Consider the following 56,380-nt stretch of genomic DNA (forward strand, 5'->3'; position numbering starts at 1 on the left):
CGGCCGTGCATGCCGGCGACGCACGCGACCGTGCGACCGCCCGCAGGCTCGGTACTCCCCCGCCGCCGGACGCGGTGGCGCAAGGAGCGCAGGCGACACTGCGGCCCGCCCTCAACGCGCTGATGCGATTGCGCTGGTTCGCGCCGTTCGGTTTCGGGCTGGCGCAGAAGTTCGTCATCAGCGCCTTGTCCCACGTCGCCCGCTATTTCACCGACGACGAGGTCCGGGCGTACGCCCAGCAGCAGGTGCTCGACCACGTCGGTCCCGACACCCGGCTGGTGATCGCGCATTCGCTCGGCAGCGTGGTCGCCTATGAGGCCCTGCACCGCGCCGAGCACCCGGTAACCCTGCTGACCATGGGCTCGCCGCTCGGCCTGCGGACTGTCGTCTACGACAGATTGCGCCCGCAGCCGTGCAGCGTGCCGAAATCGGTGACGGGCTGGCACAACCTGGTCGACGAGGACGACCTCGTGGCCGCCCACCTCGACCTGGCCCCTTTCTTTCCACCCTGCCCCGGCGCCGCCGTCACCCCGGTCACCGAGCAGCACTTCGACAACGGCGCGTCGCCGCACGACTCCACCAACTATCTGACGAAAGCCGTCACCGGCGGCATCGTCGCGAAAGCGCTCGGGCATTAACTGTTCTCGAACTCCGGCTGCCGGTCCTGTTCACGGCGCGACTGCACTCGGCGGTCCCGCCAGAGCAGATAACCCGCCACGGCGACCCCGCATCCGGTGAGCACCGCACCCACCGGATAGAGCGACCGCAGACCCGCGCCGTCGCCGATCACCCATCCGCCGATCCGGCCCGCGCCCGCCGCAGCGAGCTGGAATCCGGAGGCGTTCACCGCGATGGCCAAGGTCGGCGCGGCCGTGGCCGTGGCCACTACTCGTGCCTGCATGCCGGGGATGATGGCGAAGGCCAGTGCGCCCAACACGAAAGTCAGTGCGGCCGCGACGATCCGGACATCGCCCGCCAACCAGAACAGGACCAGCACTCCGGCGAGCGCGGCCAGCAGCCCGGTCACCGAGGGCAACAAGGCCCGGTCGGCCAGCTTGCCACCGAGCTGGCTGCCAAGCACGGCGCCGACGCCGTAGGCCAGCAGCAGGATCGGCACCGCGCCCGCGGAGAAGCCGCCGACCTCGGTCAACAGCGGCGTGATGTAGGTGAAGACCATGACGGCCCCGACATTCCCGACGGCGGTGAGCGCGATCGCCCACAGCACGTCACGGTCGACGAAAACGCGCAGTTCATTGCCGATCGAGGCCGCCACCGGGCTCGGCTGATCGGGCAGGAAACGCAGCACCAGCGGCAACGCGGCTGCCGCGCAGAGGGCGACGGCTGCGAAAGTCGCTCGCCAGCCCAGACTTTGGCCGATTGCCGCGCCGAGCGGAGTACCGAGTGCGATGCCCAGATTCATGCCGAGAGCAACGCGTGCCACCGCCGTGGCCTCGGCACCCGGCTGGGCGGTCGACACCGCGGTGGCGACCGCGACAGCGAAGAAAGTGGCGACGACCGAGCCTGCCGCCCCCCGCATGGCCAGCAGCACAACGTAATTCGGCGCGAAGGCGGAACCGAGATTGGCCAGTATCGCGATCGACACCAATCCGATGACCAAAGGCTTGCGCGCCACCTTGGCGGTCAGCACCGTCACCACGGGACCGCCGATGATCATGCCGATCGCGTACGCCGTCACCAGCGCTCCCGCGGACGCCACCGAAACCGCCAGGCCGCCGGCGACCTCGGGCAAAATACCCGCGATCACGAACTCACCAGTCGTCAGGCTGAACACCACGAGCATCAGAGAAAACACCGCGGGCCGCATCACGCACCTCCCAGATAGTTATAACTCGAATGATACGAACTAGAACTATCACAGTTCGAACCGAAGGCGCTAGACTCGGAGCAATGACGCGGCAGCCCGATCCCATGGTGGACACCGAACTCGACCGCGATGTGTGCAAGCTGGTGCATCGGTTCACCCATCGGCTCGACGTGCACGTCCGCCGCGTCGCCGAACAGCTGGAACTCACCCCCTCGCAGGTGATCGCGCTGCGCGAACTGTCCGAACCGATCACCGCGAGGGAGCTGGCGGCGCGAATGTCCTGCGAGCCGTCCAACGCGACGTTCGTACTGGACCGGCTGGAGCAGCAGGATCTGATCCGCCGCGAGCCGCACCCCACCGACCGCCGGGCCAAACAGATCGTGCTGACCCCAGCCGGTCAGCGCCGACGCGATGACGCGCTCGAACTGCTCGGCGCGAGCTCCCCGTTGACCTCGCTCACCGGAACGCAGCAGCAGGCGTTACGCGATCTGCTGCGCACCATGGCCGCCGACGCCGACCACTGACCGGAAGACGATCCGCACCGGCCGGCAGTGCCCTGAGCCCCAGTCCCGCGCTCACACGTCCTGGACTACTGATCACCTTGCGACAGATGGGTTTTCGCGTCCTCGTAGGTTCCGGCGGGCGCCGCCTCGTCTCGGGTGTAGATCAGGTGGAGCACGCCGGTTGCGAAGGCCTGCGACGACAACAGGCGCAGTGGGATCGTGGGCCCGCCGTCTTCGAAAAGACGCTCTCCCTTGCCGACGGCGATCGGGTGGACGAGCAGGTGCAATTCGTCCAGCAAGCCCGCGTCCAGGAGCTGGCGGACCACCGAGACCGAGCCGCTCATGCCGATCTCGCCGCCCGGCTCGTTCTTCAACGCGGTCACCGCCTCGACCAGATCGCCCTTCAGCACTTCGGAATTGCGCCAGCCGAAGTCCAGATCCTGGTGTGTCACAACGATTTTGCGCGCGTCGCCCAGTTTCGCGGCAAACGGCGCGTCCGGTCCGCCCGCGGCTTCCCGCTCCGGCCATGCGCCCGCGAAGCTGTCGTAGGTCTTGCGCCCGAGCAACAGCGTGTCGGCGGCGCCGAGCTGGGCGTCGACGGCCGCGCCCATGTCGTCGTCGAAGTACGGGAAGTGCCAGTCCTGCGGGTCCTCGACGACGCCGTCGAGCGCAATGAACAGACCTGCGGTGATTTTCCTCATCGCGTTTACTCCTGGATCAGTGTGTCCGTGTGTCGTTTGATCCGACGGAGCGGGGCGCGGGAATTCATCGGTCGCCGAGAACGCCTCGACTCCGGACGGCTTCGCCCACCGGCCGCGACCGCTACCCGGGTCGGTCCGCGCCGGAGCCGTTGAAGGCCGCCCGGTAGCTGTGCGGACTGGTGCCGACCACCCGTTTGAAGCGGTCGCGGAACGCGGTCGGTGAGCCGAATCCGACCTGGCCCGCGATCCGGTCCACCGGGTGGCTGGTGGCTTCGAGCAGGTGCTGGGCCTGCCGGATGCGCGCGCGCAGCAGCCACTGCAGCGGCGTCGTCCCGGTGTGCTCGCGGAAGCGGCGGTTCAGTGTGCGGGTGCTCATCCCGGCGTGTGCGGCGATGTCGTCGAGGGACAGATCCCGCGCGGCGTTGTCCTGTATCCACCGCAGCACCGGTTCCAGTGCCGAGCCGCGGGGCGTCGGCGGCTGGTCGTGCACGATGAATTGGGCCTGTCCCCCTTCCCGTTCCAGCGGCACGACCGACGTCCTGGCCGCGTCGGCCGCGACGGCCGAGCCGTAGTCGCGGCGAATCAGATGCAGGCACATATCGATTCCCGCCGCCGCGCCCGCCGAGGTGAGCAGCGATCCGTTGTCCACGTACAGCACGTCCGGGTCCACCTCGATGTCGGGATAGCTGGCGGCGAGTTGCGCAGCGGCGAGCCAGTGCGTAGTCGCCCGGTGACCGTCCAGCAATCCGGTCGCAGCGAGGATGAAGGCGCCGGAGCAGATCGAGGCGATGCGGGTACCGGCGGCCGCGGCGCGGCGCAACGCGTGGATCACCTCGTCCGGCACCGGCAGGCCGGGGTCCGCGCAGCCGGGCAGGATAATGGTGTCCGCCTCGCCCAGCGCCTCGAGCCCCCACGGCGCTCGCAGCGTGAACACCCCGGCATCAACGGTCGATCGGTTCGCGCAGACCCGCACGCGATAGGCGCGCCGCCCGTCCGGCAGCCGGGTGCGACCGAACACCTCGACGGGCGTGGCCAGATCGAACGCGATCACCTGGTCCAGCGCGAGTACGGCCACCGTGTGCATGGCCATAGCGTAGTAATTCGGTCGATTCCAGCCAATGCATTCCAGCTGGCGATCTGCATGTCGCCCCAGTTCGGTTCGCTTGGCGAGAATCGACCGATATATGGCAGTTCCGCCAGTTCCTTCGATACGCCGCCCCGGCTAGTCTCGACCGCCGTGACGAAGTTCCTGCTCTCGGTCCACGTGCTCGCCGCGATCATCGCCGTAGGTCCGGTGACCGTCGCGGCCAGCATGTTTCCCGCCACCACCCGCCGTGCCCTCGCCGCGACCGCGACCGACCACAGCCCGGCCGTCCTCGGCACCCTGTATCGCATCTGCCGGGTCTATGCCCTGATCGGCATCATCGTCCCGGCGTTCGGTCTGCTCACCGCGCTCAGCCTCGGCGTGCTCGGGGACGCGTGGCTGGTGGTGTCGATCGGGTTGACCGCGGCCGCGGCGGGGGTGCTCGCCCTGCTCGTGCTGCCGGGACAGCAGAAGATCCTCGCCGATCTCACCGGCGCCACTCCGGCGCTGATCCGCCGACTCGCCATGGACACCGGAGTGTTCAACGTGCTGTGGACGGTGGTCACCATCCTGATGATCGTGCGCCCTGGCTCGACGACCGGCGCGTGAGACTCAGTCGGGCAAGTTCCGCACCGTGATCGTGCGATCGCGAACGATCATGATCGGACACTGCACCGACAGCAGCAGCGCCTGACTCGTCGAGCCGAACAGCATGCTGGCGAACCCGCCGCGACCCCGGCTGCCGACCACCAGCAGCTGCGCCCGCTCGGAGCGTTCCAGCAGACAGCGTTCCGGGCGGTCGGTGATGATCTCCCGGTGGATTTCGACATCGGGAAAACACTCCTGCCATCCGGCCAGGCTTTCCGCGAGCACGATCTGCTTGTCCGGATCGGCTGCGAGCTCGGCGTCCGCCACGGGCAGTTCCACACCGGTCCACACATGCAGTGCAAGCAGTGGCACGCCCCGCGCCGATGCCTCCTGCAGCGCCGCCTCGATGGCGGGTTCGCTGATCTCGGTACCGTCGACCCCGACGATGATCGGCTGCTTCCTGGCTTCCGGCGAGAGCGGCGCGCCCTCCCGGACCACAACCAGCGGGCAGTGCGCCCGCCGTGCCAGCGCCGCACTGACCGAGCCGAGCAAGGCGCGCCGCATTGTGCCGCGCTCGCGGGTGCCGACCACCATCATCCGGGCCTCCCCCGTGCGGTCCAGCAGTGCCGGACCGACCGGCTCGTGCACCAATTCGGTGGTCACCTCGACCTCGCGCAGGCCGCGGACCGCGATCCGCGCCTCCTCGGCGGCGGTGTCCAGTACCCAGCGCCCGTGACCCTCCATCCGCGCGTAGTCGGTGCTCGTGAGCGGTTCGGTGACGCCGGGCCCGTAGTCGGCGACCGGATCGAGAACGTGGACGAGATGCAGCGGCGCTCGATGCTGTGCGGCGGCCTGCGTCGCCCACGCGATCGCCGCCGCCGCGCCCGCGGACCCGTCCACTCCGACGACGATCGATCCATTGGTTCGCATGATCACTTCCTTCCAGTACGAAAGGTCGAGCTCAGCACCGCGCAATCGACATTACCGGGGCACAAGGCATGGACCGGCGAGCCCTAGCGTTCGGTCATCCGCCGAAAACGGCGCAGGCGTACCCCAGATGGATCCCGTTGCCCACGGTGATATCGACGCTCGCCACCAACGACGCGTCCGGCTCCTGCACCGCGCTGATAATGTGCGGGCCGGGAGTGGCGGGCACCCAGGTGATCAAAGCGACGCCGCCGGAAGGACGGACCACGCCGAAGGGAACACCGTTGTCGTAGAAGACGACCGGTGCGACGACGTCGGTCACGGTGGCGCGCGCGGTGTACGTGCAACCGGTTCCGTAGTTCGTCGCCAACCCGTAGTTGATGCCGGGATACATCCCGACCTGCGTGACCGTGGCTCCCGCCGTCGGCATGGCCCCGATCGTGACTGCCGCCGCGGCTCCGAGTACCGCCGCTGCCGCACCAACTCGCATTCGCATCCCGGTGGTCCTACCCTTCGCTAGTCGTCCAGGCGCCGGGCACGCGCACCGGCGAGATACCTAGATCCTCACTCCCACCCGGCCGCGGCGGGTCCGAACCGCCGAATATCGACCTCCGCGCCGCCCAGTCAATCCTTCGCTTGGGTCCGCGTCGCTCCCGCGGACGCCGCGACCACACACGCCACTCCCGTCCACTGCCCGAGATTCATGACCTGGCCGAGCACCACCAAGCCCGCGACCGCCGCGACCGCGGGTTCCAAGCTCATCAGCACGCCGAACACGCGGGGTGAAATCCGCCGCAACGCCTCCAACTCCACGGAGTACGGCAGCACCGAGGACAGCATCGCCACCGCGAACCCGGCGGCGAGCACCGCCGGCTGCAACAGCGCGGTCCCCGCGTCGGCAATGCCGACCGGCAGCATGACCACCCCGCCGAAGGCCATGGCCAGCGCCAGTCCGCCGCCGCCATCGGTTTTCTCCCCGAGTGCGGCGCTGAGCAGGATGTAACCCGCCCAACACGCCGCCGCGGCCAGCGCGAACAGCACGCCGATCCAGTCCACGTCGCCATCCGCCCTGGTCAGCAGCAGCACACCGGCACCGGCCAGTACCGCCCACACCGGATCGATCCAGCGCCGCGACCCTGCCATCGCGACGGTCAGCGGTCCGAGGAATTCGATCGTCACCGCCATTCCGAGCGGAATCCGATCGATCGCCGCATAGAAGGAGAGATTCATCAGTGCCAGCACCCCGCCGTACCCGAGCACCACCGGCAACGCACTTCGCGCGACCCGCAGCGACGAGCGCCAGCACACCAGTAGGACGACGCCGGCGAAGACCAGCCGCAACGTGACCGCTCCGCCCGCACCGGTCGCCGAGAACAGTTGCTTCGCCAGCGCCGCCCCCACCTGCACACTGACGATCCCGGCCAGCACCAGCGCTGTGGGCGGCACGCCACCGAGCCCCTGCGCGGTGATCGAACGCCAGACCGATACCGGAGTGGTCCCGCGCCCCGCCCGCTCGAAGTCGATCGCTACCACGCCCACCTCCGTCGTGCTCGGAAGACTGCCCAGCACAGCCAATCACGCGGGTACGACAAGACCAACCGCGCTGCACCCATGCCGGAAAAACATCGTCCGTAGGCCGCATTCCCGGCCTCGATCTCATCCGGCCTGCTCGTCCGCGGCGCAGATCACCTGGGTCGTCATCGGAGATCGGCAAGAGCCACAGGGCAGGCGACGAAGCTGCGTGCGAACCCGCCCCGCAACGAGATCGGCGATCGCTGTCCGGCATCGGAAGCAGTGCAGGAATCGGCTTCTCGCGCAGCAGACACCGGCGCCGGCTCGCACTGCCGGTCATGCATCGCTGATGCGGCAACGGTTTTGCCGTCGGCACTGACGGCGACGTGCCTCCCCCGACCGCATCATCTGGTCATCGCGATGGATAACCCTTCAGCTCAATCCTTTTGCTGGGCACCGAGTTGCCGGGCGGAATGTTGCTCGTCTCCGTACTCGTCGGACGCCTTGTCCGCGATCAGGCTGCCGAGCAAGGCGAGTGACCCTTCGGAGGGGGAACCGGGTTCTGCATGGTAGGCGATGAGCATCTGCCCCGGCGCGCCGTTCACGCTGAACGTTTCGTACGAGAGGGTCAGCTCGCCCACCATCGGGTTGCGGAACCGTTTCATCCCCGCGGTCTTCACCCGGACGTCGTGGCGCGCCCACAGCTGCCGGAAATCCTCGCTCTTCAGAGACAACTCGCCGACCAGTTCGGTCAGGCGCGGATCGTCGAGGTCGGCGCCCGCGGTCGCCCGCAGGCTCGCCACGGTGTCGGCCGCAATAGTCGGCCAATCGGAGTAGATGTCGCGCGCCTCGGGATCGAGGAAGATCATGCGCACCTGGTTGACCCCGGGAACCGAGCACGAGTTGACGGCCTCGGCCAGCGGGTTCGCCGCCAGCACGTCCAGGTATTTGCCGAGCACCAGTGCGGGCGTGTGCGGCCACGCGTTCATCAGCCGCAGCAATCCGGGCGCGACGCGTTCGGGGCGGCGCGGCCCTCTCGGCCGCTTCACCGCGGGTCGCGCCAGCTCGCGCAGATGTGCCGTGCCCTCGTCGTCCAATGCGAACACCCGCGCCAGCGCCGCGATGACCTGCTCGGACGGGTGCCTGTCGCGTCCCTGCTCCAGCCGCACGTAGTAGTCGGCGCTCATCCCGGCGAGCAGCGCGATCTCCTCGCGGCGCAGCCCGGCGACCCGGCGTTGACCACCGCCGGACAACCCGAAGTCCTCCGGTCGCGCCAGCTCACGACGCGCCCGCAGGAATGCGCCCAGTCGATTGTCGGAGTCCATGACCCGAGCGTAGGCGAGCCGCACCCCGGCTGGGTGGCCGCGCGACTACCAGGAAGTCCGCGACCTGGCAGGGACGCGCGGCGGGGCCGAACGTAGTGGACATGACGAACAACCTCACCGGCCGCGTCGCGGTCATCACCGGAGCATCGAGTGGAATCGGCGCCGCCACCGCGCGGCAGCTGGCGCGAGGCGGAGCCAAGGTCGCCCTGCTGGGCAGGCGCAAGGATCGCATCGAAGAACTCGCCGCCGAGATCGGCGGGGACGCGCTCGCCGTGGTCGCCGACGTCGGCGACCAGCAGTCGGTACGCGACGCCGCCGCCACCGTGCGTGCGGCGTTCGGCCCCGTCGACCTGGTCGTCGCGAACGCGGGCGTCATGCTCGCCGCGCCGTTCGAATCCGCGCGCACCGACGAGTGGGACCAGATGGTCGGCACCAACATCAACGGATTGCTCTACACCGGACGCGCCTTCATCGACGACCTGCTCGCGGCGGCGAGTGCGGACAAGCAAGCGGATCTGGTGCTGGTCGGATCGATCGGCGGGCACATGGTCTTTCCCAACTACGCCGTGTACACCGCCACCAAGGCCGCGGTCGCGCACCTGACCCGCAACCTGCGCGCCGAGTTCGGGCCGCGCGGTGTCCGGGTGAAGAACATCGAACCCGGCATCGTCGGCACCGAACTCGGCGCGGGGATGCAGGACGAGCAACAGCGCGCCGGGCTGGAGCAGTGGCGCGCCGGGCTCGAGATCCTGGAACCCGGCGACATCGCCGACGCCGTCGCCTACGCGGTCGCCGCGCCGAGGCGGGTCAACGTGGCCGAGCTGATCGTGGTCCCGACTCAACAGGGCTGAGCATCGGTGCGCTGCTACAGTCCGGCGGATGACCGACATCGCCCCGGTTCTGCGCCCCGCCCGGCCCGAGGACGCCGCGGCGATCGCCGAGATCTGGTACCACGGCTGGCGCGACGGCCACCTGGGCAACGTCCCTGACACCTTGCTGGCCGTCCGGCCGCGCGACTCGTTCGATGTTCGCGCGGCCGACCGGGTCGCCGATACCACCGTCGCCACGGTGGATGGCACGATCGCGGGATTCGTCATGGTCGACGGAGACGAGGTCGATCAGGTCTATGTCGCCGCCGAGCAGCGGGGCACCGGTGTGGCCGCGCTCTTGCTCACCGCAGCAGAACAGCGGGTCCACGCCAATGGCCACGCCCGCGCCTGGCTCGCCGTCGTCCCCGGCAACACCCGGGCCCGCCGTTTCTACGCCAGCCGTGGCTGGATCGACGAGGGGGTCTTCACTCACGCGGCGCCCGGCCCAACCGGCCCGGTCCCGGTTCCTGCCCACCGCTATGTGAAGCACCTGCGCTGACCAGGGATTCTCCGAGCTGTACCGGTCGCGTGTCGCGCGTCCGCTCAAATGCCTGACACCAGGATGGCCCGGGCAGGTCAGGCCGGTTCGCTCACTCCGTCTTCCGGCGCTCGACGCCGTCCCACCCTGCGGTTCGATGCCTCCGGTATCCGTGGACGGGCCTCGCAGGTCGCGGCTGAGCGGCTGCGAACACCGTCTAGTCGAGTTCCGCCCACCCCGGCCACGGACGCATGCCCTTGTCGCCGCGGATGTACTCGAGGCGGCACAGTGCCTGTCCCCGGTAGGCCGGGTTCACCGTGGCCGCGCGCAGCGATTGCAGGGTCAGCCGGAATTCTTGGATATCACGCAGCAGGTAGAAACCGTCCCAGCGCGTCACGTCGCGGCCGTACCCGGCACAGAAGTCGGCGTACTGCGCGGCGGTGAGCGTGGCCGCCGTCCAGCATTCGATCGCCGTGTGCACCAAATCCCACTCCGGCGGGCCGATCACCGCCCGGCCGAAACCGACCAGGATCAGATTGCCGTCGTCACCGACCACGGCGTTCTCGCCCCATTCGGTGCCCTGGATCACCGACCACGGCATGCCGTCGGGCCGGGTCTTCCACCGGCCCCGGAGTTCTTCCAGATGCCCGCGCAGCCACTGCCGGTCTTCCTCCGTCACGGTCTGCGCGGCGGCGATCTCCTCCTCCAAGCGAGCCAGCGGCATCATTCGTCGCAGCTCGAACCCGGGCAGCGGGAGTCGGTGCAGCAGGCCCAGCGCCTTGGCGATCTCGACGGGCGTCGCAGCATGATGCGGCGGCAGGTCTTGCCAGAACGTCACCGCACGACGATCCACCACTACCGGCTGCCGGATGTCCGGCACCAAGCGCGCCGCGGACACCCCACACGTCTCCAGCCATCGGGCCACGGCGACCTCGCGCCCGACCGCCAGCTTCTGGTCCCGCCCGCCGATCCGCGCCACAATGCCGTCGCGCAGCTTGAATACCGTCTGCGATCCGACCGGCTCGGCGCCCGCCGAGTCGATCCCCACGCTCACACAGGCGGCCCGCAAGATCGACCGCATCCCGTTCTCCGTGACTCCTGCGGTCATGACAACCCCTTAAGCCCCCGCCGACCTCCGCTCCCACTCCGGGAGCGATAGCACAGCATCTCGGCTTCGAGCGTCATAGCAGCCATCCAGATACCAGGGGGCTAACACCCCATTTTCCCAGCTCAGTTCACGTTGATACCGCTATTCCACCACCTTCAGCAATCAAACAGAATCCGCCGGACTCGCCCGATTCCTCCCATTCCGTTCGGCAGTCCGTCCACACCGCACACCTGCCCAGCCGGCAGCGAGGCAAACACGGCAGGCAAGGAAGGCCGCTACGCGACCTCTACCATCAACAGGGCCATCTCCAAACCGACTCGGCAGAGCAGTCCGAGCCAGGCTCGACCTCAGAACGGTGTAGCGCCATGAGCACAGCCTTCGCGCTGATCGATCTCTTCTCCCAAAGCCGAGCGGTGGAGCAGGTTCTTGCGAGTTGGCGGGACGAAGACAAGATTGCGTGGCTGGCGCAGCGTGGGTCTCTCGTCCCGATCGAACCGAGCGCCGCCGTGCAGGTCTATCGCTTCCGATCGACCGTCGGGCTCGAGGCTGTCTTCTTCCTGAAGCAGAACTGCTTTGTATTCTTGGGTGACCACTGCATTGCCGCGCCCCCTGAGTGATTCAGGGCAAGAACCACCTAACGCAACCACAGGATCGGGGGTCCGGGGGCAGAGCCCGCCGGGCGGGGCGTGGGGGTTGCACCCCCACAAAACACTCAGCGAAACGAGCGAGGCCCACGCCCTCCGTGGGCATAGGCCTCGCACTCGTGGACATGGCGGGAAGATACTCGAACCGGACCGACATGCTCGAAGGTTACGCTGAGCTGCGGAGACGCCTCCAGGAAACCGGACCGCGCAGATCGAAGCCGTCGCCACCGCTGAGATCATCAGGCGGGCAGAAGAAGCAGCTGACCGCCGAAGAGGCGGCGGCGATCGTTGCTGATACGAAGCCGGCGCGTCGATGTCTCAACTGAAGGAGGAGCACCATATGGCGAAACGCACCGTGGCGAAGGTGCTCCGGGAGGCCGGAGTGGCGATCAGGCCCCGAGGCGGCCAGTGCCGATCACCCAGCAGTCACGCTCTCAACTCGAACACAGTGCCGATCAATGGATCGACGGGCCGTTCATCCCGCTTCACTTGATCCATCATGCGCATCATGACAACTTGCCGAGGCGGGAAGTACGCTTCTACCTTCTCGTTGAGTCGCTCCATATCTGTTCCAGAAGCCCGGCGGCGTATTGAGTTCCTGACCTCGGACTCAGCTTCCCGAAAGAGCTTTGTCAAGCCACTATCGAGAAGCTCGTAGTCGGCGTGCGCAAGGTTGGCCAAGGACTGCTCTGCAGACTTTCTCAACGCAGCAGACTTCTCATCGAAGGTATCCAGGTCAATAATTCTGCCCACACTGGCGTCCGAAGTAACCCGCACCATGTATTCGAGCCATTCGGCGCAGTTGACACGAGCGTCGTTGATCGCGTCAATCTTTTTCGCCCTCAAAGCCTCTGAGAGCACACGATCGTCCGCATGCTCCTTGCGTAACTGAGCACGGAGCGGGGCTCTCATCGCCGCAGCAGCCCCGATCGCAGCAGCGGTGATAGCACCGGACATCGTGAGCCAGGCAGGATCCATGCTGCGACTTTACCGGATCGGCAAGGGCGCGAGACCGATTCATGCTCCGAAAAGGCTAGGCGACCTTGACGCTCCAATTACCAACGTGAGCAACAACATCCAGGGTTCCTCCGAGCGCGACGATGTATTCGCGAACCAAGTCCATGGACGTGATCTTGCCGTGCTCGATCTGCGACACCCTTGCCTGCGAAACCCCCATCAGCTCAGCGACCTCGGCCTGCGTCACTCCGCACTGCTTGCGGAGTTCGGCGAGCTGGTGTCCGCGCTGCTCCGCGCGCATCTGCTCGCGGCTCTCGTCGCGCGCCGCGACGCGCTCAGGGGAATCCCATGTCGGGTCGATTTCGCGGGCTCGACGCTTGGCCTCTTCCCAAGACACACCTTTCATGACTCCTCCTCCTTCGTTGCTCGGTAGTCGTCATAGCGCTGTTCGGCGAGGGGGATCGCATCTCGGTACCAACGATTCCACTGGCCGGACTTGTCCCCAGCAACCAACACGATCGCCTCCCGCGTTGGGTCGAAGACGAACAGCATCCTGATCTCGGAACCCGCCGGGGTTCGAGGACGAAGCTCTTTGAGGTTGTGCAGCGCTTTGCTGAAGTGGATTCGATCGACCAACGGCCTTCCCAGTTCCGGTCCACGCTCAGCCAGTTCGTCCAATGCTTCCTCAATCTTGTCGGCGATCATCGGCTCGTTCTTCACCAGGTCGAGGAACCAGTCATTGACCGGCTCGAGCAGCACAATGCTCCATCGCACCGGAAAATTATAACTAATCCTTATGCCTGCCGGGTTCGATGCGGCCTCAGAGACATGCTGGGAATCGAACCGCGGTCGGTGCAAATCCGCAGGTACAGGTACCGTCCACCGCCTGACCCGATCCAGCCATCGAAAAACGGAAACCCGCAGGTCGTCGACCTGCGGGTTTCCGTCTTGTGGAGCTGCCGGGAATCGAACCCGGGTCCTCCGCCGCGTCTTCAGGGCTTCTCCGTGTGCAGTCCGCTGTGCCTCTACTCGGATCTCCGGGTCTCGCGAACAAGCCCGGATGACGATCCCAGTCGCTGTTCGATGTCCCGTCCTACTCCGCGACCGAGCAGGACGGTGAGCCCTCTAGCTGATGCCGGCACCGGAGCCGAGGGCATGCCCCGGGCCGACAGAGACGCTCTGCTGATCAGGCAGCGAGAGCGTACTCGCGCTGATGAGAATCGGCGCTTAATTGGTTGCAGCGACGCTTGCGGTGGTCTCTTGCCTGCACCGACACGCTTCCCCTAAATCTACGTACGCAGTCGAAACCGTTCAGCCCCGTACGCCCCGGCACCTTGCCGGGCTGTCCATATTAACACCGCCCCGGCGTCGGATCATCCCGATAAACGGCGGTGTCGGACGTACACCTGGACGGGTCAGCGGCGCGGCAGGTAGGCCAGGTGAGATCGATCCAGCAGTACCCCCGCTGCGGCGAGTGGCGCTGGCCCGGGTCCGTGAACACCGCGGCGGGCACCGGCCACCGCCCTCTCGCGAGTCGCGGGCCCCCGCCGGACACGACCGCTCGCGATAGTCGACCATCAGAGTCTGCGGCCTCTTCGCGCCGCCAGCGACTCCCCGCCTATGGGCACGCGCCGCTTCCGACCAGAGATGGCGGCCAGCGGCTGCCCTGGCAACCCAGCGGATACCGGCCGTAACGGAGGGACACCGGACGATCCACCGCACCCGAACCCGCTCGCAGACTGCCTCTGCGCGCCCGGCACGCAGACGCACCACATCCGCTTTGCCGCCGACCGGGCCGATTTTCGCCTCCTCCCCGTCCTCGAAGCACCGCCGGGCCGGAAACTACCGAGGCTTCCCGGATGCTGGTAGCCAATTCCGGTGGCATGACGCCGAACCCGACTTACACTGCACGAGCCGTACGATCGGCTCTGAGCAGCGGATCTCGATTTCAGACTAAGGAAACACTTTGGCAGCTAGCACCATTCGGGACAGGTTGCTGCGCCTGTCCGCCCTCGCCGTCATAGCCGGGCTCCTCCTGTCCGGTTGCTCGGCCATGCGAGAGAGATCGACCCGGGCCGTCGAGCCCGGTGTCACTTCGGACCCGTGCCCGAACGCGGTCGATTCCCGTAAGGGTTGCATCTATCTCGGCGTGCTATCCGATCTGACGAGCGGGCCGTTCGCCGCGCTGGGCAAGGACATTCACAACGGTCAACTGGCGTTCTGGAAGGCGGTGAACGAGGCGGGCGGGATCGGCGGCAAATACGAGGTGGATATCACCACCTACACCGAGGACACCGCCTACGATCTGCGGAAGCATGCCGAGGCGTACGAGCGAATCGAACCGCATGTGCTGGCCCTGTCGATGAGTCTCGGCACCGTGCAGACGCAAAAGGTACTCCCCAAGATGGACGCGGCGAACATGGTCGCCATCGCCGGAACTCTCTGGTCGGGCTGGCAATTCGAGAACAGCGACAAGGGGCTGCTGCTGGAATCCGGCTACTCGTACTGCTCCGAGGCGATCATCGCCCTGGACTGGATCGCGGAGCACATGACGAAGCCGGGCTCGCTCGCGACGGTCAGTTACCAGGGCGACTACGGCGGCGACTACTCGACCGGCGCGAAGAAGTGGGCTTCCGCCAACCGCGTCGACGTGGTGGCGCAGATCGACACCGAGCCGAACACGCGAATCGGCAACCAGGACGCCGCGGTCGCCAAGATCCTGGCCGCCAAAGCCGATCTCGTACTGCTGGCCACGGGTCCGGCGGAGGCGGGCGAGATCATGGGCAAAGCCGCGTTGGCCGGATTCCAGGGCCGGTTCCTCGGCTCGGGTCCGACCTGGAACGGCGGACTGCTGAAAAGCCCTGCGGCGACGGCGATCACGGCGCGATACAACATGACGTCGCCGCTCGACGGCTGGGACGGCACCAGCGCGGGGGCCAGGAAGGCGCGGGCCTCGGCCCATCGGGAGCCCTCCACCTGGGGTTACAGCGCGGGCTGGATGTTCTCCTACCCGATGAAGGCGCTGCTGACCCGGGCAGTGGTCGAAGGCAAGCTCACCAGAAAGGGTGTCCGCCAATCGGTGCAGGGTCTGCGCGTCGACTATGAGGGCGCGATCCCCGAATACACTTACGGCGCACCCAAACCAGACCTTTCCCGGCAGCGGGCGATCATCGAGGCGCCCGACCAGACAGCGCCACTGGGCGCGAAGACTCTGGCGTCCGGATACCACGGCCCGACCCAGGACCGAATCACCCTCACCGAGCCCTGCGTCCAGCCCTAAGCGAGCGAGACATGCGTTTCAACAGTAATTTCCGTCGCCTTTTCCACCTGGTGGCCGCGCCGCTCGCGCTCGCACTCGTGCTGACCGGTGCGTGCTCGACCTCCTCGCCCGCAGCGACACCCGGCGTCACCCGTGAGCCCTGTCCGCACGCGATCGACCGTGCCAAGGGCTGCATCTACCTCGGCGTTCTGTCGGACCTCAACAACGGCCCCTTCGCCCCGCTCGGCAAGTCACTGCAGGATGGACAACTGGCCTTCTGGAACGAGGTGAACAAGCAGGGCGGGATCGGCGGCCACGAGATCGACATCGCGACCTACACCCGCGACACCGCCTACGACCCGCGCAGACATGTCACCGAGTTCGAGAACGTGGCGCCGCACGTCCTTGCCCTCGCGATGAGCTTCGGTACCGCGCAGACGCTCGCGGTCCTGCACGAGATGGACCAGGCAGACCTGGTGACCGGCGCGGGCACGCTCTGGTCGGGCTGGCAGTATCGCTCCACCGACCGTGATCTGGTCCTGGACGACGGCTATTCCTACTGCACCGAAGCCGTGCTGGGCCTGGACTGGTTCGCGCAGAACCACTATCAGCCGCACACGCTCGGCGTCGTCGCCTATCGCGGCAACTACGGCGGTGATTACGCCAGCGGCGCGCTCAAGTGGGCCTTGGACAACGGGGCGAGGATCACCTCGCGCATCGACACCGGACCCAATGCCGAGGTCGGCAACCAGGACTACCCGGTCGCCGAGATCCTGGCGAACCAGCCTGATCTGGTGTTATTGGCCACCGGCCCGGCCGAGAGCGCCGAAATCATCGGCAAACTCGCGAGGTCCGGGTACACCGGACGGTTCCTCGGGTCCACCCCGACCTGGAACCCCGCGCTTCTCAAGACACCTGCCGCGCCCGCGCTCATCTCGCTGTACAACTACACCTCGCCGTTCGACGGCTGGGACGGCATCAGCGCCGGAGCCCAGCGCGCCAGGAACGCCGCCACGAGGGAACCGACCAATTTCGGCTACAACCTGGGCTTCGCCATCTCGTATCCGATGAAGGCGCTGCTGACCAAGGCCGCGGAGACCGGCCGCCTGGACCGCGCAGCCGTGCGCAAGTCCGTCGCCGGGCTGGCCGTGGATTCCGAAGGAATGGCGGCGCCGCAGGTCTACGGGCGTGACGAGCCCGACGTGGCGGCACAGCGGGCGGTGGTCAATATGCCCGATCCGACCACGTCGCTGGGTTCGCGGACGGTGGTCGCCGATTACCGCAGTCCCACCCTCAAGCGGATCTCGATGCACGAACCTTGCACGAGGTGATCCGCCGGATCGCCGGCCGGTAGCGGCAACTCTGGCCGCGCACAGACGTGGGCGGAGGGTAGTCCCGGCGACTCCCGCCGCACCAGGTCGACTGATGGGCGGATAACCTCCCGGCACGCCCGCAGGGTCGGCGAAGGTCTCGCAGCTGGGTGACGCCCCGGGGGGCCACCGCCGCGAACCCTGGGCTCGGCGACACAGCGGGCGGCGCGGTAACCGGCCGCGCAGCCATGCGTTGCTCACCCGGCTACCGGCGCGCGCAGGCGGTCAGTGCATGCCTTTCACCCGGCGTCCGAGTTCACGGGTGACCTCTCGCTCGGCGGTGCGCCGGGCCAGGTCCTGGCGCTTGTCGTAATCCTGCTTGCCCTTGGCCAGGGCCAGCTCGACCTTGACCTTGCCGTCGGAGAAGTACATCGATAGCGGAACCAGCGTCTGGTTGCCCTCGCGCGACTTGCCGACCAGCCGCTCGATCTCGCGCTTGTGCAGGAGCAGCTTGCGCACCCGCCGCGGCGAGTGGTTGGTCCAGGTGCCGTGGCTGAACTCGGGGATGTGCAGCCCGCGCAGCCACACCTCGCCGTTGTCCACCGTCGCGAACGCGTCCACGAGGGAGGCCTTGCCCTCGCGCAGGCTCTTCACCTCGGTGCCGACCAGCGCGATCCCGGCCTCGTAGACGTCCAGGATCGTGTAGTTGTGCCGCGCCCGGCGGTTGGTCGCGATGACCTTGCGCCCCTTGTCCTTCATAACGGTCAACTCTAAGTGACCCGGCAACCGGTTTATTCCCGCAGGTCGCGGACACGGTCAGCGGCCGTTGCCCAGCACGATGTAAAGCGCGAGGACGGCGAAGAACGCGACGAGCAGGACCACCGTCGATGTCCGCGGCAGGCCCGGACGGTCCGGCGGCAGGCGATGCCGCAGCCATACGCCGTCCACCGACGGATCGATCCTGTTGCGGACATTCGGCGACGCGTCCGGGGACTCGCCACCCGACGAGCCTGAGGAAAGCTCGTCGCCCTCATCGCTGGAACCCTCACCCGGTGCCATAGCCAGCACGGTAGCCGCCACGACAGCGACACGCCGCAATTCCCGCGCCGCGCAACACAGTTGGAACTCACGCCAGGCGGCGCCGGAAGGCCTCGGCGGAAGCGCCGGAAGCCAGGTCCACCGTGTGGACGCGCAGATCGACGGCATCCCCGGTCAGCTCGAGGACCATGAAACCCAGCTCGTGGAAGTTCTCGTACAGCGCGCCGAGGCCCGCGTTCGCGGCGATCCGTGGCTTGGCGCCGACCGTCTTCGCGGCGGCGCCGGACACGATCTGCCGGGTGCCCTTCGATGCCGCGGTCGGTTCCAGCACCTGCAGGGAATGGTCGTGCCCCGAGAGGATGAACTGGCACCTGCCGATCACGTGGTCCTCGATGAAGCGCTTCACGTGCACGCCGTTGATCGGCTCGATCGGCAGGCCCTCGTAGCAGCCCGCGCTGCCATGCGGCCCGTTGTTCAGGTACGGGTGGTGGGTGCAGGCGATCTTCCAGGTCGCGGGAGAGTCGGTGAGGGCGCGGTCCAGCCAGTCGCGCTGCTCATTCATGAACTGGCCGTCGACCGCCCAATAGGGCGAGAAGACCGGCGGCACGTAGGCGGCCAGCGGGTTGAGGTCGAGCACGAAGAACTCGACCACCGGATTCTGCTCCGGAATCCGCACCGAGTAGTAGCGGCTCGGCATCCACCAGCGCCGTGAGGTGGCGTGGTATTCCACCTCGATATTGCCGCGCAGCAGCCACCCGCCGTCACCACCGAGGACGGAACTGTTGTCGTGGTTGCCCAGTACCATCAGCCAGGGGAAATCCAGTCCGGCATTGGGGTTTTCGAACTTGTCGGCGAACTGCGCGTCGGCCGCGTCGCCAGGGCCGTGCTCGTAGATGTTGTCGCCGAGGCCAAGTGCCAGCGAAAACGGTTCGCGGCCGTGGAGCGCGCGCATCGCGTCGGCGACCGCCCACTGAGTCCGGGTTCCCGTGCCTGCGTCGCCGGTGACCAGCACCCGAACCCCGCGGTCGGTCGGGAAGGGGAACTTGGTGACGCCGTCGGCGACCGGTACGGCCCGGGCGGGCGTGCGGCCGACGAGCGTCGCGCCGGCCGCGAGGCTTGCCGCGCCGGCGAGAAATCCGCGCCGCCCGATCGTGTCGCTGTTACTCACGCTGTCCTCCACAGTGTTCCGCGCCCCGCCCGGCGACCATCCTCACCCATTCGTCAACTGTGCTTCCAGCGGCTCACGCCTCGGCGAGCACTTCGAGCACCTGCTCGCCGTACTTCGCGAGCTTGTTCTCGCCGACACCGCTGATCTTGCCGAGTTCGGCCATGTTCGCGGGCTTGCGTGCCGCGATCTCGCGCAGGGTGGCGTCATGAAAGACGACGTAGGCGGGGAATCCCTGTTCCTTGGCGGTCGCCGCACGCCATTCGCGCAGCTTCTCGAACAGCGGCAGGTCGGTGGGCGCCATTTCGGCGGCTACCGCCTTGGCGGCCTTCGCGGCGCGGGCGGGCGTGGCCACCCGCTCGGGTTCCCGGCGCAGCAGCACTTGGCGTCCGTCGAACAGCACCTCGCTGCTGGCCTCGGTGAGCGTGAGCACTCCGTAGTCGCCGTGTACGGCCAGCAGGCCGCCGGCGAGCAATTGCCGGACCACGCCGCGCCATTCCGTATCGCGCAAGTCGGTGCCGACACCGAAGACCTTCAGCTCGTGGTGGTCGTACTGCAGGACCTTCGGGTTCTTCTTGCCGAGCAGGATGTCCACGATGTGGCCGGCGCCGAACCTCTGGCCGCGTTCGCGCTCGAGCCGCAGCACCGCCGACAGCAGCTTCTGCGCGGCCACGGTACCGTCCCAAGATTGTGGCGGAGACAGGCAGGTATCGCAGTTCCCGCAGGGCAGGCCGGGCTCGCCGAAGTAGGCCAGCAGCTGGGTGCGGCGGCAGCTCACCGTCTCACACAGCGCCAGCATCGCGTCCAGGTGCAGTTGGAGCTGGCGGCGGTGTGCGGCGTCGCCCTCGGAGGCATCGATCAGTTTGCGCTGCTGCACCACGTCGCTGAGTCCGTAGACCATCCATGCGGTCGAGGGCAGCCCGTCCCGGCCGGCGCGACCGGTCTCCTGGTAGTAGCCCTCGACAGACTTGGGCAGGTCGAGGTGGGCCACGAAGCGGACGTCGGGCTTGTCGATGCCCATGCCGAAGGCGATGGTCGCCACGACGACCAGGCCGTCTTCGCGCAGGAACCGCGACTGGTTCGTCGCACGGGTGCGATTGTCCAGGCCCGCGTGGTACGGCACCGCGGTGACGCCGTTCTCGGTGAGGAAGGCGGCGGTCTTCTCGACCGAGTTGCGCGAGAGGCAGTAGACGATGCCCGCGTCCCCCGGATATTCGGTGCGGATGAATTCCAGCAGCTGCCGCTCGGGGCGGTTCTTCGGCTCGATTCGGTACTGGATGTTGGGCCGGTCGAAGCTGGACACGAAGCGGCGGGCGGCGCCGAGGTCGAGGCGCTGGATGATCTCGTCCCGCGTCTTCTCGGTGGCGGTCGCGGTGAGGGCGATCCGCGGCACGTCGGGCCACCGCTCGTGCAGTATGGACAGGCCGAGGTAATCGGGCCGGAAGTCGTGGCCCCACTGGGAAACGCAATGCGCTTCGTCGATGGCGAACAGTGCGACTTTGCCCCGATCCAGCAGTTGCGCGGTGGATTCCAGGCGCAACCGCTCCGGTGCCAGGTACAGCAGATCGAGTTCGCCCGCGACGAATTGCGCCTCCACCATGCGGCGCTCGTCGGGGTACTGAGTGGAGTTGAGGAAGCCCGCACGCACGCCCAGCGCACTGAGCGCGTCCACCTGGTCCTGCATGAGCGCGATCAGCGGCGAGATCACCACGCCGACGCCAGGGCGTATCAGGGCGGGCACCTGATAGCACAGTGACTTGCCGCCGCCGGTCGGCATGAGCACCAGCGCGTCCCCGCCTGCGACCACGTGCTCCACGATGGCACGCTGGTCGCCGCGGAAGCTGTCGTAGCCGAAGACTCGACGTAGCACCTGTTGCGCCGCAACGGATCCGGCGTCCGTACCGGACGCGTTGTCGATCGCTACAGCCGCGAAATCATCGGGGGAAGTCACCCGGCCCATCCTACGAGCGCTCGGCCCCGGCGGTACCGGCATGGTTCGGCGTTCACCCCGGTCGAACGCCGAGTTCCACACATGGGGATAACTGAATTCGGCTCACCCGAACACAACGCGCTGACGTGGGCTTTTCCAGTACTGCCCGGAAATCGCCGACCTTCCTGATCCGTACCACGCTGTTATGTTGTCGCTCATGGCAACAGGGATACGAAACCGGGCGCGAGCGGCACTGCTCATCGCCGCCGTCGTCGCCGGAGTCGCCGCCGCGATGCCGACAGCGCAGGCGGAGACTTTTCCCGCGATGTGTTCCGACGGGTGGGAAGCCACCACCGTGGTCGAGGGTGTCGGCAATCTGGAGAACCTCGATGCCGACGGGCACGGCGGCTTCTACGTCACCGGTCTCATGGACGGGTACCTCGCGCATATAGACCGCGCCGGACGGATGGAGAAGCTGGTAACCGATCTGCACCGACCCGCGGGTGTGCGCGTCGCGGGGCGGTACGTCTACTTCCTCACCGGTGACGGACTCAGCGAGCCGCCGGGCACGCTGCAGCGGTACGACACCGAATCCGGCGCGGTGAGCGTTCTGCTGACCGGGCTGAACGGCCCGAACGGCCTGCTGTTGCTGCCAGACGGCAGCCTGTTGTTCACCACCATCGGACTTGCCGGTCCGAACGGAATATCGCGCTACTGGCCCGAGACGAACGAGTACGAGCGGGACTGGTCGAGTCTGCCCCCGTCCAACGGCATCGCGCTGGCCGCCGATGGCAAGTCGGTCTACGTCGACACCATGACGCTACAGATCCTGCGCGTTCCCCTGGACGATCCCGCCCGCCCCGGTCTCGTCTCGGGCATACCAGAGCTGGTCGCACTGCCCGACGACATGGAGGCCACCCGCGCAGGCACGCTCTTCGTCGCCGATCACATCCTCGGCGCCGTCTACCAGGTGGATACCGCCACCGGCGCCACCTGCGCGATCATCACCGGTCTGATCAAACCCGGCCCCTTCCGCAATCCGCCCGACGGCGCCACATCGGTGCGCATCGACCGCGACGGGGACTCCTGGGCGCTGTTCGTCACCAGCATGGACGGCACCCTGCGCCGCCTGCGGCCACCTACCGGAGTCGATCTCACCCCGGCGACGCCCCGCCGGGGCGCATAGGCGTACCTCCGCCTTCGCTCCGGCCGTGCGCGGGCTAAGGACGGACTACGTCCGACAGCGCCCACCATGCGTACCTCCAGCCCCCACTCCGGCCGTGCGCGGGCTAAGGACGGACTACGTCCGACAGCGCCCACCATGCGTACCTCCAGCCCCCACTCCGGCCATGCGCGGGCTATCGGGGACGGCGATCAGTCGCGAAGACGGTGCAGGACCTCGTCGTGGAGCAAGCCGTTGGTGGCGACGGCATCGCCGCCGTGCGGGCCCGGTGTGCCGTCCAGGGAGGAGAAGCGACCACCTGCTTCCCGGACGAGGATGTCCAGGGCGGCCAAATCCCACAGGGATACTTCCGGTTCGGTGGCGATGTCGACGGCGCCCTCGGCGAGCAGGCAGTAGCTGAAGAAATCGCCATAACCGCGGACGCGCCACACCTCGTCGGTCAGCGCCAGGAATCCTTCGCGCAGGCCGCGGTCATGCCATCCGGACAAGCTGGAGAACGCCAGGCTGGCCGAGCCCAGCTCCCCGACGGCGGAGACCGAAATCTCCTTGGCCGGCTGCGCTTCGAAGCTCGCCCACGCCCCCGAGCCCGCGGCCGCCCACCAGCGTCGGACCAGCGCGGGCGCGCTCACCACGCCGACGACCGGCTCCCCGTCGACCAGCAGCGCGATCAGCGTCGCCCAGATCGGCACGCCGCGCACGAAGTTCTTGGTGCCGTCGATGGGATCGACCACCCACTGCCGTCCGCTGAATGCGGCGGCGCCGCCGAATTCCTCACCGAGCACCGAATCCGCCGGCCTGGCCTCGGACAGCACCTGCCGAATCGCCTTCTCCACGGCCAGATCGGCGTCCGACACCGGGGTCAGGTCCGGCTTGGCGTCGACCTTCAGGTCGAGCGCACCGAAGCGAGCCCGGGTGATGGCGTCGGCCGTGTCGGCCAGCCGCAGGGCGAGTTCGAGGTCGGAGGAGTACACAGCCACGCCCCGCACCCTATCGGCTGGGTACTCCACCCCAACCGCCGTCCCGGGAGGGATCGCCTCCGGGACGGCCGGGTTCAACCCAGCCTCCAGCACATCACCCCGGCTGCTCCGCACCGGCCGACAGACGCGTCGGAAACCGCACCTCCGCGCGATGGCCAGGGTGTTGTGGGGAGTGCTGCGGTGACCGAGCGTGCGAACCATGCCACCAGATGCGGCTGCGGAGCGCTCACGCCACCGGCAGTGACCTGGCCGCGGTCAACGCGCTTGCCCACCAGTGCAACTGGTCGAGCATCGCCGCAGCGGCGGCCGCGGGCTCGTCGGGTTCCAGCAACCGGCCTTCGCCGTCGAAGAGCAGGTAGTAGCGCGGGAACGAGACGTAATTGCGCACCGTGTGCGCGTTGAGTTCATTGAAGATCTGGCGCAGGTGCTCGATGGCGAGCAGGCCGCCGCTGGCTCCGCTGTAGCCGACGAAACCGATCGCTTTGGCGTCCCACTGGGTGAAATGCCAGTCGATGGCGGCCTTCAGCGAAGCGGGGACACTGCGGTTGTAGTCCGGCGTGACGATGACGAAAGCGTCGGCCGCCGTGAGCCGGCGGGTGAGATCGGTCATACCCGCAGGGCGCTGCGGGTCCGGATCCAGCGCCGGTGGGTCCGCGGGCAGTTCCAGTGGAAGCTGCGCCTCGGCCAGATCGATGACGTCCACTTCGAACAATCCGTGCCGCCGGGCCTGCTCGGTGAACCAGGTAGCCACAACGGGTCCGAAGCGTCCCTCCCGGACACTGCCGATGATCACCGCGAGCTTCAGTGGGGCGTTGGACATGCTTTTCCTCCTCGGAAGATCTCCCAGCGACCCTGATCGGCCGCTGATCCCAATCTCCGGCTCGCCGCCAGGCCGAGGGAGACCGCCGCAAGGGTGGTAGTGGCAGGGACACCCTCCGGCCGTTTTGCCTTGTTAGGTTCGTCAACGTGAGGGAGCATCAGCGAGCGAACCGAACACAGCGCGCCTTCGCGCACGACGCAGCCGAGCGCCAGCGAGGCGAGTTGTGAGGGAGCGTCAGCGAGCGAACCGACAACACAGCGCGCCTTCGCGCACGACGGAGCCGAGCGCCGGCGAGGCGGAGTCGTGAGCGATAACGAGCTCGGCCTCTTCCTGCGCACCCGCCGCGAGGCCGTCACGCCCGCTCAGGTCGGCCTGCCCACCGGACCGCGGCGGCGCACCCCCGGATTGCGCCGCGCCGAACTGGCCATGCTGGCCGGTGTGAGCGTGGAGTACGTGACCCGTCTCGAGCAGGGCCGCGACCGTCATCCGTCGCCGCCGGTGCTGTCCGCGCTGGCCGACGCGCTGCGGCTGAGCCCCGCCGAGCGCATCCACCTGCACCGGTTGAGCAAGTCCGTCGACAGCGGGTTCAGCTGCATGGGCGACGCGCAGCCGCTACGGGACGTGCGGCCAACGGTGCGCGCGATCCTGGACCGTCTCGAACCCGCGCCCGCCGTGGTGGTCAACCGCCTCACCGAAGTACTCGCCTACACCGACGGCTACCACCGGCTGATGGCGCCGACCGGCCTCTTCGCCGGGCCCGACACCCCGCCCAACCTGGCGCGTTCGGTGTTCTGCTGCGCAGACGCCCGGACCTGCTACGCGGACTGGGATCACGTCGCCGATGAGACGGTCGCCACGTTGAAACAAGGCCCGTTCCGCGCGGACCCGCATATCGCCGCGCTCGCGGACGAGCTCACCGTCACCATCGGTCCCGCGTTCACCGACCGCGTTGCCACCGTGCCCAGCTTGGCCGCCGCCACCGGCATCACCCGGCTCGCCCATCCCGATGCCGGTCCGCTCCGCCTTGCCTACGAAGTCCTCGATCTTTCCGCCGATGACGACCAGCAGGTGATCGTCTATCTCCCGGCGGACGACGCCACCGCCAGCGCGCTCGACGCCCTCACCGGTCGCCGCCCTGGCGCACTCCGCGCCGTCTCGGGCTGACCGAGCGACATCCCTCTGGTAAGCACCACAGCGACGGCTTCGGTCGGTCGCCGAGCGAACCACCGCAGTAATCATTCCGCACTGAGACGGCGATGACGCACCGCACAACGGTCCACCTTCCCGCCCAGGTCCTGCCTGCTACACCCTGCACCGAACTGATAGCTGGCTCACATCACGCCGAGCGATACCGCCGCTTACAGGAGGTGTCGCCGGACTACCGAGCCCAGTGGAGTTCGGCAATGTGCTCATCGCCAAGTGAACCCGGACGACTGGTGCCCGCAACGCTGCTCAGCGCACCCGGCCGACCACCACGCTCTGCACGCCGAATTCCAAACAGCAACTGCGCCAAGCGCGGCCGAGGTTTAGGGTAGGAAACCATGAGGCGTCCAGCACACCGCACCCGTGCGGTGCCAGGTGAGGGACGAGCGCAGCACCTCCCGGCGATCTGCCCGCTCAGACCGCCATCGAGGCCGCTCAGCCGTGCCGGTGCCCTGCCGTGTCATTCCGCGCGCACTCGTGTGCTGCGCCCGTCGAGGGGCAGCTAGGCTTGACGATCGTGCATCCTGACGTTTCCGCTGATCTCGCCGAACTCGACGCCACGCTCAAGACGGTCGAATCGGTCCTCGACATCGACGAGCTACGCCGTCGTATCGACGAGCTCGAGCACCAGGCCGCCGACCCCGACCTGTGGAACGACCAGGACCACGCGCAGCGGGTCACCAGTGAGCTCTCGCACGCCCAAGGTGAGCTGCGCCGGGTCGAGGAGCTGCGCCAGCGCCTGGACGACCTGCCGGTGCTCTACGAGCTGGCCGAGGAGGAAGAGGGCGAGGCCAAGGCCACCGCGATCGCCGAGGCCGACGCCGAGCGCGCCGCGCTGCACGGTGACGTGGAGGCGATGGAGGTCCGCACGCTGCTGTCGGGTGAATACGACAAGCGCGACGCGCTGGTGAACATCCGTTCCGGCGCGGGCGGCGTGGACGCCGCCGACTGGGCCGAGATGCTGATGCGCATGTACATCCGCTGGGCCGACCGGCACAAGTACGGGGTCGAGGTCTACGACACCTCCTACGCCGAAGAGGCGGGCATCAAGAGCGCCACCTTCGCGGTGAAGTCGCCATACGCCTACGGCACCTTGTCGGTGGAGATGGGCACGCACCGCCTGGTCCGGATCAGCCCGTTCGACAACCAGGGCCGTCGCCAGACCTCCTTCGCCGAGGTCGAGGTGCTACCCGTGGTGGAGACCACCGACCACATCGAGGTGCCCGAGACGGAGATCCGCGTCGACGTGTACCGCTCGTCGGGTCCTGGCGGCCAGAGCGTCAACACCACCGACTCCGCGGTCCGTATCACCCACATTCCCACCGGCATCGTGGTCACCTGCCAGAACGAGAAATCCCAGCTGCAGAACAAGATCTCGGCCATGCGCGTGCTGCAGGCCAAGCTCTTGGAGCGCAAGCGGCAGGAGGAGCGCGCCGAGATGGACGCGCTGAAGACCAACGAGGGCGCGTCCTGGGGCAATCAGATGCGCTCCTACGTGCTGCACCCGTACCAGATGGTCAAGGATCTGCGGACGAACCACGAGGTCAACAATCCGTCGGCGGTGCTCGACGGCGACATCGACGGGTTCATCGAGTCCGGTATCCGCTGGCGAATGCGAGAGCAGGCGAGCTAGATGAATGTCGCTGGAATCCAGGCGATCGCCTCCACCGGTTTCACTACGTGGCTACGCGGTTCGGGCCTGGAGATCGTGCTGCTCATTCTCGGGGCTGTGCTGTTCAGCCGGTTCGCCACGTATGTCAGGGACCGGATCACCCGCAAGATCGACGCCGGATTCCACGGCGGCGATGCGCTGGTGCGCACCGAGGCGGCCAAACATCGTCATGCGCTGGCCCAGGTGATCACGTGGGTGGTGCTGACCATCGTCTACGTGCTGATCACCATGGAGGTGCTGCGGCGGCTCGGCTTCGCCGTCACCGGCCTGGTCGCGCCCGCCGCGGTGCTCGGCGCCGCGCTCGGCTTCGGCGCGCAGCGCATCGTGCAGGACATCCTCGCCGGGTTCTTCCTGATCACCGAGCGGCAGTACGGATTCGGCGATGTGGTCCGCATCGCGGTGACTGGAGCCGCGGAGCAGGCCGAGGGTACGGTCGAGGACGTCACGCTGCGGATCACCACGTTGCGCAACGCGGACGGTGAGGTGATCACCGTGCCCAACGGCCAGATCGTGAAAGTCACGAATCTGTCGAAGGATTGGGCGCGCGCCGCGATCGACGTGCCGGTGGCCGCGAGCGCTGACATCACCAGGGTCAACGAGATCCTGCACGAGGTCGGTACAAAGGCGTACGCGGACGGTCGTCTGAAGCCACTGCTGCTGGACGAGCCCACTGTCATGGGTGTCGAAGACCTCACCGTAGACCAGATGAACATCCGAATGGTTGCCCGCACGTTGCCGGGCAAACAATTCGAAGTCGGACGCGAACTGCGGGTGCGGATTGCCGCAGCCTTGCGCCGGGAGGGAATCAGTGAGACCGCGTAGATCGACGGCGATCCTCATGGCCAGTTGGGTCGCCACCTTCGTGCTGTACGTATTCGTCAAACCAGAGGAAACGACCACCGTGCCGACCACGCTGGTCAACGCCATTCCGGCGGCGGTGCTATCCGATCAGCCGAGCCCCTGATCCGAGCGGACCGACCGCCGCCACGCTGTCACCCACGGTTGACGACACCGGCCGCGCGCGGTTGCTGGTTACACTGGCTCCCCGTGATCACCATGCGGAACGTGACCAAGTCGTATCCGACCTCGACGCGACCCGCGCTGGACAACATCACCGTCGATGTGGGCAAGGGCGAGTTCGTCTTCATCATCGGACCGTCCGGCTCGGGTAAGTCGACCTTCATGCGGTTGCTGCTCAAAGAGGAGTCCCCCACCTCCGGCGAGATCCGGGTCGCCGACTTCCGGGTGGACCGGTTGCCGGGCCGCAAAGTGCCCAAACTGCGCCAGCGCATGGGATGCGTCTTCCAGGACTTCCGGCTGCTGCAGCAGAAGACGGTCTACGAGAACGTGGCGTTCGCGCTGGAGGTGATCGGCAAACGACGCCAGTTCATCCACCGCACGGTCCCCGAGGTGCTCGACATGGTTGGCCTCGGAGGTAAGGCCGACCGGCTGCCGAGCGAGCTTTCCGGCGGCGAACAGCAGCGTGTGGCGATCGCGCGCGCGTTCGTGAACCGGCCGCTGGTGCTGCTGGCCGATGAACCGACCGGCAACCTCGATCCCGACACCAGCGCCGACATCATGATGCTGCTGGAGCGGATCAACCGCATCGGTACCACGGTGGTGATGGCCACCCACGACAACCACATCGTCGACGCGATGCGCAGGCGGGTGGTGGAGCTCGATCGCGGCCGCTTGGTGCGCGACGAGGCGACCGGAGTCTACGGGGTGGGCCGGTAATGCGTGCGAGTTTCCTTTTCGGCGAGGTCTCGGCTGGTCTGCGCCGCAATGTCACGATGACCATCGCGATGATCCTGACCACCGCGGTCTCGCTCACCATGCTCGGTGGCGGTCTGCTCGCGGTGCGCATCGCGGACAAGACCGAGCAGTACTTCCTGGACCGCCTCGAGGTGCGGCTGTATCTCACCGAGGACGTCTCGGCCAACGACCCGGACTGCTCGCAGGACCCGTGCCGAGCGCTGATGGCCGATCTGAAGGCGACCGGCGGCGTGGAATCGGTCCAGTTCCTCAACCGGGACGAGGCGATCCGCGAGGCCAAGGAGAAGACCTTCAAAGACCAGCCCGAGCTGGCCAAGTACGTCAGCGAGACGCCGCTGCCCGCGTCGCTGCGCGTGAAGATGAAGAACGCGCAGCTGTATCCGACGATCTACGAGAAGTTCTACGATCGGCCCGGCGTCGGCATGGTGCGCAACGACAAGGACATCGTGGACCGGCTGGTCAGCCTGTTCGACGGATTGCGCAACGCGGCATTCGGCCTGGCCGTGCTGCAAGCGCTGGCCGCGTTGCTGCTGATCGCGAACATGGTGCAGATCGCCGCGTTCACCCGGCGCACCGAGGTCGGCATCATGCGGTTGGTCGGCGCCACGCGCTGGTACACCCAGCTGCCGTTCCTGCTCGAGGCGGTAGCCGCGGCGCTGGCCGGTTCGGTGCTCGCGATGCTCGGCCTGCTGGCCGCCCGCCCACTGGTGATCGACCGCGCGCTCGGCGACCTGTTCGCCAGCAAGGTCTTCCCACGCATCACCGGCGAGGACATCGCGACGACCGCGCTGGTCATCGCCCCGGTCGGCATCGTGTTCGCCGCACTGACGGCCTACGGAACGTTGCGGTACTACGTCCGGGAATGATCTCTTGGCCGGAGGTCGCTGTTCAACCAGCTCGGCCCGTCCAGGTAGCGAAGGCAGTTTGCCGCCCGGACTGCCAGGTGCGTCACAGCACCAAGTCGGTCAGCTGGTTCCAGTCGAGTTCGATCCGGATCGGTAGATCTACGGCAAACGCTGTGCCGGGCTTCAGGACGCGGGCAAGTCGGTAGTGTCCGACGCTGTGGTCGAGGCCATGGGTCTCGATCGAGGTCACGTCGCTATCCGACACGCTGACCAGCCAGTACCAGGGGATGCCAGCGGCGGCGTACTCGCCCATCTTCTCGAGCCGGTCGGTTTTGACATGGCTGGGCGAGATGACCTCGACGGCGATCTTCAGATGCCGCGCTGGCACCGGTCGGACATCCGCCGGTACACATTCGAACAGCGCGACGTCGGGACGTCGAATGGTCGCTCGGGGCACCTCCCAGAGCACCACATCGAAATCGTGGTTGGCGTCAAGGCACGCCGAAGGGTCTTCGCCCATGTAATCGCGGGCCGCCGTCTCCAGCATCGCGAGCAGCCGGTGGACCGCTTTCTGGTGTGCCCGGGTCGGTGATTCGCAGCGAACCGCATCGCCGTTCACCACCTCCACCAGGCGGCAGAACTCATCGGGGAGCTCGCGCCAGATGTCGACCGTGATCGGCTCGGGCTGGACGTTGTCCGGTCGGGCCCAGTCGAAGATCGCTGACATGAGTCGGATTCTAGCTGCGGCAATGCAATCGGCCGCTCATGTCGGCGTTGCCCGCCGATCCGCCGCATATTCTGCATCTCGACGCCTTTCTTACTCTGAAGTAAGATAGCCTTACTCAAGAGTAAGATTGCTGGGAACAGACCGCACCACCCCGAGAAACAGGTAGATGATGAGCACTCGAGACAGCGCAACGAAGCGACGTCCTGACACGTCCGCGGTCGGCCTGAACCAACCCAAGCGGGATTGGATGGGCGCGGCGATGCGAGTCATGACGACCATCACCGGGTCGGAACTGGCCGAGAAGTACAACCTGCGCAAGCCGATCCAGCGCGTCACCTACGAGGGCACCAAGACCGGCTTCCGCACGCTCGGCGCCGCGACCCGCGCGTTCGCCACGGTCGCAGGCACCGGAGCGCCCAAGCGCCTGGCGGCGAACGAGGCGAAGAACAAGAACTATTTCGACCTCACCCCGACCGACGAGCAGCAGATGATCGTCGAGACGGTGCAGGAATTCGCCGCCGAGATCCTGCGCCCGGCCGCCTACGAGGCCGACAACGCCGCCAAGGCGCCGCGCGATCTGCTGGAGCGGGCCGCCGAGCTCGGCATCACCCTGATCAACGTGCCGGAGGAGCTCGAGGGCGCTGCCGCCGAGCGCGGCGCGGTCACCAACTCGATGGTCGCCGAGGCGCTGGCGCACGGCGACATGGGCCTGGCGCTGCCCATCCTGGCGCCGAGCGGCGTCGCGGTCGCGCTCGCGCAGTGGGGCAGCGATGCGCAGCAGAAGACCTACCTGCCGTCGTTCACCGGGGAGAACGTGCCGCAGGCTTCGGTCGTGATCAGCGAGCCGCGCGCCCTGTTCGACCCGTTCGCGCTGCAGACGAAGGCGGTGCGCTCGCCCAGCGGCTACCGGATCTCGGGCGTGAAGTCCCTGGTACCCGCCGCTGCCGACGCCGAACTGTTCCTGGTCGCCGCCGAGCTGGACGGCCGTCCCGCGCTGTTCATCGTCGAGTCCGACGCACCCGGCCTGGTCGTCGAGGCCGACCCGAGCATGGGGCTGCGCGCGGCTGGGCTGGGCCGGGTGATCCTGGACAACGTCGCGGTCGGCGCGGACGCCATCCTGGGCGATGGTGACGCCAAGTCCCGCGCCGAGGACTACGCCGACGCGGTGCGCCTGGCCCGCCTGGGGTGGGCCTCGCTCGCCGCAGGCACCGGACAGGCCGTGCTGGACTACGTGATCCCGTATGTGAACGAGCGCGAAGCGTTCGGCGAGCCGATCTCGCACCGCCAGGCAGTGGCGTTCATGGTCGCCAACATCGCGATCGAACTCGACGGCCTGCGGCTGGTGACCCTGCGTGGCGCCTCCCGCGCGGAGCAGGGCCTGTCCTTCGGCCGGGAGGCCGCGCTGGCCCGCAAGCTCGCCGCCGACAAGGGCATGCAGATCGGCCTGGACGGCGTGCAGCTGCTCGGCGGCCACGGCTACACCAAGGAACACCCGGTCGAGCGCTGGTACCGCGACCTGCGGGCCATCGGCGTCGCCGAAGGTGTCGTGCTCGTCTAACCGGCCCGTTCCGTTTTCAGGAGACCTCACCCATGATCAACCTCGAACTCCCCAAGAAGCTGCGGGCCAGCGCGAACCAGGCCCATCAGGTCGCCAAGGAGATCTTCCGCCCGATCTCGCGCAAGTACGACCTCGGCGAGCACGACTACCCCGTCGAGCTGGACACCATGGCCGCCATGGTCGAAGGTCTGGCCGATTCCGGCACCCAGAAGATCGGCGGCGCGGCCGGTGGCCGCGCGGCGGACAGCGAGAGCGACCGCCACGCCACCGAACTGCTCGGGAACACCAACGGCGGCAATATGTCCGCGCTGCTCAACGCGCTGGAGACCTCGTGGGGCGACGTCGGCCTCATGCTGTCGATCCCCTACCAGGGCCTGGGCAACGCGGCGATCGCGGCCGTCGCCACCGACGAGCAGCTCGAGCGCTTCGGCAAGGTGTGGGCCTCGATGGCGATCACCGAGCCGTCCTTCGGCTCCGACTCCGCCGCCGTGTCCACCACCGCTGTGCTCGACGGCGACGAGTGGGTGCTCAACGGCGAGAAGATCTTCGTCACCGCGGGCCAGCGCTCGACCCACATCGTGGTCTGGGCCACGCTCGACAAGAGCGTCGGCCGCGCGGCGATCAAGTCGTTCGTCGTGCCGCGCGACGCCCCGGGTCTGTCGGTGGCGCGGCTCGAACACAAGCTCGGCATCAAGGCCTCCGACACCGCGGTGCTGCTGCTGCAGGACTGCCGGATTCCGAAGGACAACATCCTCGGCAGCCCGGAAGTCAACGTGGAGAAGGGTTTCGCCGGGGTCATGCAGACCTTCGACAACACCCGCCCCCTGGTGGCCGCGATGGCGGTCGGAGTCGCCCGCGCCGCGCTCGAGGAGCTGCGCTCGATCCTGACCGCTGCGGGCGTCGAGATCTCCTACGACACCCCGGCGAACAACCAGCACGCCGCCGCGGCCGAGTTCCTGCGGATGGAAGCCGATTACGAGGCCGCCTACCTGCTCGCCCTGCGCGCGGCATGGATGGCCGACAACAAGAAGCCCAACTCGCTCGAGGCGTCCATGTCAAAGGCGAAGGCGGGCCGCACCGGCACCGACATCACCCTGAAAGCCGTGGAACTGGCCGGCGCGGTCGGTTACTCGCAGCGCACGCTGCTGGAGAAGTGGGGCCGCGACTCGAAGATCCTCGACATTTTCGAAGGCACCCAGCAGATCCAGCAACTCATCGTGGCGCGGCGTGTCCTGGGCAAGACCAGCGCCGAGCTGAAGTGACGCTGAATTAGACAGTGGGACAATGCGATCCGGTGCGGTGTTCGACTCGCACCGGATCTCTGTCACGGCCACGATCCGGAGCTACCCGGGGTTATCACGGCAGGTCACCGGTCTTCAGATGGACGCGGGCGGCGACCGCCCCCAGACCACGGTGGACGCAGGCGGTCCGAATGCGGAGAGCATCAACCGGATTTCGTGCTCGCGCGACTATGGACCTCGAGCCGCATGCTCCGTAGCCTTCGCACACATGTGGAGCATCGTCGTCATCGCCATTGTCAGCTGCATTGTGATCGCAGCGGGATTCGCCAAGGGGCTGCCCTGAGGCCGATTGCAGCAGTCCGCGGCGGGCTCGCGGCGGCCGATTCGAGGCACCGGCCGCCCGCGTAACCAATTACCGGTCGCCCTCACCAGCGCCCGGCGCCGCTCCCGCGGCAACGTACCCGGCGGTGGCGAGCAGCTGGCCGATCTGCTCATAGGTGGCCCGCTCGCGTGGCGCGAGCGTCGCGAGGCCGTCCACGTAGCGGTTGAACATGCAGAACGCGGCGGCGACCAGGACCGCGTCGTGGATGTCCTCGTCTTTGGCGCCCGCCGCGCGAGCGTTCTCGACATCGTCCGGGGTGACGTCGAGGCCCGACTGGCGCACCTTGTCCGCGATCCGGAGCAGCGCGCGCAGTTTCGGATCGATGGCCGCGGACTCCACGTCCTCGATGACGGCGTCGATCGCGTCGCGACCGCCCTCCACCAGCACCGCCGCGGTCGCCGCGTGCGACTGTGTGCAGAAGTAGGTCTTGTTACGCGAGGACACGAACGCGGCGATGGTTTCCCGCTCCCCCGGGCTGAGCGGCGAGGACCCGCGCAGCAGAGTCTGCGCGAATTCGCTCAGCGCCGCCCCGGTTTCGGGTTTGAAGGCGAACAGACCCCGAATACCGGGCAGATCGCCGGGGACATCGATGAATGGTTCACGGTCCCTCTGGTCGGACATTGGCCGCGTCTCCCTTCGAGCGGTCTCGAGCCGTTGCGAGAGTAGCGCGCCCGCCCGGCGACACAGGACAAAAAGGACAGAATCGAGTCCGTGACCCACCGTCCACGAAATCCGTAACCCGCCTGGGACCGATTTGTCTGATTTCGCTGTGACCTGTCACACTCCGCACTGCTACGGTGGCGGACAACACGCCGTACTGGTTCGCTAGGTCGAGTACCGACGCGAGGGTTTTGTGGAGGTTTTTTCGACATGAAAATGGCGCACACGCTGGAGTTCGTGAAGGCGTTAGGGGTGCTGCGCACTGCGGGCGTCAGTGATCCCAAGAAGCCGCTGGAGACGCTGCGGACGATGAAGGAGTCGAAGATCCTCGGCCCGCAGGCGACGCTGATCCGGCACTCCGCGCGAGTGGCACCGGACGCGCCGGCCATCGCCGACGAGGCGGGCACATTGTCGTACCGCGAGGTCGACGAGCAGTCGACCGCGATCGCCCGTGGGCTGCTTGCCGCGGGCATCACCGAGGGCACGGTGATCGGTGTCCTGGCGCGCGACCACCGCGGCCTGATCCTGTCCATGGCCGCCGCGGGCAAACTCGGCGTCCGGGTGGCGCTGATGAACACCGGATTCGCCAAACCGCAGTTCGCCGAGGTGTGCGCGCGCGAGAACGTCAAGGCGGTGCTGCACGACAGCGAATTCCTCGGCCTGCTCGACGCCCTGCCCGCCGACATGCCGCGCTACCTCACCTGGGTCGACGAGGGCGCCGCACTGCCCGCGGGCGCGCAGACGCTCGACGACCTGGCCGCGGCCAACTCGACCGAGCCGCTGCCCGCGCCGAGCAAGCCCGGCGGCTTCATCATCCTGACCAGCGGCACCACCGGCCTGCCGAAGGGCGCGCCGCGTACCAAGGTCACCCCGCTGTCCACGGCGCAGTTCGTGGACCGCATCCCCTTCCCGCAGCGCGGCACCATGATGATCGTGTCGCCGATCTTCCACAGCACCGGTCTGGCCACCTGGCTGGTCGGCACGGCCCTGGCCAACAAAGTGGTGATGCGCCGCCGCTTCGACGCCGAGGCCACGCTGAAGGCGATCGCCGACCACCAGGTCGACATGCTGGTTGCGGTGCCGACCATGCTGCACCGGATGACCGAACTGGATCCGGCGATCCGGGCGAAGTACGACACCTCCTCGCTGAAGGTGATCATGCTGGCCGGTTCGGCGCTGTCGCCCGAGCTCACGATCAAGGCCACCGAGGCATTCGGACCGGTTCTCTACAACCTCTACGGCTCCACCGAATGCGCGGTCGCGACCGTGGCCAACCCGGAGGACCTCGCCCTGGCACCCGGCACCGTCGGACGCCCGCCGATCACCTGCGAGGTGCGGCTCTTCGACGACAACGACCAGCAGGTCACCGCGATCAACACCACCGCGCGCATCTTCATCCGCAGCGGCGCACCGTTCGAGGGCTACACCGACGGCCGCACCAAGCAGGTCATCGACGGCTTCATGTCCAGCGGCGACGTCGGCCATTTCGACGAGAACGGCCTGCTCATGGTGGACGGCCGCGACGACGACATGATCGTCTCCGGCGGCGAGAACGTCTTCCCGCAGGAGGTGGAGAACCTGCTGCTGGAGCGGCCCGACGTCTTCGACGTCGCGGTGGTCGGCGTGGACGACGTGGAATTCGGCAAGCGACTGCGCGCCTTCGTCGTCCCGGAGCCGGGCCACACGCCCGACGGCGAGGAGATCAAGTCCTACGTCAAGAACAACCTGGCGCGCTACAAGGTGCCGCGTGAGGTGGTCTTCCTCGACGACCTGCCGCGCAACGCGACCGGCAAGCTGCTGCGCCGCGTGCTGGTGGACTACGAGGTCAAGGCCTGATCGACGGATAGGCGCGGTGGGATGGCGTCAGCCGTTCCACCGCCCAGCGCCGCAGATCGAACACAGGCCGTTACCCGCGGGTAGGAATCCGTGAGATACATGACACTTTCGGTCACAGGAGCTTGCTACTGTTAGCGGCAGCACTGGCCCTCGAAATTGCGGCCCGCACCACTCGGATGACCGCCGGGTGCGCCGCCGGAAGGTTGTCGATGTCTCTCTCCCTGCCCCCACTGGCCGATACTGCCCGCAAGGCGGGTGACCTGGCCCTTGGCGTGAACGTGATGGTGAAGCGGCGGTTGTTCAATCCGCTGCGCCCGGACCATGCGGCGCGCTCGGCGCGCAACGTGCTGAAATTCGGGCCGTTCGCCGGGGTCGTCATGCACGCCGCGCAGACCAGGCCGCACGCCGCGGCCATCGTCGACGAGCGCGGCGAGCTGACCTTCGGCGAGCTCAACGAGCAGTCCAACGCCTTCGCCCGAGGGTTGCAGGCCCAAGGCATCAATCCCGGTGACGTGGTGGCGATCCTCGCCCGTGACCACCGCGGCATGGTGCTGAGCATGCTGGCCACCGGCAAGCTCGGCGTGCGCGCGGTGCTGATGAACACCGGTTTCGCCAAACCGCAATTCGCCGACGTGGCCGAGCGCGAACACGTGAAAGCGGTGCTGCACGACAGCGAGTTCGTCGACCTGATGAGCGCCATCCCCGCCGCGATCCCGCGCATCCTCACCTGGGTCGACGAGGCCGACAATGTCGATCCGTCGATTCCGACCATCGAGACGCTCAGCACGGGCGGCTCCACCGCGCCGCTGCCCCCGCCTGCCAAGCCGGGCGGCATGGTCATCCTGACCAGCGGCACCACCGGAACTCCGAAGGGCGCACCTCGCGACCGGGTGAGCCCGTTCGCCTCCGCCCAGTTCCTCGACCGGGTGCCGCTGCCCAACAACGGCACCATGCTCATGGCGGCGCCGATCTTCCACGGCACCGGACTCTCCCAGTTCACCCTGGGTCTCGCCCTGGGCAACCGGGTGATCTTCCAGCAGCGCCGGTTCAACCCCGAGCAGACCCTGGCCAATATCGCCCGGTTCAAGGCGGATTCGCTGGTGGTGGTGCCCACCATGCTGCAGCGCATCCTGGATCTGGACGAGGACGTGCTGGCAAAGTACGACGTGAGCAGCATCAAGGTGATCTTCGCGGCGGGCTCGGCAATCCCGCCGGACGTGGTGACCCGCGCGCTGGACCACTTCAACGACAGCCTCTACAACCTCTACGGCTCCACCGAATGCGCCGTCATGACCGTCGCGACTCCCGAGGACATGCGCAAGGCGCCGACCACCGCGGGCAAGCCCCCGGTCGGCATCCGGATCGTGCTGCTGGACGAGAACCGCAAGCCGATCACGCAGCCGAACGTCACCGGAACCATCTTCGTGGACAACGGCTTCGCCTTCACCGGCTACACCGACGGCCGCACCAAGGAGATGGTCGACGGCATGATGTCCAGCGGTGACGTCGGACATTTCGACGCCGACGGCCTGCTCTACATCGACGGACGCGACGACGACATGATCGTCTCCGGCGGCGAGAACGTCTTCCCGCTCGAAGTGGAGAACCTCATCGCGGGCCGCGACGACATCTTCGAAGCCGCGGTGGTCGGCGTGGACGACCGCGAGTTCGGCAAGCGGCTGCGCGCCGTCGTCGTGCCCGGCCCCGACTCCAAACGCGACCCGCAGGAGATCAAGGACTACGTCCGGGCGAACCTGGCCCGCTACAAGGTCCCGCGTGAGGTGATCTTCCTCGACGAGCTGCCCCGCAACGCGACCGGCAAGCTGCTGCGCAAGCCGCTGATCGAGATGGAGGTCGACGCGGGCTGATCGGTTCGTGTCGCGAGGAGCGGCGGCGCGGCGTCCGCGTCGCCGCGCCTGCCGATAACTCTGTGCGTCCGCGACAACGACACGTACAACATCGCCGCGGGCCGTCCGACCGCACTTCATCGAGCCCGCTGGGCGCCGATGCCGATCTTCGACCGGTAGCCGGAGCGCTGTCGGTGACCTGACGACCCTATGTCGAGGATTGTGTGCAAGCAGTCGGCTATCATCAGCGGGTGATCGAGATCGACCGGCCTGCCGCGGGACGACGCGGCGCCGTCGCGCGAGTGCGCGGTGGTTCGGCCGGTGCGATCTCCGGCGCGATCTCCGTTGCGGCACATGGGTGGGCGTCCGGCGGAATGCCGCCCGATACCACCACGCTGGCGCTGCTCGCCGCCGCCTCCGCCGTGGTCGGCGCCTTGGTGGCCGGTCTGGCCCCGCTGCGCGAGTCCTCGGCCGGGCTGGTCGCGGCGCTCGTGGCCGGGCAGCTCCTGGGTCACTTCACCATGGGCATCAACTCGGGACACATGCATCACGGTGATGCCCAGCTGACCCCGACCATGCTCACCGCACACCTGTTCGCGGCGCTCGTGGCCTCCGTCGTGATCCGTGGTGCGGAGGCCGCGTACCAGGCCGGTACGGCGGTGCTGTGCCGCGTTCTGCCGGTGCGCCACATTCCGCCCGTGGTCGCGGATCGGGCTCCGCTGCGTACGGACCACCGCGACCGCGTCATCCTGCGTGTGTTTACCGCGGAATCGCTGCGCACGCGCGGTCCGCCGCTTCCGGTCGCTCTCTGATCTTTCCCATCCCCGGTGCAACGAGCGCCGTGGGCTGAGCGTTGCTCATGCTCACGGTCTTTCACCGTGCAGCACAGCGTCATCCGCACCCCGTGCCCATCCCTGGGCGTGCGGGGGACGTAGTTGCGCGGGTTCGCACGGCAATTCCACGTACCCCTGCGATACAGCGCCTCCGCAAGGTGAGCGCACCTGCCGTACACCTCGGCCAACACGTTGGTCGCCGAACGCAGTTCGCGACGCGAACATCGGCCGTGTGCGAGGTACGCGCTGTCCGCCATCGGCAGAGCACTTCATTGCGCATCGGCCACCAGGACAGCGGCCTGCTTCCCGCCCGGGTTCCCGACCTCAGAAACGAAACGACCGTGAGTTCAACCGAAATAACCACTTCCGACGACTTACCGGTGGCGTCGGACGCCCCCGCCGCCACCCGCCGGTCCACGCGCAACGGCCTCTACGCGCTCACCATGCGGCTGCACTTCTACGCAGGTGTGTTCGTCGGACCGTTCATCCTGATCGCGGCCCTCACCGGCGCGCTCTACGCGATCTCGCCGACACTCGAGTCGATCACGTCGCGCGACCTGCTGACGGTCACGCAGACCGGAACACCGAAGCCGCTCCAGGAGCAGGTCAGTGCCGCCGTCGCCACCCAGCCGGACTTGCAGCTGGTGGCGGTCGCCCCGGCACCGGGCCCACAGGACACCACCCGAGTGCTGTTCAGCGACCCCTCGCTGGGCGAGTCCGAGCGGCGGGCGGTGTTCGTCAACCCTTACACCGCAGTTCCGGTCGGCGATTCCGTCGTCTACGGCAGCTCGGGAGCACTGCCGATGCGCACCTGGATCGACAAACTGCACCGGGACCTGCACCTGGGCGAGCCAGGCCGGATCTACAGCGAACTCGCCGCATCCTGGCTGTGGATCGTTGGCCTGGCCGGTCTGGTCATCTGGGTGCGCCGCGTACGCAGCCGGCGCGCGCGCAACGGCTGGGGTTGGCTGTTCGCGGCCGATCGGTCGCAACGCGCGCGCGGGCGCACGCTGAATTGGCACGGTGCGGTGGGCATGTGGGTACTGCCGCTGGCGCTGCTGCTGTCGGTCACCGGCATGACCTGGTCGACATACGCGGGTGAGAACATCGCTGAGCTGCGTAAGCAGTTGAGCTGGACGACACCGGCAGTCAGCACTGCCCTGCCTGGAAGCACTGCGCCCAAGCATGATTCGGGTTCCGATCATCACCGGGGCGGCCATGTCGAGCACACGCCCGCCGACCCGGCCGACCGGATCGCCCAGCTGGATCGGGTGTTCGCGACCGCCCGCGCCGAGGGCATCGCCCAAGCGGCCGAGGTCGCGATCCCGGCCGCACCCGGGAAGGCATTCGCGGTGAAGGAACGCCGGATGCCCGGCACCTACACCGTCGACGCCGTCGCGGTCGACGGCGCTACCGGCACGGTCACCGATCGCCTCGCCTACGCCGACTGGCCGCTGATGGCCAAGCTCACCAATTGGGGCATCCAGTTCCACATGGGTCTGATGTTCGGACTGTTCAACCAGCTGTTGCTGCTCGCGGCGATGATCGGCCTGATCACCGTGATCGTGCGCGGCTACCTCCTGTGGTGGCGCAGGCGACCGACTCGCGACGCGGGACGGTTCGCCATGGGCCGGGCTCCGCGGCGCGGCGCGTTGCGCCAGAGCTCGCCGTGGCTGGCCGTTCCGCTGTTGGGCGCAGCGCTGGTGGTCGGCTGGTTCGTCCCGCTGGTCGGGTTGAGCCTGCTCGCCTTCCTCGCCGTCGACATCCTGCTCGGCCTCGTCGGACGGCTGCGCGCCACCTCGTAGTTCACACATCCACCGGGCGAAGGCCCGTTCCTTCTACGACCTACCAAACGTCATAGGTATGGCCGTCGTACAGCCATGCCTCGAAAACCAAGGACTTCCAATGCAGATCACGAAACTAGCCCTGGCCGCCGCGTTCACCACCGCCGCGGTGAGCATTGCCGCGGGGACGAGCTCCGCCGCTCCCGCTCCCGTCGACGCCACGTCCGTCGAGGTTGCGTCCGGCGAAGGCGCGTCCACGGAGGCTGATCCCGGCGAGGCCGATTCCGCCAAGGCCGAAGCCGTCGGCTTCACCGCCTACGCCACCGAAACCTCCAGCGTCATCACCACCGACGCCGGTTCGCTGGTGGTCGAGGACCACACGCTGAAGATCAAAGCCGCAGACGGCACCGTCATCGCGGGAACGCCCCTGACCTTCCGTATCGATGACTTCGAATTCCCCATCGCCGCACAGATTTCCGACCGCACCGCCACACTGACCCCGCAGTTCGACATGGCGCACGCCACCTACAAGCCGGTCGCCCTCCCCTTCGAGGACAAGGCCCCCTGGAAGACCGAATACGACCGCGAACAGGCCGCCTGGTCCCGCATGACCAGCACCATCGGCATGGGCGCCTCCATCGGCACCCTGGTCGGCGGCATCGGCGGCGCCTCGGTCGGCTGCATCCTCGGCGGCATCGCCGGAGCCACCATTGCCGCCGCCACCATCGCAGGCATGTTCGGCCCGTTCATCCCGGCCGCCGCCGTCGGCTGCCTCGGCGGCATCGTCGCGATCGGCGCCCTGGGCACGCTCGCCGGTCAGATCCTGGTCACCGCCCCGGTCGCCATCGGCGCGGCAATCCAGTACTTCACCACAGTCAACTCGCCCATGCCGAGCAAGCCGGCCGAACCGCAGAAGTAGTGGAGTGCCCCGGCTGGCAGCCGGGGCTATCTCACACACCAATAGGCCTCGGTACCGAGACAGCACTGTCTCGGGCCGGCCATGCCTACGGGGCCCAGGCAATGGTCGGACCCAGGGTTCTGCAGGTCCGGCTCTCGCGATGAGGACCGGGAGACGCGTTCAGAACCGTAGTTCGCGGACGGTGTTGAGGTCGATGCCGTGCCTGGCGTAGATCTTGATCGTGTTCTCGCCGGTGAGGTCGGCTTCGCTGTATCCGAGCAGTTCGGCTATGCGGATCACTTCATCCTTGGTCGCGGCTTCGATCTCCAGGTACGGCGGGATCCGCGGCCAGGTGTCGATCTCGACCTGTGCGCCATCGAGTGCGAAGCTGATCCGCTTGGTTTCCTGGTAGGACTTCGCGGTGAAGCCCAGCATTTCGAGCAGGGCGTTGGTGGCGGTGAAGTCGTCGACGCTCACCTCGACTTCGTGGGTGCCGTCGATGGCGTCGCTGGTGATCTGCTTGACGGCGAGGGTGGTTCCGTCTCCATTGTCACGCAGCCTGATCCATTTCGACTCATCGCCGGGCGCGATGTCGTATACGTAGCGGCGCATGAACCGTTCACCCAATTTGCGGCCGCCCTTGTTCAGGATGTGCCGTTCGATGGTGTCGGGGTCGATGCCGAGGATCTTGGCTTCGTGCTCGATGGGCACTCTTGGCTCCTAGTCAGGTTGGTCGGTGGGCTGAATCTATCCGGCACGCCGGGTGGCGAGCCGCAGATCCACGATCCACGGATGGGGACTGACGGGGGCTTGCCGCCGGAGATCGGGGAACGTTTGCGCGCACCAGGCAGACAGCCGGGGTTCCCGCTGGCTGAGTTGGCGGTGCGGATATCGCGCGGACGGCGATCAGAGGCCGGACTGGACGCCGAGGTCGGCAAGCAAGCCGCGCACGCGTTGTTCGATCTCGTCGCGGATCGGGCGGACCGCTTCGAGGCCCTGGCCCGCCGGGTCATCGAGTTTCCAGTCCAGATACTGCTTTCCGGGGAAGTAGGGGCAGGCGTCCCCGCATCCCATCGTGATCACCACATCGGATGCTTGCACTGCCTCGGTGGTGAGCACCTTGGGGACTTCTGCGGACATATCGATGCCGATCTCCCGCATCGCCTCGACCGCAATCGGATTGATCTGATCGGCTGGGGCGGAGCCTGCCGAACGGACCTCGACGCGGTCGCCGGAGAGGTGGGTGAGGAAGGCTGCGGCCATTTGGGAGCGGCCCGCGTTGTGGACACAGACGAATAGGACGCTGGGCTTGGAAACCATTGGTGGTGGGTGGCCTTTCAGGGCGCGGGGGCGTCGAGTTCGGTGAGCAAGGCGCGGACGCGGGTTTCGATGAGGTCGCGGATCGAGCGGACGACCTCTAGCGGCTGGTTGTCCGGATCGGTCAGCTCCCAGTTCTCGTAGCGGCGTCCGGGGTAGATGGGGCAGGCGTCGCCGCAACCCATGGTGACGATGACGTCGGCGGCTCGCAGGATTTCCTCGGTCCAGGGTTTGGGATATTCGCGCGCGATGTCGATGCCGAGCTCGGCCATCGCCTCGATGGCGACGGGGTTGATCTCCTCGCCGGGCTCGGAGCCGCCGGACCACGCGATCGCGGCGTCGCCGGCGAGGTGGTTGAAGAAGCCGAGCGCCATTTGGGAGCGACCGGCATTGTGCGTGCACAGGAACAGCACGGTCGGTTTGCCGGTCACCGCCTTGCCCTCGACCTTCGCCAGTGCTTGGAGACGCTGCCGGGCGAACCGCTCCGCCAGCAACGGCAGGAAGGTGAGAACGGTTGCGCGGGCGGCGAATTGGTCGTAGCTGGAGTAGAGAAAGCGTTCGATGGTTTCGACGCCGAAGGTGTCGGCGAACTCGGACTGCAACCGGGTGGCGGCGGTCTTCAAGGCAACTTGCTGATCGATCGTGAGGGTATTGCGCAGGTGCTCGATGGGTGCGAGCGGGCTGTCTGTCATCAGAGTCTCCGGGTGGTTCAGCGGGAATCGGCAATGTGGTCGGAGTCGGTGCCATGCGGGACGACGACGTTGTCGGCAGCCGCTGCTGCGGCCGGATACAGGACGCCGACCAGCGCCAGCCCGATCAGGGCGCCGATGATCTGGGCCGCGATGAATCCGAGTATCGAGGCCGGAGCGATTCCGGCGAAGGTGTCGGAGAACACGCGGCCGATGGTGACGGCGGGGTTGGCGAAAGACGTGGAGCTGGTGAACCAGTAGGCCGCGCCTATGTACGCGCCGACAGCGGCTGCCGACAACGCTGCGCGGCCGCTGCGGGCGAGGGCGAAGATGACCGCGATCAGTCCCGCGGTGGCGACGATCTCGCCGATGAGGTGACCGCTGGTGATGCGGTGATGAGTGGAGATCTGCAGCGCGGCCTGGTCGAACATGACGTTGGCCAGTATCGCTCCCACGATTCCCCCGCCGACCTGGGCGATGAGGTAGCCGCCGAGATCGCGGCCGGTGAGGCCGGTGCCGCGGCGGCGGCCGAGCAGCCAGTCGGCGGCGGAGACGACGGGGTTGAAGTGGCCGCCGGAGACCGGACCGAAGACGAGGATCAACACGGCCAGCCCGAAGACTGTCGCCGTCGAGTTCTCCAGCAATTGGAGGCCGACATCGTGCGGCGAGAGCTGCTCGGCGGCGATGCCGGAGCCGACCACGATGGTGACCAGCAACGCGGTGCCGGTGAATTCGGCGATCAGCCGCCGCGTGAGGTCGTTCATCGGGCGACAGCGATGTCGAGCAGCTGCGACAGCTGCCGGAGAGCGGCGGGTTCGACGCGGTAGTAGACCCACGAACCGCGCCGGTCGCTGCTGAGCAATCCGGCTTCGCGCAGCACCTTCAGATGGTGCGAGATGGTCGGCTGGCTGACGTCGAACCCCGCCGAGAGGTCGCAGACGCAGGCTTCCTGCCCGGCGCGGCTCGCGACGACGGACAGCAGCCGCAACCGGACCGGATCCGCCAGTGCCTTGAACACCCCGGCCAGGTCGGTGGCGGCCGCGGCGGTCAGCGGTTCACGAACAAGGGGCGTGACCTCGCAGGATGGCGAGGTCACGTCCGTCAACGGCAACTCGAACATAGACACCCATCGATATTGATGCCTATCGAATCAGCAGGCAAACGAACACCTGGTGAACAAGCCGCCCCTCGGCGAAGGCCACAGATCCGCGAGCAGGGCATGGCCCTCGCACGCCGCCCAGCGAATGTTCGCAGAACGCGGTTCAGGAACAGCAGCCGGCGCCCGCTGCGATGGCTTCCTTCTTCGCGGTGGCGCTGCAGCACGAACCTTCGGCAGCGGCATCCTCGGCGGTGCCACAGCACGCCTGGACCGCTTCGGCATCGCCGAGTTCGGGGGCGGCACCGAGCTCAGGCGCCGTGCCGAAGGTCTCGCTGTCCGCGAGGACGGTGTACACCTCCCACCGCTCCTTGTCCGGTGCGGTGACCCAGACCTTGTCCTGAGTGGCGAAGCAACAGGTGGTGGCGATCTGTTCCTCGGTGAACAGGCCCGCTTCCGAGAGGCGGGAGATTTCGGCATGGACCTGGTCGGAGGTTTCGACCTCGACGCCCAGGTGGTTGACGCTGCCGCCCTGGCCGGGGTTCTCGATCAACACCAGCTTCAGGGGTGGTTCGGCGATGGCGAAGTTCGCGTAGCCGGGCTTGCGCTTGGCGGGTTCGGCATGGAACAGGGTCGAGTAGAACTGCACGGCCTGCTCGATGTCGTCGACGTTGAGGGCTAGCTGAATGCGGGACATGATGAACAACCTCCACTTGTGAGACATATGTCGAAGAACTGACGCTGTCGAGTCTGGTCACCTTTTCGACATATGTCAATACCGCAGGTAGTGTTGATCGCATGCCCAAGACGTTGCCTGTGATCGATATGTCCGCTCCGGTCTGCTGCGCGCCGGTCGCGGCCGGGCCGGTGGACGAGAACGCCGCGCTGGAGGTGGCGCTGCGCTTGAAGGCGATCGCCGATCCGGTGCGCGTCCGGCTGCTGTCGCTGCTGCTGACCAGCTCGGACGGGCAGGAGAACGGTGGCGATCTCGCGGCGGCGGTCGGGTTGTCGGAGTCGACGGTCAGCCATCACCTCGGCCAGCTCCGCAAGGCGGGCTTGGTCGAATCCGAACGCCGCGGCATGAACACCTTCCACCGCGCCCGCCGCGACGCCCTGGCCGCGCTGTGCGTCGTACTGGACCCCAACTGCTGCCGGTGAATTCGGCGGCCGATTCGCGCCGCTGCTGCCTCGGATAGTGCGCGGCAACGGAATCGGGAGCGCGACGGTCCGGCGCGCGAACTGCTATCGCGCGGACGCCGCTACGGATCGGCCGGTGCTCTGGAGGCGGGTGTGCGTCCGCCCCCAGAGCAGTCACGCGACGTCGACCCGATCGAACGTCGGGCCAGTGAGTGCTTATCGCGGTAGTACGGTGATGCACTGATACCGATGGTCGCCCCAGGAACCGAATGGCGCCACGTTCCAGAGCATTCCGGATTCCCGCAGCTCAGGGGTGTAAATCTCAGTACCCCCGCTGTTGAAGTAACCATATGAGGTTCCAGCCGACGCGTGACCGGATGCGCTCAACGACTCGTTCATCGCGTCGACGAACGCGGAGAAACGCGCCGAGTCATTGGTCTCCTCGTCCGCCGCGGCGGCAGCGTTCTGAGACCAATCGCTGTATTGATCGACAAGCGAGTCGGCGGGCGTCGGCACATCGGGCGATAGGGCGATGGCCTCGTAGGCGCGGGGCCTGTCGCTGAAACCCGTTGCTGCCCAATAAATCGACGACGCGTCTCCACGATCGGCACCGTAGGGACCGTATGTCGGGTAGAAAACCCCGTACCCGTGGACTTTCACGTTCAAGCCGAAGCGGCTGGCCCAGCCCGGCAGGGCGTTCTGGAAGATGCTCAGGCATTGTTCGTCGTCGTTCGCGCCCTCTTCGGCCTGGGTGGCAGCCATCATGCAGGCGAATTGGAAGATGTCAGGGGTCGCGTCGTCTCGGCCTGCGCCCGCGGCCGACAAGTAATCGTTCAGGGCCTCGGACGGGTTTTGCAGGTTGCCGCGAGTGGGCATCTCGAATATCTCGATCGTCTTCATTCCGCAGTCCTCCTTGGCTCGACTCGTCATGGACAGGGGACCGTGAGCCTGACTGACGCATGTCTCGCTGCGCTTCTCCAAGCGACGGCTCTAAAGAAGTGAGCGAATCACATCGCCGGCAAATGGTCCTCGCACATCGCGGATGAGCGAGATGTGCAGGGACGGTCAAGGCTCGTTCGCGATGTGACAGGCGACGAGCACCGGCACCAAGAGGTCCAGGATGGAGAGTTCGTCGGCGGCGGGTGCGTCGTCGATGAGCGAATCGAGGATCGGCGCGGCGTACACGCGTCCGGCGTCCGGGCCCGCCACCGTGCGCGCGCTGGCGATCAGCTCGTACAACACGACCGCGAAGACATGTGCGCGCCGAGTGCCCGGAAATCGGCAGGCGGCATCGGCCAAGGCGGTGTCGATCGCCGCGATAAGGTCGGCGAGAACAGCGATCTCGGCGATGGCTCGATGGTCGTAGTTCATGAGGCCGCCTGAGGTCGCGGGAAATTGAATTTCGGCTCTCATCGAAATGGGGTGACCCGGAACCGGGGCGCGGGGGTACGCCAGCCGTCACCATGCTTCGTGCACGAGTCGGATGTCCCGTCGCATAGGGGTTCGGTTGTGCGACAAGGTTTCCCGGTTCCGGGTACACATCCGATCATGCCGGGTCACAATCCCTCCTGGAAGGCAACGAATACGCAGCCTTCAGCAATCGGCAGCAATGACCGTCTGACAGTGCAAGGGGGCACCGTGGCAGATGTGGTGACGATGTGGACCGGCGCGGAGGTGAAGGCGCTCAGGGACGCGTGCAGGCTGACCCAGAGCGAGCTCGCTGAACTGCTGCGTTGTGGTCAGCGAACGGTCAGCTTTTGGGAAAGCCGGCTACACCGCCAGGTGAGCGCCGGCTTTCAGGCGCGGCTGGACAGGGTTATCGAAGATGCGGACCATGGGGCAAAACAGCGTTTCCGAGTGTTGATTGGAGACTTGGACGTGAACCGGCGAGACTTCATTGCCACGACCGGCGCGGTCGTGGGCGCGGCAACAGTGAGCAAAGGTGGTTCTCCGACTGTCACGCCGGACGCGATCGGCCACCTGCGAAGTACCTTGCACGCGGCGCAGCTGTTGGACGATCAACTAGGCTCCGATGCCGCTCGACCGATCATCGAAGCTCAAGCACAGACGTGCGCGGCGCTGCTACGGGAGTGTCCGGCGGCGTTGCGCCCCGCGCTGCAATCATTGACCGGCGAGGCCACCGCCAGCAGCGCATGGGCGGCGTGGGACCAAGGCGACCTGGAGCGGGCCGACCAGCTGTTCCGGATCGCCTACCAGCACGCGGAGCAATCCGGTGACGCCGACATCGCGACCGGGATTCTGTGCCACCGCACCCAACTGGCGGTGGAACTGCGCCAGTTCCGCACCGCCGCAGGCATCGCCGACGGCATGCTGCGCATCCCTGTACAGGACGGTCGCGTCGACGACTTCCGAAAGCTCTGCGCGGCACAGGCATTCGCGTCCGACGGACGAAAATCCGAGGCGTGGCTGCAACTGTTCCGGGTGAGCGGCGACTTCAGCGAGCAGACCACACCGGACGAGTCGTACTGCTATTACCAGAGTGCGTGGACGACCGGCGCCATGACCGCCCGGTGCCTCGAGACCGGCGGCGAGGTGGGCGTGGCGGCGGAAACGATCGAGGACGTGCTGAGCCTCATCCCGGCCCACGCCAGTCGCGACCGCGCGCTGTGGAGCCTCAGCCTCGCGCAGCTGACGGTCGCGCACGATATCGACCGCGCGTGCGAGGCCGCCCGAACCGCGCTCGAGCTGGCTGCGCAGAACACCTCGCCACGGGTGCGGCAGGCCTACGCGCAGACGCGAGCGAAATTCGAACCGTGGGCGTCGACGCAACCGGTGCGCGAGCTGGACTTCTACGCGGCGGGCGTGTTGCTGGTGTAGGCGGCGGTTTGTGCCCATGTAGCCCGGGTACGCGACCACTGTCCGAGTCGCCCCGCAGGTGTCGACCCGAAGACGCGTGCGGGGCGCAGCCGGACGAAGTACGGCCGCAGACCAGCGCCGGGCCGGGCAAGGGCGAGGCAGCCGCCGATCCATACGCCTCCGCGCGGCCGGGCGAGGAAAGGAGTACACAGTGAGCACCATGGCCGCCACGGTGGACGTCGAGGTCCCGGTTCGCACCGCCTACAACCAGTGGACGCAGTTCGAGTCGTTTCCGGAGTTCATGGAAGGTGTGGAGACTGTCCAGCAGCTCGATGACCGGCACACGCACTGGCGTATCCATGTCGGCCCGTCGACGCGGGAGTTCGACGCGACCATCACCGAGCAGCATCCCGACGAACGGGTCGCCTGGAGGTCCGACAGCGGGCCCAACCACGCGGGCGTCGTCACGTTCCATCGGCTCGACGACACCCACACCAGGGTGACCGCGCAGATGGATGTCGATCCCGAAGGGTTCGTGGAGAACGTCGCCGACAAACTCGGCGTCCTGAAGCACCGGGTGAACGGTGATCTGCAGCGCTTCAAGCACTTCATCGAGGGTCGAGGCCACGAGACCGGCGCTTGGCGCGGTGACATCCCCCGCCCGGACGCCTGATCAGCGCGACGACCGGCGGCGCCACCCGCTCCGGGGGCGCCGCCGACGGTCACACGGAGTCCGTGCCCGCGGCGGTGTGGTCCGCGGGCACGTGCGGTTCGGGAGGCACCTGAACCGGACGCAGCAGCGCCCAGGCCACAAAGGCCAGCGCCACCACGCCCATGCCGATCCCGGACCACAGGTTCACGTTGACGCCACCCGTTTTGGCCTGCTGGGCCGCCGTGTCGTGCACCAAGCCGGTGACGACGAGGACGACCGCGTAACAGCCGAGTAGCGCGGCGACAATGGTGCGGATATCGAAAAGCATTGCGGCAGCTCCTTATCCGACGAAGATGTTGAGGGCGATCACGAGCGCAAGCGCGATGCCCGCCAGCAGCACCGGACGCTGATACCAGGGCAGCGTGTCGGCCTCGGGGTCGGTGCGCACGTCTTTCGGCGTCTCCGAGTACACCAGCCCGATCAGCTCGGCCGCCGGTTTCGGCCGGGTCACCTGGGTCACCGCCACGCTGACCACGATGTCGACCACGAACGCGACGCCCGCCGCGACGAAACTCGATCCTTGGCCGGATAATTCGAACACCTTGGTTTCGTGCAGGATGAAAACCACGATGGCCGAGCCTGTTCCGCAAACCAGGCCCATCCAGCCCGCGGTAGGCGTCATCCGTTTCCAGAACATGCCGAGGATGAACGTGGCGAACAGCGGCGCGTTGAAGAAGCTGAACAGGGTTTGCAGGTAATCCATCATGTTGCTGAACCCGGAGGCGATGAACGCGGTGAAGATCGCGGCCACGGTCGCCCCCACGGTGGCCAGCCTGCCCACGCCGAGGTAGTAGCCATCCGCCTGCTCGCGCCGCACGTACTGCTGCCACAGGTCGTAGCTGAATACGGTGTTGAATGCGGAGACGTTGGCTGCCATGCCCGCCATGAACGCCGCGAGCAAGCCCGCCAGCCCCACGCCGAGCAGACCGTTGGGCAGCACGTCCTTCATCAGGTACAGCAGTGCCTGGTTGTAGGTGGTGTCGCTCTCGACGTCCGGATTCGCCGTCTCGGCCGCTTTGTACTCGGCCATCTGCGGCACCAGAACCGCGCTGATCATGCCGGGGATCACCACGATGAGCGGGATGAACATCTTCGGATAGGCGCCGATGATCGGGGTGCGCCGCGCCGCCGAGATGGAGTGCGTCGCCATTGCGCGCTGCACCTCGACGAAGTTCGTGGTCCAGTACCCGAACGAGAGCACGAACCCGAGTCCGAACACGATGCCGAGCACCGAGAGGAAGTTGTCGCCGAACCCGCTCAGCGCGTTGCCCGGCCAGGATTCCAGCTGCTGCGCTCCGCCCGGCGACGCGGTGACCTTGTCCTGCAACCCTTCCCAGCCGCCGACCTTGTGCAATCCCACCAGGGTGAGCGGTAGCAGCGCGGCCACGATGACGAAGAATTGCAGCACCTCGTTGTAGATCGCGGCCGACAGGCCGCCGAGGGTGATGTAGGACAGCACGATCGCCGCCGCCACGATCACCGACACCCACAGCGGCCAGCCCAGCAGCACGTTCACGATGGAGCCGAGCAGATACAGGTTGACGCCCGCGATGAGGATCTGCGCTATCGCGAAGCTCAGCGCGTTGACCAGGTGGGCGCCGGTGCCGAAACGCCTGCGCATGAACTCCGGCACGCTGCGGACCTTGGACCCGTAGTAGAACGGCATCATCACCACGCCGAGGAACAGCATCGCCGGAATCGCGCCGATCCAGAAGTAGTGAAAGGTCGGGAAGCCGTACTCGGCGCCATTGGCCGACATGCCCATGATCTCGACCGCGCCGAGATTGGCGGAGATGAACGCCAGACCGGTCACCCAGGCCGGTAGTGAGCGGCCGGACAGGAAGAAGTCGATGCTGGAGGACACGCGCTGCCTGGCCAGCAGGCCGATGCCGAGCACGAACACGAAGTACAGGGCGACCAGCGCGTAATCGACCGGCTGCGCGTCCAGCCGGAGGGTCTCGGCGGCTTCGAGGTGCGTGGTCGGTGCCGCTCGGTGCGACGGCGCGGCGAAAACGTATGGATCGGCAAGCGGCACAGCGTTCCTCCTGGCGGTGAAACCGGGCGTCGAACGAGGTCGTTTTCGTCGTGCGAGATCGTGCGTCGTGCTGGTCCTGCCGGCGCGCGCGACCTCCTCGTCGCCCGCCGAATGGTGTCGGCTGACACATACTGTGCGTGATCGTGCCCTCCGGCGTGGCACATTCACGCAGAAATCTGGACGGTCGCTCAGCCGATCCGGTGCGCTCCGGCCGATGGCACGACCACGAACGTGCGCGGCTCGGGGAGATCCGCGGCGGCGAAGCGTCTTCGCACCGACTCCGCCACGGCCTCGGTCCGCTCCTGATCGACCAAGGCGATGGCGCTCCCGCCGAATCCGCCGCCCACCATGCGCGCGCCGTGCGCACCCGCGGACAGCGCGGCCTCGACCGCGGCGTCCAACGCGGGGGTGGACACCTCGAAATCATCGCGCAGCGAGGCGTGCCCCGCGGTCAGGATCGGGCCGATATTCCGCGGGTCGATGCCGCCTCGCAATTTCTCGGCAACCGCGAGCACCCTGGCGTTCTCGGTCACCACATGCCTGGCCCGGCGGCGCAGCACGTCATCGGCGATCCGGTCGGCGTCCGCCGCGGAAGCGACGTCACGCAAGGAGGCGACGCCGAGCGCGGCGGCCGCCGCCGCGCATTGGTCGCGGCGCTCGGCGTAGCGGCCGTCGACCAGCTCGTGCGGCTGCCCGGTATCGATCACCAGCAGCTCGAGTCCGGCGCTGTCCACGTCGAACGGGATCTGCTCGTGCGCGACCCCGCGCGGCGCGGTGGTGTCGGCGGCGAAACCCCGTACATCGAGCAACAGCGCGTGCCCGGCCGTGCACAGGATCGCGGCCGACTGGTCGAGCAGGCCGGTCGGCGCGCCGACGTAGTCGTTCTCGGCGGCCCTGGCCACATCGATCAACGCGCGGTCGGTCAGGCCGGGCGCGAACAGGTCCCGCAGCGCGACCGCCACCGCGCACGACAGCGCAGCCGACGAGGACAGCCCCGCGCCGATCGGCACCTCGCCGTCGAGGTCGAGGTCGACACCCGGAATCCGCAGCCCGCGCCGCGCGAACTCGGCGACCACACCGAGCGGATAACGTGACCATCCCGGCACCCGCGTCCGTTGCGCGGCGAGCTCGGACACCGCGACGAGCACCGGCTCGCCGGGCCGCTGCCGGGAGCGGACGCGCACCCGCCCGTCCGTGCGCGCCGCCGCCGTGCACCGCACCACCAGCGGCAGCGCGATGGGCAGGACATAGCCCTCGTTGTAGTCGGTGTGCTCACCGATGATGTTGACCCGCCCCGGCGCTACCCATGTCCGCAAACTCCTACCTCGCTGTCCTCGTCGCTGCTGCCAGGGTACGAGACACGCCGCAGGAGCAGCGCTTTCGGCGCGTTCGGATGCGCGATCGGCGTTCATCCCGCAGAGTCGATTTTGACGGAAGGCAGGCCTGCAAATCTTGTGGCCGCCCCGGATCGGGAGGGCATGATGATTCACGACACTTCGCGCGGCGAGTTACGCGCACGGCCTCGGGCCGATCGTCCGCGTCCGATCCCAGCGCCACTGACGATCGAGATAGGCGCGGCGACTGGCGCGGGGCCGACTGCCATGTCGGCGTTCGACGCGGCACTGCGCGGCCTCGGCGTCGGTGAGGCCAACTTGATCCGGCTGTCGTCGGTCATCCCGCCGCGCGCGACCGTCGAACGCATCCACCGGGTGCGCAAGCCGATCCCGTGGGGCGATCGCCTGTACTGCGTCTACGCCGTGCGGCACGTGAACGAACAGGGGGCGACCGGCGCGGCGGGCATCGGCTGGACGCTGCGCGACGACGGCTCCGGCGCGGGGCTTTTCGTGGAGCACGAGGCCGAGACGTCCGAGGAGGTGAGCGCCCTGATCCGGGCCAGCCTGGCCGACATGACCCACCACCGCGGCGACGGCTTCGGCCCGGTTCAGCTGTGCACCGTCGACACCACCTGCGACGGCGATCCGGCCTGCGCGCTGGTCCTCGCGGCCTACCACACCAGCCCGTGGGGTCCGCGATGAACGAGATCTCCGTGACCATCGAGACGACGATTCCGGACGAACGCATCGAGCTGTTCCATCGCCTCTACGAGGAGGCGTTCGGCCCGCTGCGCGCGAAGGCGATCGCACGGCAGGTGCTGCATCCCGAGGAGTTCCGCGAGGAGATGAGCGATCCGCGCGTGCAGAAGCACGTGGCATGCGGCCGCTCCGGCGAGCCCGTCGGTGTGACCACCCTGACCAGGCATCTCGAGACCGTGCCGTGGATCAGCCCGGACTATTTCGCCGCCCGCTATCCCGAACACGCGGCACGGGACGCGATCTATTACGCGGGTTTCACCCTTGTTGCGCCAACTGCCCGACAAGGGGCCGCGTTCCATGCCATGATCAAATCAGTTGTCCAGGTTTTGGTTGCCGAACGCGCTGCGGTCGGTTGGGACATCTGCTCGTACAACAACACTCGGTTCTCGTTCGCCGACAGTATTCGGGCAGTGCTCGACGAACAGGCGGACGTCGAAGTCGCGGTGGAGGATTCACAGATCTACTACGCGGCCCGGTTCACCGGGGACGGAGCGACCAAGGGGGGCTGATGACACCCAGCGAGCAGCCGCAGACCAGCTCTCGGCGCCACCTCGGATTTCGCTGGTACGCAGTGTTTCTCGGCTCGAGCGCGGCCGCGATCACGCTGCACCTGGCGATCGACTCGCGGCTGGTGTCGCTGGTGACGATGGTGATCATCGTCGGAGTGACGCTCGCCATGATCGCCGTCGGCGTGCACACACACCGGCCCGCGCACCCGCTGCCGTGGTATCTGCTGTCGGCCTCCGCGGTGCTGTTCGCGATCGGCACCACGCTGCGCGGCGCGTCCGGCGACTATCCCGATCCGATCGATGACGCGTTCACCTTGCTCGGCTATCTCGGTATCGGTCTCGCCGCGCTGATCTGGCTGTGGCCGCGCCAGGTACACGGCAACTACGACGTGATGCTCGATTCCGCGCTGATCGGGCTCGGCGCGCTGCTCGCCTCATGGACCTTCCTCATCTCGCCGATCCTGCGTTCGACCGAAGCCGGCGTGGACATCCTGCTCGCTGCGGTCTACCCGGTGCTCGATGCGCTGCTGCTCACCCTGGTCGCGCACTCGATGGCGACCTCGACCCGCGCCGAAACCTCGCTGTGGGTGCTGCACGCCGGGTTGGTCGCGATCCTGCTCGGCGATCTGGGCTACAGCCTGGAGACCGCGGGCGCCACGGTGCTCGCGCGCGAGGCACTGCTGGCTCCGCTGCTGGCCGCCTACGCCACCGTCGGGGCCGCGGCGCTGCATCCCACCATGGCAACGCTCGGAGCGCCGCGGCGCATCCACCCGCATCACTCCAGGCAGCGCGCCAGCCTCATCGCGATCGCCCTGATCGTGGCCTCGTTGGTTCCGGTGGTCGGGTCCAGACTCGACCAACTCGACCGCGTGGTGGTGTCGTCGCTGTTCGCGCTGTTACTGATCGGCATGCTGGTGCGCAGCGAACGCGCCATCGTCCGCAGCGCCCGCAGCGAGCGGCGCGCGCAATACCAAGCCGACCACGACATGCTCACCGGGCTGCTGAACCGCGCCGCGCTGCTGCGCACGCTGCGGCAGCATCGCGAACGCTGGGCCGAGCAACCGATCTGCCTGCTGTTCATCGACTTGGACGATTTCAAACGGGTCAACGACAGCTACGGACACGCGGTGGGCGACGAGCTGATCGCGACCGCCGCGGCCCGGATCCGGCGTGTGGTGCGCCGCGAGGACGTGGTGTCCCGATACGGCGGCGACGAATTCGTCGTGCTGTCCCCGCTCGCACGGCCGGAGGCATCCGTACTGGCCGAACGGCTGATCGGCGCGTTCGTCCGGCCGTTCGGGTTGAGCGCGGGCGAGATTCCGATCACCGCGAGCGTCGGCATCGCCTGTGCGGGTCCGCACGGCTCCGACACCGCCGTGCACGGGCTGATCCGGGACGCGGACGCGGCCATGTACCACGCGAAGCAGTACTCGCTGGGTTACGCGTTCCACGAGGACCCGCGGCGTCCGTCCGCCGATGCCGAGGGTGCCCGGTCCGGCAGGCCAGGTCGACAAGACCGACGCGATCGCTCCGACCGGGTCCGGCGCGCGGCGCGCACCGCGGTGTGACTCAGTCGCTCAGTTCCTCCAGCAGGCGCTTGGCCTCCGCGAGCTCCGCCTGCAACTGCTGCACCTTGGCTTCCTGTGCGCCGCGCAACGTCTCCATGACCCCGGCGACCACGTCGGCGACCTCCGGGTGCAGGATCTTGGCCGCCTGCGCGACCGCGGAACTGGCCACCGGAAGACCGCGCACCGTGCGCTTCTTGCCGCTCACCACGTCGACCGACCACTCACCGTCGGCGGTGCCGGCCAGCGTCACCGTGACCTCGGGCGTCTTCGACTTGCGCGGGGCGGCCTTCGCGGCCTTCGCCGCCGGGGCCTGCTTGACCGCGGCTTTGCCCGCGCTGTCGGATTCGCTCGCGCCGGGGGTGCTCCCCAGCGGTTTCGGGGTGGGGGCGCTCGCGGGAGCCGGCGCGGTGCTCGTCACGGTAGACGGCTGGGTCACAGCGGATTCCTTCCTGGTTGTCGACTTCGGCTGGGCAGTGCTACCGGCCGCCCCTCGCGGCGGCTTGGTCAAGGTCACCTCGGTCGGCGAGAAGGACAGTACATCCTTCGATCCGGTCGGCCGGATCTGCAGGAAGTCTCCGTCGGACGGGTCGCCGAGCGCGACGACCTTGCCCGAGCGCCCCTCCGGGACGCCGACCGCGGCCGAGGTGAACCACACCATAGGTGGGCGGCCACCGGCGATGTCCGTGGCGATCTGTTGAATCTCGCTGTCCGACAAAGGCTGCGGCTTGGTTCGTGGCGACGGCATGGTGACTCCGAGCAAGTTCGTGGTTGGCTGCGTGCACAGATGATGCCGTACCACGCCGACAGATTCTCGGGGCAGGCGTCGAATAGCGTCGCTCACAGCCAGTTCCGCACAGACAGCGAACTTCTGGCAACATTCGCGGTGGCCCTGGCACGGTGTTCGGCAACTCGCTTTGACACCGGCGTGGACGGCATGATCTG

General features: G+C 67.5%; 59 protein-coding genes, 1 other RNA gene and 1 pseudogene. 29 read left to right on the top strand and 32 right to left on the bottom strand.

Annotated elements, in window-relative coordinates; genetic code table 11:
• Positions 1-638: hypothetical protein (locus NA4_RS41180; RefSeq protein ID WP_067462303.1), on the top strand; the 638-nt coding region annotated here is incomplete at its 5' end.
• Here NA4_RS41180 and NA4_RS00835 read toward each other — a convergent pair.
• On the bottom strand, positions 635-1,825 hold the full coding sequence (locus NA4_RS00835) for an MFS transporter (RefSeq protein WP_067462305.1): 1,191 nt from the start codon (positions 1,823-1,825) through the stop codon (positions 635-637). The genes NA4_RS41180 and NA4_RS00835 overlap by 4 nt on opposite strands.
• Before the next feature lie 83 nt (positions 1,826-1,908).
• Between NA4_RS00835 and NA4_RS00840 the strand changes: the two genes are divergently transcribed.
• On the top strand, positions 1,909-2,349 hold the full coding sequence (locus tag NA4_RS00840; RefSeq protein ID WP_067462308.1) for a MarR family winged helix-turn-helix transcriptional regulator: 441 nt from the start codon (positions 1,909-1,911) through the stop codon (positions 2,347-2,349).
• A gap of 65 nt (positions 2,350-2,414) precedes the next feature.
• Here the strand turns inward: NA4_RS00840 and NA4_RS00845 are convergent, their stop codons facing one another.
• Positions 2,415-3,029: a dihydrofolate reductase family protein gene (locus tag NA4_RS00845; RefSeq protein ID WP_067462311.1), complete on the bottom strand. Its 615-nt coding sequence runs from the start codon at positions 3,027-3,029 to the stop codon at positions 2,415-2,417.
• A gap of 121 nt (positions 3,030-3,150) precedes the next feature.
• On the bottom strand, positions 3,151-4,113 hold the full coding sequence (locus NA4_RS00850) for a GlxA family transcriptional regulator (RefSeq protein WP_067462495.1): 963 nt from the start codon (positions 4,111-4,113) through the stop codon (positions 3,151-3,153).
• A 153-nt stretch (positions 4,114-4,266) separates the two neighbouring features.
• On the opposite strand from NA4_RS00850, the gene NA4_RS00855 reads away from it, so the two are divergent.
• Positions 4,267-4,722, top strand: a complete 456-nt coding sequence (locus NA4_RS00855) for a hypothetical protein (RefSeq protein WP_067462314.1) — start codon at positions 4,267-4,269, stop codon at positions 4,720-4,722.
• Between the two features lie 3 nt (positions 4,723-4,725).
• Here NA4_RS00855 and NA4_RS00860 read toward each other — a convergent pair whose 3' ends face one another.
• The 4 genes from NA4_RS00860 to NA4_RS00875 form a co-directional block, all read right to left on the bottom strand.
• On the bottom strand, positions 4,726-5,631 hold the full coding sequence (locus NA4_RS00860; RefSeq protein ID WP_067462499.1) for a universal stress protein: 906 nt from the start codon (positions 5,629-5,631) through the stop codon (positions 4,726-4,728).
• Positions 5,632-5,725: 94 nt separating this feature from the next.
• Positions 5,726-6,124: a hypothetical protein gene (locus NA4_RS00865; protein ID WP_157128725.1), complete on the bottom strand. Its 399-nt coding sequence runs from the start codon at positions 6,122-6,124 to the stop codon at positions 5,726-5,728.
• A gap of 128 nt (positions 6,125-6,252) precedes the next feature.
• On the bottom strand, positions 6,253-7,161 hold the full coding sequence (locus NA4_RS00870; protein ID WP_067462502.1) for an EamA family transporter: 909 nt from the start codon (positions 7,159-7,161) through the stop codon (positions 6,253-6,255).
• Positions 7,162-7,577: 416 nt separating this feature from the next.
• Complete coding sequence (locus tag NA4_RS00875; protein WP_084496675.1) at positions 7,578-8,465, bottom strand: helix-turn-helix transcriptional regulator; 888 nt, start codon at positions 8,463-8,465, stop codon at positions 7,578-7,580.
• 101 nt (positions 8,466-8,566) lie between these two features.
• On the opposite strand from NA4_RS00875, the gene NA4_RS00880 reads away from it, so the two are divergent.
• Positions 8,567-9,316: an SDR family oxidoreductase gene (locus tag NA4_RS00880; RefSeq protein ID WP_067462319.1), complete on the top strand. Its 750-nt coding sequence runs from the start codon at positions 8,567-8,569 to the stop codon at positions 9,314-9,316.
• Positions 9,317-9,344: 28 nt separating this feature from the next.
• Positions 9,345-9,833: a GNAT family N-acetyltransferase gene (locus NA4_RS00885; protein ID WP_067462321.1), complete on the top strand. Its 489-nt coding sequence runs from the start codon at positions 9,345-9,347 to the stop codon at positions 9,831-9,833.
• A gap of 196 nt (positions 9,834-10,029) precedes the next feature.
• Here NA4_RS00885 and NA4_RS00890 read toward each other — a convergent pair whose 3' ends face one another.
• Positions 10,030-10,920, bottom strand: coding sequence for a phosphotransferase family protein (locus tag NA4_RS00890; RefSeq protein WP_067462324.1), 891 nt, complete (start codon positions 10,918-10,920; stop codon positions 10,030-10,032).
• Between the two features lie 365 nt (positions 10,921-11,285).
• Between NA4_RS00890 and NA4_RS00895 the strand changes: the two genes are divergently transcribed.
• A complete protein-coding gene (locus NA4_RS00895) occupies positions 11,286-11,537 on the top strand; it encodes a hypothetical protein (RefSeq protein WP_067462327.1) in 252 nt (83 codons plus the stop codon).
• A 334-nt stretch (positions 11,538-11,871) separates the two neighbouring features.
• Positions 11,872-12,057: pseudogene (locus tag NA4_RS43560) on the top strand (hypothetical protein); the annotation flags it as partial.
• Here NA4_RS43560 and NA4_RS00900 read toward each other — a convergent pair.
• The 4 genes from NA4_RS00900 to ssrA all read right to left on the bottom strand — a co-directional run bounded on the left by NA4_RS00900 (position 11,991) and on the right by ssrA (position 13,840).
• A complete protein-coding gene (locus NA4_RS00900) occupies positions 11,991-12,542 on the bottom strand; it encodes a hypothetical protein (protein ID WP_067462331.1) in 552 nt (183 codons plus the stop codon). The pseudogene NA4_RS43560 and the gene NA4_RS00900 overlap by 67 nt on opposite strands.
• A 55-nt stretch (positions 12,543-12,597) precedes the next feature.
• On the bottom strand, positions 12,598-12,927 hold the full coding sequence (locus tag NA4_RS00905; RefSeq protein ID WP_067462334.1) for a helix-turn-helix domain-containing protein: 330 nt from the start codon (positions 12,925-12,927) through the stop codon (positions 12,598-12,600).
• A complete protein-coding gene (locus NA4_RS00910; RefSeq protein ID WP_245671020.1) occupies positions 12,924-13,280 on the bottom strand; it encodes a type II toxin-antitoxin system RelE/ParE family toxin in 357 nt (118 codons plus the stop codon). The genes NA4_RS00905 and NA4_RS00910 overlap by 4 nt, the downstream gene beginning before the upstream one ends.
• Before the next feature lie 189 nt (positions 13,281-13,469).
• Positions 13,470-13,840: a transfer-messenger RNA gene (ssrA, locus tag NA4_RS00915) on the bottom strand.
• 647 nt (positions 13,841-14,487) lie between these two features.
• Between ssrA and NA4_RS00920 the strand changes: the two genes are divergently transcribed.
• Positions 14,488-15,801: an ABC transporter substrate-binding protein gene (locus tag NA4_RS00920; protein WP_245671021.1), complete on the top strand. Its 1,314-nt coding sequence runs from the start codon at positions 14,488-14,490 to the stop codon at positions 15,799-15,801.
• Positions 15,802-15,812: 11 nt separating this feature from the next.
• Positions 15,813-17,111, top strand: a complete 1,299-nt coding sequence (locus tag NA4_RS00925; RefSeq protein WP_067462340.1) for an ABC transporter substrate-binding protein — start codon at positions 15,813-15,815, stop codon at positions 17,109-17,111.
• Positions 17,112-17,375: 264 nt separating this feature from the next.
• Here the strand turns inward: NA4_RS00925 and smpB are convergent, their stop codons facing one another.
• The 4 genes from smpB to recQ form a co-directional block, all read right to left on the bottom strand.
• Positions 17,376-17,849 carry an SsrA-binding protein SmpB gene (smpB, locus tag NA4_RS00930; RefSeq protein WP_067462343.1) on the bottom strand — a complete coding sequence of 158 codons (474 nt, stop codon included), beginning with the start codon at positions 17,847-17,849 and terminating at the stop codon, positions 17,376-17,378.
• Between the two features lie 57 nt (positions 17,850-17,906).
• Entirely contained in the window at positions 17,907-18,149 is a 243-nt protein-coding gene (locus NA4_RS00935; RefSeq protein ID WP_067462346.1) for a WLR motif membrane protein, read from the bottom strand.
• A gap of 67 nt (positions 18,150-18,216) precedes the next feature.
• Entirely contained in the window at positions 18,217-19,296 is a 1,080-nt protein-coding gene (locus NA4_RS00940) for a metallophosphoesterase (RefSeq protein ID WP_067462508.1), read from the bottom strand.
• 73 nt (positions 19,297-19,369) lie between these two features.
• Entirely contained in the window at positions 19,370-21,244 is a 1,875-nt protein-coding gene (gene recQ / locus NA4_RS00945; RefSeq protein WP_245671022.1) for a DNA helicase RecQ, read from the bottom strand.
• A gap of 196 nt (positions 21,245-21,440) precedes the next feature.
• Here recQ and NA4_RS00950 point away from each other — a divergent pair, with 196 nt between their 5' ends.
• Positions 21,441-22,409 carry a hypothetical protein gene (locus NA4_RS00950; RefSeq protein WP_067462512.1) on the top strand — a complete coding sequence of 323 codons (969 nt, stop codon included), beginning with the start codon at positions 21,441-21,443 and terminating at the stop codon, positions 22,407-22,409.
• 188 nt (positions 22,410-22,597) lie between these two features.
• Here NA4_RS00950 and hisN read toward each other — a convergent pair whose 3' ends face one another.
• Complete coding sequence (gene hisN / locus NA4_RS00955; protein WP_067462352.1) at positions 22,598-23,383, bottom strand: histidinol-phosphatase; 786 nt, start codon at positions 23,381-23,383, stop codon at positions 22,598-22,600.
• Between the two features lie 226 nt (positions 23,384-23,609).
• The gene (locus NA4_RS00960; RefSeq protein ID WP_067462354.1) at positions 23,610-24,203 is read right to left on the bottom strand and encodes an NADPH-dependent FMN reductase; all 594 of its coding nucleotides are present in this window, start codon (positions 24,201-24,203) and stop codon (positions 23,610-23,612) included.
• Positions 24,204-24,506: 303 nt separating this feature from the next.
• Between NA4_RS00960 and NA4_RS00965 the strand changes: the two genes are divergently transcribed.
• From NA4_RS00965 to ftsX, 6 genes are all read left to right on the top strand, one after another.
• On the top strand, positions 24,507-25,367 hold the full coding sequence (locus NA4_RS00965; protein ID WP_067462356.1) for a helix-turn-helix transcriptional regulator: 861 nt from the start codon (positions 24,507-24,509) through the stop codon (positions 25,365-25,367).
• 556 nt (positions 25,368-25,923) lie between these two features.
• A complete protein-coding gene (prfB, locus tag NA4_RS00970) occupies positions 25,924-27,039 on the top strand; it encodes a peptide chain release factor 2 (RefSeq protein ID WP_067462515.1) in 1,116 nt (371 codons plus the stop codon).
• Positions 27,040-27,900 (top strand): mechanosensitive ion channel family protein, encoded by an 861-nt coding sequence (locus NA4_RS00975; RefSeq protein ID WP_067462358.1) that lies wholly within the window; start codon positions 27,040-27,042, stop codon positions 27,898-27,900.
• 16 nt (positions 27,901-27,916) lie between these two features.
• Positions 27,917-28,042 carry a hypothetical protein gene (locus NA4_RS43190; protein WP_281179961.1) on the top strand — a complete coding sequence of 42 codons (126 nt, stop codon included), beginning with the start codon at positions 27,917-27,919 and terminating at the stop codon, positions 28,040-28,042.
• Between the two features lie 83 nt (positions 28,043-28,125).
• A complete protein-coding gene (gene ftsE / locus NA4_RS00980) occupies positions 28,126-28,815 on the top strand; it encodes a cell division ATP-binding protein FtsE (protein ID WP_067462360.1) in 690 nt (229 codons plus the stop codon).
• The gene (gene ftsX / locus NA4_RS00985; protein ID WP_067462364.1) at positions 28,815-29,720 is read left to right on the top strand and encodes a permease-like cell division protein FtsX; all 906 of its coding nucleotides are present in this window, start codon (positions 28,815-28,817) and stop codon (positions 29,718-29,720) included. Before ftsE ends, ftsX begins: the two co-directional genes overlap by 1 nt.
• Before the next feature lie 82 nt (positions 29,721-29,802).
• Here the strand turns inward: ftsX and NA4_RS00990 are convergent, their stop codons facing one another.
• Complete coding sequence (locus tag NA4_RS00990) at positions 29,803-30,426, bottom strand: Uma2 family endonuclease (RefSeq protein WP_067462367.1); 624 nt, start codon at positions 30,424-30,426, stop codon at positions 29,803-29,805.
• Between the two features lie 166 nt (positions 30,427-30,592).
• On the opposite strand from NA4_RS00990, the gene NA4_RS00995 reads away from it, so the two are divergent.
• Positions 30,593-31,984 carry an acyl-CoA dehydrogenase family protein gene (locus NA4_RS00995; RefSeq protein WP_373862747.1) on the top strand — a complete coding sequence of 464 codons (1,392 nt, stop codon included), beginning with the start codon at positions 30,593-30,595 and terminating at the stop codon, positions 31,982-31,984.
• A gap of 32 nt (positions 31,985-32,016) precedes the next feature.
• On the top strand, positions 32,017-33,246 hold the full coding sequence (locus tag NA4_RS01000) for an acyl-CoA dehydrogenase family protein (protein ID WP_067462370.1): 1,230 nt from the start codon (positions 32,017-32,019) through the stop codon (positions 33,244-33,246).
• A gap of 391 nt (positions 33,247-33,637) precedes the next feature.
• Here NA4_RS01000 and NA4_RS01010 read toward each other — a convergent pair whose 3' ends face one another.
• Positions 33,638-34,228, bottom strand: coding sequence for a carboxymuconolactone decarboxylase family protein (locus tag NA4_RS01010; RefSeq protein ID WP_067462376.1), 591 nt, complete (start codon positions 34,226-34,228; stop codon positions 33,638-33,640).
• A gap of 249 nt (positions 34,229-34,477) precedes the next feature.
• On the opposite strand from NA4_RS01010, the gene NA4_RS01015 reads away from it, so the two are divergent.
• The 5 genes from NA4_RS01015 (at position 34,478) to NA4_RS01035 (ending at position 41,486) form a co-directional block, all read left to right on the top strand.
• Positions 34,478-36,103 carry an acyl-CoA synthetase gene (locus NA4_RS01015; protein ID WP_067462378.1) on the top strand — a complete coding sequence of 542 codons (1,626 nt, stop codon included), beginning with the start codon at positions 34,478-34,480 and terminating at the stop codon, positions 36,101-36,103.
• 209 nt (positions 36,104-36,312) lie between these two features.
• Positions 36,313-37,971, top strand: coding sequence for an acyl-CoA synthetase (locus tag NA4_RS01020; protein WP_067462521.1), 1,659 nt, complete (start codon positions 36,313-36,315; stop codon positions 37,969-37,971).
• 230 nt (positions 37,972-38,201) lie between these two features.
• The gene (locus tag NA4_RS01025; protein WP_245671023.1) at positions 38,202-38,762 is read left to right on the top strand and encodes a hypothetical protein; all 561 of its coding nucleotides are present in this window, start codon (positions 38,202-38,204) and stop codon (positions 38,760-38,762) included.
• Positions 38,763-39,124: 362 nt separating this feature from the next.
• The gene (locus NA4_RS01030; protein WP_305793851.1) at positions 39,125-40,588 is read left to right on the top strand and encodes a PepSY-associated TM helix domain-containing protein; all 1,464 of its coding nucleotides are present in this window, start codon (positions 39,125-39,127) and stop codon (positions 40,586-40,588) included.
• A 100-nt stretch (positions 40,589-40,688) separates the two neighbouring features.
• Positions 40,689-41,486 carry a DUF8020 domain-containing protein gene (locus NA4_RS01035; RefSeq protein WP_067462383.1) on the top strand — a complete coding sequence of 266 codons (798 nt, stop codon included), beginning with the start codon at positions 40,689-40,691 and terminating at the stop codon, positions 41,484-41,486.
• Positions 41,487-41,645: 159 nt separating this feature from the next.
• On the opposite strand, the gene NA4_RS01040 is transcribed toward NA4_RS01035, so the two are convergent.
• The 6 genes from NA4_RS01040 to NA4_RS01065 all read right to left on the bottom strand — a co-directional run bounded on the left by NA4_RS01040 (position 41,646) and on the right by NA4_RS01065 (position 45,264).
• Positions 41,646-42,176: a class IV adenylate cyclase gene (locus tag NA4_RS01040; protein WP_067462386.1), complete on the bottom strand. Its 531-nt coding sequence runs from the start codon at positions 42,174-42,176 to the stop codon at positions 41,646-41,648.
• Between the two features lie 195 nt (positions 42,177-42,371).
• Positions 42,372-42,785, bottom strand: a complete 414-nt coding sequence (locus tag NA4_RS01045; RefSeq protein ID WP_067462389.1) for an arsenate reductase ArsC — start codon at positions 42,783-42,785, stop codon at positions 42,372-42,374.
• A 17-nt stretch (positions 42,786-42,802) separates the two neighbouring features.
• Positions 42,803-43,474 carry an arsenate reductase ArsC gene (locus NA4_RS01050; RefSeq protein ID WP_067462392.1) on the bottom strand — a complete coding sequence of 224 codons (672 nt, stop codon included), beginning with the start codon at positions 43,472-43,474 and terminating at the stop codon, positions 42,803-42,805.
• A gap of 17 nt (positions 43,475-43,491) precedes the next feature.
• Positions 43,492-44,235, bottom strand: coding sequence for an aquaporin (locus NA4_RS01055; protein ID WP_067462395.1), 744 nt, complete (start codon positions 44,233-44,235; stop codon positions 43,492-43,494).
• Positions 44,232-44,591 carry an ArsR/SmtB family transcription factor gene (locus tag NA4_RS01060; protein WP_067462397.1) on the bottom strand — a complete coding sequence of 120 codons (360 nt, stop codon included), beginning with the start codon at positions 44,589-44,591 and terminating at the stop codon, positions 44,232-44,234. The genes NA4_RS01055 and NA4_RS01060 overlap by 4 nt, the downstream gene beginning before the upstream one ends.
• Positions 44,592-44,733: 142 nt before the next feature.
• Complete coding sequence (locus NA4_RS01065; protein WP_067462525.1) at positions 44,734-45,264, bottom strand: ArsI/CadI family heavy metal resistance metalloenzyme; 531 nt, start codon at positions 45,262-45,264, stop codon at positions 44,734-44,736.
• 101 nt (positions 45,265-45,365) lie between these two features.
• On the opposite strand from NA4_RS01065, the gene NA4_RS01070 reads away from it, so the two are divergent.
• Entirely contained in the window at positions 45,366-45,725 is a 360-nt protein-coding gene (locus tag NA4_RS01070) for an Rv2640c family ArsR-like transcriptional regulator (protein WP_067462400.1), read from the top strand.
• 195 nt (positions 45,726-45,920) lie between these two features.
• Here the strand turns inward: NA4_RS01070 and NA4_RS01075 are convergent, their stop codons facing one another.
• Positions 45,921-46,604 (bottom strand): hypothetical protein, encoded by a 684-nt coding sequence (locus tag NA4_RS01075; protein WP_067462403.1) that lies wholly within the window; start codon positions 46,602-46,604, stop codon positions 45,921-45,923.
• A 165-nt stretch (positions 46,605-46,769) separates the two neighbouring features.
• Positions 46,770-47,075, bottom strand: coding sequence for a hypothetical protein (locus NA4_RS01080; protein WP_067462406.1), 306 nt, complete (start codon positions 47,073-47,075; stop codon positions 46,770-46,772).
• A gap of 285 nt (positions 47,076-47,360) precedes the next feature.
• Between NA4_RS01080 and NA4_RS01085 the strand changes: the two genes are divergently transcribed.
• Both NA4_RS01085 and NA4_RS01090 read left to right on the top strand, forming a co-directional pair.
• Positions 47,361-48,542 carry a helix-turn-helix domain-containing protein gene (locus tag NA4_RS01085; RefSeq protein ID WP_507763389.1) on the top strand — a complete coding sequence of 394 codons (1,182 nt, stop codon included), beginning with the start codon at positions 47,361-47,363 and terminating at the stop codon, positions 48,540-48,542.
• Between the two features lie 190 nt (positions 48,543-48,732).
• Positions 48,733-49,194 (top strand): SRPBCC family protein, encoded by a 462-nt coding sequence (locus NA4_RS01090; RefSeq protein WP_067462412.1) that lies wholly within the window; start codon positions 48,733-48,735, stop codon positions 49,192-49,194.
• 49 nt (positions 49,195-49,243) lie between these two features.
• Here NA4_RS01090 and NA4_RS01095 read toward each other — a convergent pair whose 3' ends face one another.
• From NA4_RS01095 to galK, 3 genes are all read right to left on the bottom strand, one after another.
• On the bottom strand, positions 49,244-49,501 hold the full coding sequence (locus NA4_RS01095; protein ID WP_067462415.1) for a hypothetical protein: 258 nt from the start codon (positions 49,499-49,501) through the stop codon (positions 49,244-49,246).
• A gap of 12 nt (positions 49,502-49,513) precedes the next feature.
• Positions 49,514-51,181: a sodium:solute symporter family protein gene (locus NA4_RS01100; RefSeq protein WP_067462528.1), complete on the bottom strand. Its 1,668-nt coding sequence runs from the start codon at positions 51,179-51,181 to the stop codon at positions 49,514-49,516.
• A gap of 275 nt (positions 51,182-51,456) precedes the next feature.
• Entirely contained in the window at positions 51,457-52,584 is a 1,128-nt protein-coding gene (galK, locus tag NA4_RS01105) for a galactokinase (RefSeq protein ID WP_245671024.1), read from the bottom strand.
• Positions 52,585-52,836: 252 nt separating this feature from the next.
• On the opposite strand from galK, the gene NA4_RS01110 reads away from it, so the two are divergent.
• From NA4_RS01110 to NA4_RS01120, 3 genes are read left to right on the top strand one after another with little or no spacing between them, the layout of a single operon-like run.
• The gene (locus NA4_RS01110; protein WP_507763390.1) at positions 52,837-53,304 is read left to right on the top strand and encodes a pyruvoyl-dependent arginine decarboxylase; all 468 of its coding nucleotides are present in this window, start codon (positions 52,837-52,839) and stop codon (positions 53,302-53,304) included.
• Positions 53,301-53,870: a hypothetical protein gene (locus NA4_RS01115; protein ID WP_067462535.1), complete on the top strand. Its 570-nt coding sequence runs from the start codon at positions 53,301-53,303 to the stop codon at positions 53,868-53,870. The genes NA4_RS01110 and NA4_RS01115 overlap by 4 nt, the downstream gene beginning before the upstream one ends.
• A complete protein-coding gene (locus NA4_RS01120) occupies positions 53,870-55,438 on the top strand; it encodes a GGDEF domain-containing protein (RefSeq protein WP_067462418.1) in 1,569 nt (522 codons plus the stop codon). Before NA4_RS01115 ends, NA4_RS01120 begins: the two co-directional genes overlap by 1 nt.
• 1 nt (position 55,439) lies before the next feature.
• Here the strand turns inward: NA4_RS01120 and NA4_RS01125 are convergent, their stop codons facing one another.
• The gene (locus tag NA4_RS01125; RefSeq protein WP_067462538.1) at positions 55,440-56,183 is read right to left on the bottom strand and encodes a DUF6319 family protein; all 744 of its coding nucleotides are present in this window, start codon (positions 56,181-56,183) and stop codon (positions 55,440-55,442) included.
• Between the last annotated feature and the right edge of the window lie 197 nt (positions 56,184-56,380).

It is taken from the genome of Nocardia amamiensis NBRC 102102 (genome assembly GCF_001612745.1).
Taxonomy (GTDB): domain Bacteria; phylum Actinomycetota; class Actinomycetes; order Mycobacteriales; family Mycobacteriaceae; genus Nocardia; species Nocardia amamiensis.

Coding starts and splice junctions, on each gene's coding strand:
- NA4_RS00925 (WP_067462340.1), top strand. CDS start 15,813: ATGCGTTTCAACAGTAATTTCCGTCGCCTTTTCCACCTGGTGGCCGCG.
- NA4_RS00895 (WP_067462327.1), top strand. CDS start 11,286: ATGAGCACAGCCTTCGCGCTGATCGATCTCTTCTCCCAAAGCCGAGCG.
- ftsX (WP_067462364.1), top strand. CDS start 28,815: ATGCGTGCGAGTTTCCTTTTCGGCGAGGTCTCGGCTGGTCTGCGCCGC.
- NA4_RS01125 (WP_067462538.1), bottom strand. CDS start 56,183: ATGCCGTCGCCACGAACCAAGCCGCAGCCTTTGTCGGACAGCGAGATT.
- NA4_RS01085 (WP_507763389.1), top strand. CDS start 47,361: ATGTGGACCGGCGCGGAGGTGAAGGCGCTCAGGGACGCGTGCAGGCTG.
- NA4_RS00975 (WP_067462358.1), top strand. CDS start 27,040: ATGAATGTCGCTGGAATCCAGGCGATCGCCTCCACCGGTTTCACTACG.
- NA4_RS01065 (WP_067462525.1), bottom strand. CDS start 45,264: ATGTCCCGCATTCAGCTAGCCCTCAACGTCGACGACATCGAGCAGGCC.
- NA4_RS01075 (WP_067462403.1), bottom strand. CDS start 46,604: ATGAAGACGATCGAGATATTCGAGATGCCCACTCGCGGCAACCTGCAA.
- NA4_RS01045 (WP_067462389.1), bottom strand. CDS start 42,785: ATGGTTTCCAAGCCCAGCGTCCTATTCGTCTGTGTCCACAACGCGGGC.
- NA4_RS00905 (WP_067462334.1), bottom strand. CDS start 12,927: ATGAAAGGTGTGTCTTGGGAAGAGGCCAAGCGTCGAGCCCGCGAAATC.
- NA4_RS01010 (WP_067462376.1), bottom strand. CDS start 34,228: ATGTCCGACCAGAGGGACCGTGAACCATTCATCGATGTCCCCGGCGAT.
- NA4_RS00995 (WP_373862747.1), top strand. CDS start 30,593: ATGATGAGCACTCGAGACAGCGCAACGAAGCGACGTCCTGACACGTCC.
- NA4_RS01000 (WP_067462370.1), top strand. CDS start 32,017: ATGATCAACCTCGAACTCCCCAAGAAGCTGCGGGCCAGCGCGAACCAG.
- NA4_RS00865 (WP_157128725.1), bottom strand. CDS start 6,124: ATGCGAATGCGAGTTGGTGCGGCAGCGGCGGTACTCGGAGCCGCGGCG.
- NA4_RS00835 (WP_067462305.1), bottom strand. CDS start 1,825: ATGCGGCCCGCGGTGTTTTCTCTGATGCTCGTGGTGTTCAGCCTGACG.
- NA4_RS01070 (WP_067462400.1), top strand. CDS start 45,366: ATGCCCAAGACGTTGCCTGTGATCGATATGTCCGCTCCGGTCTGCTGC.
- smpB (WP_067462343.1), bottom strand. CDS start 17,849: ATGAAGGACAAGGGGCGCAAGGTCATCGCGACCAACCGCCGGGCGCGG.
- NA4_RS00875 (WP_084496675.1), bottom strand. CDS start 8,465: ATGGACTCCGACAATCGACTGGGCGCATTCCTGCGGGCGCGTCGTGAG.
- NA4_RS00850 (WP_067462495.1), bottom strand. CDS start 4,113: ATGCACACGGTGGCCGTACTCGCGCTGGACCAGGTGATCGCGTTCGAT.
- NA4_RS00935 (WP_067462346.1), bottom strand. CDS start 18,149: ATGGCACCGGGTGAGGGTTCCAGCGATGAGGGCGACGAGCTTTCCTCA.
- NA4_RS01015 (WP_067462378.1), top strand. CDS start 34,478: ATGAAAATGGCGCACACGCTGGAGTTCGTGAAGGCGTTAGGGGTGCTG.
- NA4_RS00845 (WP_067462311.1), bottom strand. CDS start 3,029: ATGAGGAAAATCACCGCAGGTCTGTTCATTGCGCTCGACGGCGTCGTC.
- NA4_RS00960 (WP_067462354.1), bottom strand. CDS start 24,203: ATGTCCAACGCCCCACTGAAGCTCGCGGTGATCATCGGCAGTGTCCGG.
- NA4_RS00890 (WP_067462324.1), bottom strand. CDS start 10,920: ATGACCGCAGGAGTCACGGAGAACGGGATGCGGTCGATCTTGCGGGCC.
- NA4_RS01060 (WP_067462397.1), bottom strand. CDS start 44,591: ATGTTCGAGTTGCCGTTGACGGACGTGACCTCGCCATCCTGCGAGGTC.
- NA4_RS00990 (WP_067462367.1), bottom strand. CDS start 30,426: ATGTCAGCGATCTTCGACTGGGCCCGACCGGACAACGTCCAGCCCGAG.
- NA4_RS00900 (WP_067462331.1), bottom strand. CDS start 12,542: ATGGATCCTGCCTGGCTCACGATGTCCGGTGCTATCACCGCTGCTGCG.
- NA4_RS43190 (WP_281179961.1), top strand. CDS start 27,917: ATGGCCAGTTGGGTCGCCACCTTCGTGCTGTACGTATTCGTCAAACCA.
- NA4_RS00840 (WP_067462308.1), top strand. CDS start 1,909: ATGACGCGGCAGCCCGATCCCATGGTGGACACCGAACTCGACCGCGAT.
- NA4_RS01050 (WP_067462392.1), bottom strand. CDS start 43,474: ATGACAGACAGCCCGCTCGCACCCATCGAGCACCTGCGCAATACCCTC.
- NA4_RS00880 (WP_067462319.1), top strand. CDS start 8,567: ATGACGAACAACCTCACCGGCCGCGTCGCGGTCATCACCGGAGCATCG.
- NA4_RS01095 (WP_067462415.1), bottom strand. CDS start 49,501: ATGCTTTTCGATATCCGCACCATTGTCGCCGCGCTACTCGGCTGTTAC.
- NA4_RS01080 (WP_067462406.1), bottom strand. CDS start 47,075: ATGAACTACGACCATCGAGCCATCGCCGAGATCGCTGTTCTCGCCGAC.
- NA4_RS01055 (WP_067462395.1), bottom strand. CDS start 44,235: ATGAACGACCTCACGCGGCGGCTGATCGCCGAATTCACCGGCACCGCG.
- NA4_RS00860 (WP_067462499.1), bottom strand. CDS start 5,631: ATGCGAACCAATGGATCGATCGTCGTCGGAGTGGACGGGTCCGCGGGC.
- NA4_RS01115 (WP_067462535.1), top strand. CDS start 53,301: ATGAACGAGATCTCCGTGACCATCGAGACGACGATTCCGGACGAACGC.
- NA4_RS00950 (WP_067462512.1), top strand. CDS start 21,441: ATGGCAACAGGGATACGAAACCGGGCGCGAGCGGCACTGCTCATCGCC.
- NA4_RS01120 (WP_067462418.1), top strand. CDS start 53,870: ATGACACCCAGCGAGCAGCCGCAGACCAGCTCTCGGCGCCACCTCGGA.
- NA4_RS01035 (WP_067462383.1), top strand. CDS start 40,689: ATGCAGATCACGAAACTAGCCCTGGCCGCCGCGTTCACCACCGCCGCG.
- NA4_RS01020 (WP_067462521.1), top strand. CDS start 36,313: ATGTCTCTCTCCCTGCCCCCACTGGCCGATACTGCCCGCAAGGCGGGT.
- NA4_RS00885 (WP_067462321.1), top strand. CDS start 9,345: ATGACCGACATCGCCCCGGTTCTGCGCCCCGCCCGGCCCGAGGACGCC.